General features: G+C 54.8%; 46 protein-coding genes and 4 tRNA genes (2 of these 50 cut by a window edge). 26 read left to right on the top strand and 24 right to left on the bottom strand.

Annotation, left to right across the window (positions count from 1 at the left end):
- Positions 1-145 carry the 5' end (the start) of a bifunctional aconitate hydratase 2/2-methylisocitrate dehydratase gene (acnB, locus tag ACI7MX_RS13620; RefSeq protein ID WP_405589196.1) on the bottom strand. Its footprint begins 2456 nt before the window's first position, so only the first 145 of its 2601 coding nucleotides appear in the window; the start codon lies at positions 143-145; its stop codon lies beyond the left edge, outside the window.
- A 405-nt stretch (positions 146-550) separates the two neighbouring features.
- On the opposite strand from acnB, the gene ACI7MX_RS13625 reads away from it, so the two are divergent.
- Positions 551-1021, top strand: a complete 471-nt coding sequence (locus ACI7MX_RS13625; protein ID WP_405589040.1) for a DUF1289 domain-containing protein — start codon at positions 551-553, stop codon at positions 1019-1021.
- Between the two features lie 75 nt (positions 1022-1096).
- On the opposite strand, the gene ACI7MX_RS13630 is transcribed toward ACI7MX_RS13625, so the two are convergent.
- A complete protein-coding gene (locus tag ACI7MX_RS13630) occupies positions 1097-1963 on the bottom strand; it encodes a universal stress protein (RefSeq protein ID WP_314486392.1) in 867 nt (288 codons plus the stop codon).
- A 226-nt stretch (positions 1964-2189) separates the two neighbouring features.
- On the opposite strand from ACI7MX_RS13630, the gene ACI7MX_RS13635 reads away from it, so the two are divergent.
- From ACI7MX_RS13635 to ACI7MX_RS13655, 5 genes are all read left to right on the top strand, one after another.
- Positions 2190-2798 carry a tRNA isopentenyl-2-thiomethyl-A-37 hydroxylase MiaE gene (locus ACI7MX_RS13635; RefSeq protein ID WP_314486394.1) on the top strand — a complete coding sequence of 203 codons (609 nt, stop codon included), beginning with the start codon at positions 2190-2192 and terminating at the stop codon, positions 2796-2798.
- A gap of 259 nt (positions 2799-3057) precedes the next feature.
- Positions 3058-3531 carry a MarR family transcriptional regulator gene (locus ACI7MX_RS13640; protein WP_314486396.1) on the top strand — a complete coding sequence of 158 codons (474 nt, stop codon included), beginning with the start codon at positions 3058-3060 and terminating at the stop codon, positions 3529-3531.
- The gene (locus ACI7MX_RS13645) at positions 3528-4997 is read left to right on the top strand and encodes an efflux transporter outer membrane subunit (protein ID WP_405589035.1); all 1470 of its coding nucleotides are present in this window, start codon (positions 3528-3530) and stop codon (positions 4995-4997) included. Before ACI7MX_RS13640 ends, ACI7MX_RS13645 begins: the two co-directional genes overlap by 4 nt.
- Before the next feature lie 14 nt (positions 4998-5011).
- A complete protein-coding gene (locus tag ACI7MX_RS13650) occupies positions 5012-6205 on the top strand; it encodes an efflux RND transporter periplasmic adaptor subunit (protein WP_314486400.1) in 1194 nt (397 codons plus the stop codon).
- Between the two features lie 63 nt (positions 6206-6268).
- Positions 6269-7798: a DHA2 family efflux MFS transporter permease subunit gene (locus tag ACI7MX_RS13655; protein WP_314486403.1), complete on the top strand. Its 1530-nt coding sequence runs from the start codon at positions 6269-6271 to the stop codon at positions 7796-7798.
- 567 nt (positions 7799-8365) lie between these two features.
- Here the strand turns inward: ACI7MX_RS13655 and lpxH are convergent.
- Both lpxH and ACI7MX_RS13665 read right to left on the bottom strand, forming a co-directional pair.
- The gene (gene lpxH, locus ACI7MX_RS13660; protein WP_405589031.1) at positions 8366-9112 is read right to left on the bottom strand and encodes a UDP-2,3-diacylglucosamine diphosphatase; all 747 of its coding nucleotides are present in this window, start codon (positions 9110-9112) and stop codon (positions 8366-8368) included.
- Positions 9109-9612 (bottom strand): peptidylprolyl isomerase, encoded by a 504-nt coding sequence (locus ACI7MX_RS13665; RefSeq protein WP_405589028.1) that lies wholly within the window; start codon positions 9610-9612, stop codon positions 9109-9111. The genes lpxH and ACI7MX_RS13665 overlap by 4 nt, the downstream gene beginning before the upstream one ends.
- A gap of 270 nt (positions 9613-9882) precedes the next feature.
- On the opposite strand from ACI7MX_RS13665, the gene ACI7MX_RS13670 reads away from it, so the two are divergent.
- Together ACI7MX_RS13670 and cysS are read left to right on the top strand one after the other, a co-directional pair.
- Positions 9883-11580, top strand: coding sequence for a glutamine--tRNA ligase/YqeY domain fusion protein (locus tag ACI7MX_RS13670; protein WP_405589025.1), 1698 nt, complete (start codon positions 9883-9885; stop codon positions 11578-11580).
- 22 nt (positions 11581-11602) lie between these two features.
- Positions 11603-12985, top strand: a complete 1383-nt coding sequence (gene cysS, locus ACI7MX_RS13675; RefSeq protein WP_314486411.1) for a cysteine--tRNA ligase — start codon at positions 11603-11605, stop codon at positions 12983-12985.
- A gap of 114 nt (positions 12986-13099) precedes the next feature.
- On the opposite strand, the gene folD is transcribed toward cysS, so the two are convergent.
- Complete coding sequence (folD, locus tag ACI7MX_RS13680) at positions 13100-13954, bottom strand: bifunctional methylenetetrahydrofolate dehydrogenase/methenyltetrahydrofolate cyclohydrolase FolD (RefSeq protein ID WP_122786098.1); 855 nt, start codon at positions 13952-13954, stop codon at positions 13100-13102.
- 280 nt (positions 13955-14234) lie between these two features.
- On the opposite strand from folD, the gene ACI7MX_RS13685 reads away from it, so the two are divergent.
- The 10 genes from ACI7MX_RS13685 (at position 14235) to ACI7MX_RS13730 (ending at position 23761) form a co-directional block, all read left to right on the top strand.
- Positions 14235-14311: transfer RNA gene (locus ACI7MX_RS13685), tRNA-Arg, on the top strand.
- A 41-nt stretch (positions 14312-14352) separates the two neighbouring features.
- Positions 14353-14428, top strand: a tRNA-His gene (locus ACI7MX_RS13690).
- A 56-nt stretch (positions 14429-14484) separates the two neighbouring features.
- Positions 14485-14569: transfer RNA gene (locus ACI7MX_RS13695), tRNA-Leu, on the top strand.
- Between the two features lie 89 nt (positions 14570-14658).
- Positions 14659-14734: transfer RNA gene (locus ACI7MX_RS13700), tRNA-His, on the top strand.
- Positions 14735-15247: 513 nt separating this feature from the next.
- A complete protein-coding gene (gene tig / locus ACI7MX_RS13705) occupies positions 15248-16558 on the top strand; it encodes a trigger factor (protein WP_122786097.1) in 1311 nt (436 codons plus the stop codon).
- 91 nt (positions 16559-16649) lie between these two features.
- A complete protein-coding gene (gene clpP / locus ACI7MX_RS13710; protein ID WP_122786096.1) occupies positions 16650-17291 on the top strand; it encodes an ATP-dependent Clp endopeptidase proteolytic subunit ClpP in 642 nt (213 codons plus the stop codon).
- 106 nt (positions 17292-17397) lie between these two features.
- Positions 17398-18681: an ATP-dependent Clp protease ATP-binding subunit ClpX gene (clpX, locus tag ACI7MX_RS13715; RefSeq protein WP_153381016.1), complete on the top strand. Its 1284-nt coding sequence runs from the start codon at positions 17398-17400 to the stop codon at positions 18679-18681.
- A gap of 163 nt (positions 18682-18844) precedes the next feature.
- Positions 18845-21241: an endopeptidase La gene (lon, locus tag ACI7MX_RS13720; RefSeq protein WP_405589019.1), complete on the top strand. Its 2397-nt coding sequence runs from the start codon at positions 18845-18847 to the stop codon at positions 21239-21241.
- A 146-nt stretch (positions 21242-21387) separates the two neighbouring features.
- Positions 21388-21660 carry an HU family DNA-binding protein gene (locus ACI7MX_RS13725; RefSeq protein WP_074759350.1) on the top strand — a complete coding sequence of 91 codons (273 nt, stop codon included), beginning with the start codon at positions 21388-21390 and terminating at the stop codon, positions 21658-21660.
- Positions 21661-21889: 229 nt separating this feature from the next.
- On the top strand, positions 21890-23761 hold the full coding sequence (locus ACI7MX_RS13730) for a SurA N-terminal domain-containing protein (protein ID WP_405589015.1): 1872 nt from the start codon (positions 21890-21892) through the stop codon (positions 23759-23761).
- Positions 23762-23938: 177 nt separating this feature from the next.
- On the opposite strand, the gene fabI is transcribed toward ACI7MX_RS13730, so the two are convergent.
- The 8 genes from fabI to gloB all read right to left on the bottom strand — a co-directional run bounded on the left by fabI (position 23939) and on the right by gloB (position 34562).
- Positions 23939-24733 (bottom strand): enoyl-ACP reductase FabI, encoded by a 795-nt coding sequence (fabI, locus tag ACI7MX_RS13735; RefSeq protein WP_003441378.1) that lies wholly within the window; start codon positions 24731-24733, stop codon positions 23939-23941.
- A gap of 19 nt (positions 24734-24752) precedes the next feature.
- The gene (locus tag ACI7MX_RS13740; RefSeq protein WP_405589011.1) at positions 24753-26363 is read right to left on the bottom strand and encodes an ABC transporter ATP-binding protein; all 1611 of its coding nucleotides are present in this window, start codon (positions 26361-26363) and stop codon (positions 24753-24755) included.
- A 1-nt stretch (position 26364) separates the two neighbouring features.
- Positions 26365-27384: an ABC transporter permease gene (locus tag ACI7MX_RS13745; protein WP_405589008.1), complete on the bottom strand. Its 1020-nt coding sequence runs from the start codon at positions 27382-27384 to the stop codon at positions 26365-26367.
- A 1-nt stretch (position 27385) separates the two neighbouring features.
- A complete protein-coding gene (locus tag ACI7MX_RS13750; protein WP_122786090.1) occupies positions 27386-28459 on the bottom strand; it encodes a microcin C ABC transporter permease YejB in 1074 nt (357 codons plus the stop codon).
- Complete coding sequence (locus ACI7MX_RS13755) at positions 28460-30301, bottom strand: extracellular solute-binding protein (RefSeq protein ID WP_405589005.1); 1842 nt, start codon at positions 30299-30301, stop codon at positions 28460-28462. It lies immediately after the preceding gene.
- On the bottom strand, positions 30298-32127 hold the full coding sequence (locus ACI7MX_RS13760) for an extracellular solute-binding protein (RefSeq protein WP_405589002.1): 1830 nt from the start codon (positions 32125-32127) through the stop codon (positions 30298-30300). Before ACI7MX_RS13760 ends, ACI7MX_RS13755 begins: the two co-directional genes overlap by 4 nt.
- A 156-nt stretch (positions 32128-32283) precedes the next feature.
- Entirely contained in the window at positions 32284-33684 is a 1401-nt protein-coding gene (locus ACI7MX_RS13765; protein ID WP_314489209.1) for a transglycosylase SLT domain-containing protein, read from the bottom strand.
- Between the two features lie 98 nt (positions 33685-33782).
- Complete coding sequence (gloB, locus tag ACI7MX_RS13770; RefSeq protein WP_405588998.1) at positions 33783-34562, bottom strand: hydroxyacylglutathione hydrolase; 780 nt, start codon at positions 34560-34562, stop codon at positions 33783-33785.
- Positions 34563-34635: 73 nt separating this feature from the next.
- On the opposite strand from gloB, the gene ACI7MX_RS13775 reads away from it, so the two are divergent.
- The 4 genes from ACI7MX_RS13775 to ACI7MX_RS13790 all read left to right on the top strand — a co-directional run bounded on the left by ACI7MX_RS13775 (position 34636) and on the right by ACI7MX_RS13790 (position 37296).
- Positions 34636-35394, top strand: a complete 759-nt coding sequence (locus ACI7MX_RS13775; protein ID WP_405588995.1) for a methyltransferase domain-containing protein — start codon at positions 34636-34638, stop codon at positions 35392-35394.
- An 86-nt stretch (positions 35395-35480) separates the two neighbouring features.
- Entirely contained in the window at positions 35481-35933 is a 453-nt protein-coding gene (gene rnhA, locus ACI7MX_RS13780) for a ribonuclease HI (RefSeq protein WP_153380995.1), read from the top strand.
- On the top strand, positions 35926-36684 hold the full coding sequence (dnaQ, locus tag ACI7MX_RS13785; protein ID WP_405588991.1) for a DNA polymerase III subunit epsilon: 759 nt from the start codon (positions 35926-35928) through the stop codon (positions 36682-36684). The genes rnhA and dnaQ overlap by 8 nt, the downstream gene beginning before the upstream one ends.
- Positions 36685-36732: 48 nt before the next feature.
- Positions 36733-37296 carry a GNAT family N-acetyltransferase gene (locus ACI7MX_RS13790; RefSeq protein ID WP_314489196.1) on the top strand — a complete coding sequence of 188 codons (564 nt, stop codon included), beginning with the start codon at positions 36733-36735 and terminating at the stop codon, positions 37294-37296.
- A 76-nt stretch (positions 37297-37372) separates the two neighbouring features.
- On the opposite strand, the gene ACI7MX_RS13795 is transcribed toward ACI7MX_RS13790, so the two are convergent.
- On the bottom strand, positions 37373-38284 hold the full coding sequence (locus tag ACI7MX_RS13795; RefSeq protein WP_405588987.1) for a LysR substrate-binding domain-containing protein: 912 nt from the start codon (positions 38282-38284) through the stop codon (positions 37373-37375).
- A gap of 94 nt (positions 38285-38378) precedes the next feature.
- Positions 38379-38600 (bottom strand): hypothetical protein, encoded by a 222-nt coding sequence (locus ACI7MX_RS13800; RefSeq protein WP_314489190.1) that lies wholly within the window; start codon positions 38598-38600, stop codon positions 38379-38381.
- A gap of 195 nt (positions 38601-38795) precedes the next feature.
- Between ACI7MX_RS13800 and ACI7MX_RS13805 the strand changes: the two genes are divergently transcribed.
- The gene (locus tag ACI7MX_RS13805; RefSeq protein WP_405588984.1) at positions 38796-39356 is read left to right on the top strand and encodes an NADPH-dependent FMN reductase; all 561 of its coding nucleotides are present in this window, start codon (positions 38796-38798) and stop codon (positions 39354-39356) included.
- Positions 39357-39454: 98 nt separating this feature from the next.
- On the opposite strand, the gene phnX is transcribed toward ACI7MX_RS13805, so the two are convergent.
- Together phnX and ACI7MX_RS13815 are read right to left on the bottom strand one after the other, a co-directional pair.
- Positions 39455-40282 carry a phosphonoacetaldehyde hydrolase gene (gene phnX / locus ACI7MX_RS13810; protein WP_405588981.1) on the bottom strand — a complete coding sequence of 276 codons (828 nt, stop codon included), beginning with the start codon at positions 40280-40282 and terminating at the stop codon, positions 39455-39457.
- 68 nt (positions 40283-40350) lie between these two features.
- Entirely contained in the window at positions 40351-41460 is a 1110-nt protein-coding gene (locus ACI7MX_RS13815; RefSeq protein WP_405588978.1) for a 2-aminoethylphosphonate--pyruvate transaminase, read from the bottom strand.
- Positions 41461-41574: 114 nt separating this feature from the next.
- On the opposite strand from ACI7MX_RS13815, the gene ACI7MX_RS13820 reads away from it, so the two are divergent.
- A complete protein-coding gene (locus ACI7MX_RS13820; RefSeq protein WP_405588975.1) occupies positions 41575-42432 on the top strand; it encodes a LysR substrate-binding domain-containing protein in 858 nt (285 codons plus the stop codon).
- A gap of 23 nt (positions 42433-42455) precedes the next feature.
- On the opposite strand, the gene ACI7MX_RS13825 is transcribed toward ACI7MX_RS13820, so the two are convergent.
- A complete protein-coding gene (locus tag ACI7MX_RS13825) occupies positions 42456-48575 on the bottom strand; it encodes a M3 family metallopeptidase (RefSeq protein ID WP_405588972.1) in 6120 nt (2039 codons plus the stop codon).
- A 196-nt stretch (positions 48576-48771) separates the two neighbouring features.
- Between ACI7MX_RS13825 and ACI7MX_RS13830 the strand changes: the two genes are divergently transcribed.
- A complete protein-coding gene (locus tag ACI7MX_RS13830; RefSeq protein ID WP_405588969.1) occupies positions 48772-49476 on the top strand; it encodes a YebC/PmpR family DNA-binding transcriptional regulator in 705 nt (234 codons plus the stop codon).
- A gap of 71 nt (positions 49477-49547) precedes the next feature.
- Here ACI7MX_RS13830 and ACI7MX_RS13835 read toward each other — a convergent pair whose 3' ends face one another.
- The 3 genes from ACI7MX_RS13835 to ACI7MX_RS13845 all read right to left on the bottom strand — a co-directional run bounded on the left by ACI7MX_RS13835 (position 49548) and on the right by ACI7MX_RS13845 (position 52992).
- The gene (locus tag ACI7MX_RS13835; RefSeq protein WP_405588966.1) at positions 49548-50858 is read right to left on the bottom strand and encodes a leucine-rich repeat-containing protein kinase family protein; all 1311 of its coding nucleotides are present in this window, start codon (positions 50856-50858) and stop codon (positions 49548-49550) included.
- A gap of 81 nt (positions 50859-50939) precedes the next feature.
- Positions 50940-52094: a M14-type cytosolic carboxypeptidase gene (locus tag ACI7MX_RS13840; protein WP_405589193.1), complete on the bottom strand. Its 1155-nt coding sequence runs from the start codon at positions 52092-52094 to the stop codon at positions 50940-50942.
- A gap of 565 nt (positions 52095-52659) precedes the next feature.
- Positions 52660-52992, bottom strand: a complete 333-nt coding sequence (locus ACI7MX_RS13845) for a DUF6124 family protein (protein WP_314489168.1) — start codon at positions 52990-52992, stop codon at positions 52660-52662.
- A 130-nt stretch (positions 52993-53122) separates the two neighbouring features.
- On the opposite strand from ACI7MX_RS13845, the gene ACI7MX_RS13850 reads away from it, so the two are divergent.
- The gene (locus ACI7MX_RS13850) at positions 53123-53782 is read left to right on the top strand and encodes a S24 family peptidase (RefSeq protein ID WP_314489165.1); all 660 of its coding nucleotides are present in this window, start codon (positions 53123-53125) and stop codon (positions 53780-53782) included.
- 63 nt (positions 53783-53845) lie between these two features.
- On the opposite strand, the gene ACI7MX_RS13855 is transcribed toward ACI7MX_RS13850, so the two are convergent.
- The 3 genes in view from ACI7MX_RS13855 to ACI7MX_RS13865 are tightly spaced (at most 59 nt apart) and all read right to left on the bottom strand, a layout consistent with a single transcriptional unit that may run on beyond the window.
- On the bottom strand, positions 53846-55723 hold the full coding sequence (locus ACI7MX_RS13855; RefSeq protein ID WP_405589190.1) for an acetyl/propionyl/methylcrotonyl-CoA carboxylase subunit alpha: 1878 nt from the start codon (positions 55721-55723) through the stop codon (positions 53846-53848).
- 59 nt (positions 55724-55782) lie between these two features.
- On the bottom strand, positions 55783-56601 hold the full coding sequence (locus tag ACI7MX_RS13860; protein ID WP_314489160.1) for a gamma-carboxygeranoyl-CoA hydratase: 819 nt from the start codon (positions 56599-56601) through the stop codon (positions 55783-55785).
- Positions 56602-56650: 49 nt separating this feature from the next.
- Positions 56651-57671, bottom strand: partial view of a carboxyl transferase domain-containing protein gene (locus ACI7MX_RS13865; protein ID WP_405588961.1) — the 3' portion only. The gene runs 587 nt beyond the window's last position; 1021 of the gene's 1608 nt are visible here — the last part of the coding sequence; its start codon lies beyond the right edge, outside the window; the stop codon is at positions 56651-56653.

A 57671-nucleotide genomic window follows, 5' to 3' on the forward strand; every position in this document is an offset into this window, starting at 1 on the left:
TCAGATCAACGAGGAACGCTTCTTCGCCAGCTGGCGGGTTTTTCAGCAGCTCGACCAGGCCTGCGGTTTGTTCGGCGTTAAGCGGCTGGGGAACGATACCCAGGGCTGCACGCTCTTCGATATGTTTGCGGTAGGCTTCAAGCACAGTTATTACCCTCATCATTGGTCCCAAATGGGTGTCCGGGACGCTCATCCAGGAATGCCAAGTTCTCATGCGCTGCGGGGCTTTTTGAGCCGCTTAGCCAGAGTTTCAAGGATTCCCAACAGAAGCTGTTTTCAAAGTTTTACGCCTTCGGAACGGGGAGGTGATGCAGGTTGGTGCGGGCAATTGCATGACAACGGCCCATCACCAACACCGTTCTTTGGGATCAACTGTGCTCGTGACGCTTTGAAAACAGCTTCCAACGGACATTGGCGCCTTAAAAGGCAGGCTGATTCTACGGTAAAAACTTGTTAAAGGTAAGTTAGGCCCTGAAGGTTGAGGGGTGATATGCGTTAGACAAAGGGCTAACATGGGCGCCTGTTTCGTTCTCCAGTGCTCTATTTCGCCATGTCCAATCAAACCATCAAGACTCCCTGCATCGGCCTGTGCTCAACGGTTTATGGCGACCTCGTGTGCCGCGGTTGCAAGCGTTTCCACCATGAAGTGATCCATTGGAATGGTTACAACGATGAGCAAAAGCGCGCTGTGTGGCTGAGGCTTGAGCAATTGCTGGTGCAAGTCATGGCGGGTAAGGTCGAAGTTTTCGACCCGGACGCGCTGCGTGCACAGTTAATGACGCGCAAGATCCGTTTTGTGCCGCAGCAGTCGGAATATTGTTGGGCCTATCAATTGATTGCCCGCGGCGCACGGGTGATCAATCAGCTGGAAATGTACGGCATGGTGTTGTTGCCTGAATTTCGCGGCTGGCCCTTGCCTGACCTGAGGGACGCCATTGATCGGGAATTTTTCCTCCTGTCCGAAGCTCATTACGAACGCTATATCGCACCGGGTTTCCTGCGCGATGTGATGGGCGAATAGAGCCTTTTTCGGCCTCGCGGGTGACGCCGCAGTTGCTCGTGGCAACTGCGACGTGATCGGCCTGTCGCTGCGCTATCAGATTTTTGCGTTCAGCTCGGCTTCCAGCTGCTGGATCCTGTCCTGCGGTTTAATCACCAGAACGTCGGTTTCAAGCGCATCGATCACCGCTTCGGCCGTATTGCCGATCAGGGCGCCGGACAAGCCCGTGCGGGCGACGGTTCCCAATACGGTCACGACAGCGTTCAGTTTGTGGGCCAGCAACGGAATAATCACATCAGGCGGACCTTGCTCTATATGCAGGCGACTGTCACTGATGTCACTGGTGCGCTGAAATTCTTTGCAGGCCGCGCGATAACTCGCTTCATAGTCGGTAACGATGGGGTAGACCGCATCGACCGTGGCCAGCATAGGCGACGGAAACGCACTGACCACATGCAATTCGCCTTTGATGAGGCTGGCGATATTGAAGCCACTGTCGACAATACTTTCGTGCAACTGCCGATGTTCAGGTTCGGTATTGCCCACGTCCACCGCGGCCAGCACCACGCCGCCTTCCCAGGGTCTGCCGTGTTTGGCAATCAGTACCGGGCAGGGGCACGTACGTAGCAGTTTCCAGTCTTCTGGCGTCAATAGCAGGGCTTTGATCACGTTTTCGGGAAGGTGTTGCTTGATGACCAGCCCGCAGTTATGCGCTTGCTGGGTTTGAATGATGGTCTCGTGTTCGCTGCCGTGCCAGGCGCATTCAGTGCTGACCTTGTAACCGCTCTCCACCAGCCCTTCTTTAAGCAGGCTTAACAGCGCCAGATGATCGTGATCTTTGTCGCATACCAGCAAGTGAATATGGGCTTTGGTCTTGTCGGCGATCTGTTTGGCGCGTTTGAGGGCCGGGCTGTCGTTGTGTTTGGGGTCTATCACCACTAACAGCGTGCGTGTGTTTTGCATGACCGGTGACTCCATCAGGAATGAAGGTGCAGGCGCTCACTATAGTTGTTCGGTGCAGAACGCCATGTTGATGCAGGTCAAATCTGGCGGTTGGTGCCGCGCAGCATGCCCCGTATAATCGGCCGCTTTTGCCACGCCTCTCTCCCGTCTTAGTGAGCCTCATGTCTGCGATTTCTCGAAACATTGCCTGTCTGCTATGCAACCCCCAATGGACTGGAGTGTGCGCATGAACCTTCCTGAAATTCATGAGTTTTTGGGCTGCCGCACGCCTGATGGCTGGATTCATGCTGCGTTGGCTGATCAGGAAACCTTGCTGATCGACCATAAAAACTGCGAATTCAAGGCTGCCAGCACAGCGCTAAGCCTGATTGCCAAATACCATTCGCATACCGATCTGATCAATATGATGTCGCGCCTGGCTCGTGAAGAGCTGGTGCACCATGAGCAGGTCATGCGGTTAATGAAGAAGCGCAAAATCGAACTTCGCCAATTGTCGGCGGGCCGTTATGCCTCGGGTTTGCGTAAGGTTGTGCGTAACCATGAGCCGGTCAAGCTGGTCGATACCTTGGTAGTGGGGGCGTTTATCGAGGCGCGCAGTTGCGAGCGTTTCGAAGCACTGGTCCCACATTTAGACGAAGAACTTGGCAAGTTTTATTTCGGCTTGCTCAAAAGTGAAGCACGGCATTTCCAGGGCTATCTGAAACTGGCCTATCAATACGGTGACGCCAAAGACATCGCTCACGTGATCGAGCGGGTCAGGGCTGCCGAGCAAGAACTGATTGAGTCCCCCGATGTGGAATTCCGTTTTCACAGTGGCGTGCCCACTGCCGCTTAAGCGTCCGTAGCCGCTGCCGAAGCTGCGTCCGGTTGCGAAGTAATCGTAAAACAGGTCAATGCGGTCTTCCTGAAGGATCGCACACCCCGATTTCACGAAGGCTATGCCTTCGAATGCGGCCTTCGGCTGCTACGTATTGAGCCCCATTCCCCCCGAATCCGCGACCCAATAGATAGCCACCTAATGTTCATCTTGACATTAACTGCCTAAGCAGTAATATCTTGAAACATTACTGCCTTGGCAGCTTTCTGGTGGCCAAATGAAGCATTTCCATCCCGATAATTTTCAAAACTGCACGCTGGGCCTGTTATTGGGCCGTGCCGCAATGCTCAAAGATCGCATCATTGACCGCCATATGGAGCCTTACGGCATCACAGCGGCGCAATTCAAAGTGCTGATCATCATGGCTCAGTTTGCTGTGGATACCCCGGCCGAGCTGTGCCGTCACCTGTCTTTGGACAGCGGTGCAATGACCCGCATGCTCGATCGGCTTGAACAGAAGAACCTGCTGGTTCGCCAGCGTTCCGAGGCCGACCGGCGCCAAGTACGTCTGGTTCTGACTGAAGACGGGCAAGCGCTGGCAAACCTGCTGCCGCAAATAGGGGCTGATGCCATGAACCAGTTGGCGGGTGATATCAGCCCCGAAGAGTTGAAGAGCCTGGAACAGATTCTCAAAAAAATACTGCTGGCGGCGGGTGATCCCATCACCATCATGCGCTTGGGTGAAAAATGAGCAACAAAACGCTAAGTACAGGCCTGAGCCTGGTGTTTGTGTCCATGGTGTTGGCAGGTTGCGCCAGCTATAGCGGTCTGAGCCCCGACGCTCAGCGCCTTGACGAGAAAAACCTCAAGGCGGCGCAATCGCTCGAAGGCGTAAACATCACGCCAGCCGCGTGGCCCGAAAAGAATTGGTGGAAACGCTTGGGTGATACCCGGCTCAACGGTTTGATTGAAGAGGCTTTGCGCGACAGCCCGGACATGCAAATGGCCGCCGCCCGCGCCCATCAGGCCGCTGCGGCGGCGGGTGCAGCGGATGCTGCGCGTATGCCGACGCTGGATGCCGGGGCCGATGTCTCGCGTTCGCGTCTGGCGCGCGCGCAAGATCCTGCGGGGCAGGGCGGACGTTACAGCACTGAGCGGGACCTGAATCTGACGTTCAATTACACCTTCGATCTCTGGGGCGGCCAGCGTGACACCTGGGAAGCGGCTTTGGGTCAGGCCCGAGCAGCTGAAGTCGACAGTCAGGCGGCGCGGCTGACGCTGGCGGCCGATGTGGCGCGCGGCTACAGCAATCTGGCGCACGCCTATAGCGTTCGCGATCTGGCCAATGATGACTTGAAGCGCACTCGGCAGATGCTTGAGCTGAGCCAGCGTCGGCTGCAAGCCGGTATCGACAGTCACTACCAGTACCAGCAAACCGAAAGCCTTGAAGCCAGCTCCCTAGAACAGTTGATCAACGCTGAAAAGCAATTGAAAAGCGCACGCATCGCACTGGCCGTTTTGCTGGGCAAGGGGCCGGATCGCGGCGCTGATATCGCTCGGCCCAACGTTTTGCTGCCCGCAGCAGTCGCCGTACCCAGCACATTGCCCGCCGAGTTGTTAGGGCGTCGTCCCGACCTCATCGCCGCACGCTGGAGAGTCGAAGCGGCGAGCAAGAATATTGCCGCAGCTAAAACCCGCTTCTACCCCAACCTCAACCTGACCGCCGCTGCAGGCACTCAGTCATTGTTAGGGGATGCGCTGTTTGGTTCAGCCAGCCGCTTCTTCAATATCGCGCCAGCAGTGTCGCTGCCGATCTTTGATGGCGGTCGCTTGCGCGCCGGGCTGGATGCCGAGGATGCCAACTACGATCTGGCCGTCGCGCAGTACAACAAGACCCTGGTGGCTGCATTGAGTGATGTCAGTGACAGCCTTGAGCAGCTCAGTGCTCTGGGTCGGCAAATCAGCACTCAGCAGCGGGCTGCGGATATTGCTCAAGAGTCCTACAACAGCGGATTACAGCGCTATGAATCGGGTGTCGGTAACTACCTGGATGTGCTCAGCATTGAGCAGCAACTGCTTCAGGCCCAGCGTCAGCTGGCTGACCTGAATGCCGAGCAGATCGACCTTTCGATTCAACTGATGCAAGCCCTGGGCGGCGGCTATGAGCCCGACAACACGGCTGCGGCCGTTCCCACTCAAGCCTCGCCGGCAGAATAATTTAGGTACTTGTCATGGCTACTGAACACACACCGAATCAAGCGCAAAACGATCAGGACGCTGGTAATCAGCGTAAACGCAAACTCTGGCTGGGCGCTCTGGCGCTGTTGGTCATTCTCGTTGGTCTGGGCGTCTGGGGCTGGCACGAAATGTACGGCCGCTGGAGCGAAAGCACCGACGACGCTTATGTAAATGGCAACGTGGTGGAAATCACGCCACTGGTGACGGGCACCGTGGTGAGCATTGGCGCGGATGATGGCGACCTGGTTCACGAAGGGCAGGTGCTGCTCAATTTTGACCCTAGCGATTCGCTGGTAGGTTTGCAGAGCGCCGAGGCCAATCTGGCGCGCACCGTGCGTCAAGTACGCGGGCTGTTCAGCAATGTAAACGGCACCAAGGCGCAAGTGGCCGCACAGAAAATCGAAGTGCAGAAAGCGCAAGACAACTACAACCGTCGTAAAAGTTTGGCAGTGGGTGGGGCAATTTCCCAGGAAGAACTGTCCCATGCACGGGATGATCTGGCCTCGGCGCAGAGCGCCTTGCGCAATAACGAGCAACAACTCGATACCACCAGCGCCTTGGTGGATAACACCGCTGTGGCCAGCCACCCGGATGTGATGGCTGCGGCTGCGAAAGTGCGCCAGGCGTATCTGGAGCATGCGCGCACCACCTTGATTGCCCCGGTCACTGGCTATGTGGCCAAGCGTACCGTGCAATTGGGCCAGCGTGTGCAGCCGGGCACGGCGCTGATGGCCGTTATTCCGCTGAATCAGCTGTGGATCGACGCCAACTTCAAGGAAACCCAGCTGCATCAGATGCGCATCGGCCAGCCGGTGGACATAGAGTCGGATATTTACGGCAGCGACGTGAAATACAGCGGCACCGTCGACAGCATCGGAGCGGGCACCGGCAGCGCGTTTGCCTTATTGCCTGCGCAGAACGCCACGGGCAACTGGATCAAGATCGTCCAGCGTGTGCCGGTGCGCATTCATATCAATGCCGACCAAGTGGCCGAGCATCCGCTGCGAGTTGGCCTGTCGACCACGGTCGAGGTGAACCTGCATGACCAGAGTGGGCCGGTATTGGCGCAGCAGCCGCCGCAAAAAGCCATGTTCACAACCAATGTCTACGAGCAGCAATTGGCTGAAGCCGAAGCGCTTATCACCCGTTTGATTGACAGCAACAGCGCCGCTACCGCTCAGCGCTGATTCGCCAATCCATAAGCCTCGCTCAACAGGCGAGGCTGCACACCCGGTTTTAAAGGATTAGCGATGAGTACAAACGCGTCTTTCACTCCGCCCAGCCTGGTCCTCGCCACCATTGGTCTGTCGCTGGCCACTTTTATGCAGGTGCTCGACACCACCATTGCCAACGTCGCCTTGCCGACTATCTCCGGCAATCTGGGGGTCAGTTCAGAGCAGGGCACGTGGGTTATTACGTCTTTTGCGGTGAGTAATGCCATTGCCTTGCCATTGACGGGCTGGTTGAGCCGGCGCTTTGGTGAGGTGAAGTTGTTTCTGTGGGCCACGATTCTGTTTGTACTGGCCTCGTTTCTGTGTGGCATTTCGACGTCCATGCCTGAGTTGGTGGGCTTTCGAGTGCTGCAAGGGTTGGTGGCCGGCCCGCTTTACCCGATGACGCAAACGCTGTTGATTGCTGTCTATCCGCCGGCAAAACGGGGGATGGCATTGGCGCTGCTGGCGATGGTCACGGTGGTTGCGCCGATTGCCGGGCCCATATTGGGTGGCTGGATCACTGACAGTTACAGCTGGCCGTGGATCTTCTTTATTAATATCCCGATTGGCATCTTTGCGGTCATGGTGGTTCGCCAGCAATTAAAAGCTCGTCCTGTGGTGATCACCCGTCAACCGATGGATTATGTGGGGCTGATTACCCTGATCATTGGCGTAGGCGCGCTGCAAATCGTGCTCGATAAAGGCAATGATCTTGACTGGTTTGAATCCAACTTCATTCTGCTGGGTACGGCATTGTCGGTGGTGGCCCTGGCGGCCTTTGTCATTTGGGAAATGACCGACAAACACCCCATCGTCAATTTGCGCCTGTTTGCTTACCGCAACTTTCGCATTGGCACCATTGTGCTGGTTCTGGGGTACGCCGGTTTCTTTGGTATTAACCTGATCTTGCCGCAATGGTTGCAGACACAGATGGGCTACACCGCCACTTGGGCTGGACTGGCGGTGGCGCCAATTGGCATCTTGCCAGTGCTGATGTCACCATTTGTCGGCAAGTACGCGCACAAATTCGATTTGCGTCTGCTGGCGGGGCTGGCATTTTTGGCCATCGGGCTGAGCTGCTTTATGCGTGCGAACTTCACCAACGAGGTGGACTTCCAGCATATTGCGATGGTGCAACTCTTTATGGGGATTGGCGTGGCGCTGTTCTTTATGCCGACGCTGAGTATTTTGATGTCGGACTTGCCGCCTCAGCAAATTGCCGACGGCGCGGGGCTGGCCACGTTCTTGCGTACGTTGGGCGGCAGTTTTGCGGCGTCATTGACCACCTGGATCTGGATTCGCCGGGCGGATCAGCATCATGCCTACTTAAGCGAAAGCATCAGTGCTTATGACCCGGTCACTCGGCATATGCTGGAGAGTCTGGGGGGCGCCAGTACACCGGCCTATGCGCAGATGGACAAGATTCTGACCAGTCAGGCGTATATGTTTTCCACCGTGGATTACTTCACCATGATGGGCTGGCTGTTTATGGGTTTGATTTTGCTGGTATGGCTGGCCAAACCCCCGTTTGCTGCGAAGGCCGGGCCGGCAGCAAGCGGGCATTGACGGAGCACCCTCACCCTAACCCTCTCCCAAAGGGAGAGGGGATAGATGAGTGGTGTTCTTGAGTCTGCATGCGGTCAGTTCCCTCTCCCTCGGGAGAGGGCTAGGGTGAGGGGTTTTGAAAGATCACTAATTGCGCCAGCTTCAACGAAAGTGGGCTGGTCGCCGAGCTTTTGATTTGCTTTTGATCTAAGACGCCCCGTTAAACCACGCTGGCCGCAGGCGGGTATTGCGCAGTGGGTAACCCGGCAGGACGCCGGGTTAGCCGCCACACGGCCATGGATGGCCGATCGCGGCGGGCCCACGGAGCAATGCCTGCCTGCGGGCATGCAGAGCCACAGCGAGGCACCGAGTGGAGGGGCAGGGACCTTTTGGTTCCTTTTGGGTCCTTCCAAAAGGGACGTGCCGTAAGGGCGCAACCTTAAGTAGCCGTTACCGCAGCAACGGATAGGTACCCAGCCCAGCAGCCTTTCAATCCCGGGCAACCCCGCTCCCACAAAGGATTAATGCATCGCTTCAGAGTTGTGTAGATACCTATGCCCTCTGGGAGAAGGCTAGGGTGGGGGGCTTTCAGGCCGACGGCAACGCCAGGGGCGGCGCAAAATCAAACGGCGCCAGTTGCATGCCGTGCTCATCCACTTGCAAGGCCCAGCCTTGTTTGTCCCAGTCACCTAGCACAATACGTTTGGCGGCCTGCTCGCCGATTTGCAACTTGTGAATCGCCGGGCGGTGGGTGTGGCCATGAATCAAGGTGTGCACACCAAAATGCGCCATGATCCGTGGCACTTCTTCGGGCGTCACATCCACAATGTCATTGGCTTTCATGCGGACCTGTGCGCGGCTTTCGCTGCGCAGCTTGAGGGCCAGTTTATGGCGTGTGCTCAGGGGTAGATGGCGCAGCACCCACATCGTCACAGGGTTGCGCAGGTAGCGTCGCAGACGCATATAACCTTCGTCGCGGGTGCATAAGCTGTCGCCGTGCATCAGCAACACCGGCTCGCCATAGAAATCCACCACGCTGGGGTCTTTGATCAGCGTGCAACCAGCCGCTTTACAAAACGCCTGGCCAAGCAAGAAGTCGCGATTGCCGTGCATCAGATAAATCTGAGTACCGCTGTCGCTTAATGATCGCAGCGCTTCACAGATTGAGCGCTGAAAGGGTGTCATCGCATCGTCGCCAATCCAGGCTTCGAAAAAATCGCCCAGAATGTACAGCGCCTGAGCCGAGCGCGCGCGCCCGGTCAGGAAATCCAGAAACGCCCGGGTAATGTCCGGGCGCTCCTCTTCCAGATGCAAATCTGAAATCAGCAGTTTCACTCAATGATCTCGGCTTTCTCGACGATCACGTCTTCAACAGGCACGTCCTGATGGCCAGCTTTGGACGTGGTTTTAACGCCTTTGATCTTGTCTACAACGTCCTGACCTTCAACAACCTTGCCAAACACGGCGTAGCCCCAGCCTTGGGTGTTTTTGCCACTGTGGTTCAGGAAGCTGTTGTCAGCCACGTTGATGAAGAACTGCGCGGAAGCCGAATGCGGCTCCATGGTGCGGGCCATGGCAACGGTGTACTTGTCGTTCGACAGGCCGTTGTCAGCCTCGTTCTGGATGCTTGGGCGCTTGTCTTTTTTCTCTTTCATGCCAGGCTCGAAACCGCCGCCCTGAACCATGAAGTTGCCGATGACACGGTGGAAAATGGTGTTTTCGTAGTGGCCGGATTTCACGTATTCGATGAAGTTGGCAACGGTGATCGGTGCTTTTTCAGCGTTAAGTTCGATCACGATCTCGCCGTGATTAGTGGTCAATTTTACTTGGGTCATGATCAATATCGCTCTATCAGGGAATTCGTAAGGTCTGGGGGATGCGCGCATCGGGTCCCGGACTGGCTGGGTAGATACAGCCGCGGGCAGAGTTTAGCGTGCTCGCAGTGCATTTCGATGGTGTTTTTGCCATATGGGGGTTAAAAGCCGGCATTTCAATCGCTTTGATTGAACACCTGCTCTGTCAGGGACTTGACAGCATCGGCTATGATAGGCGCTTTGATTTAGTCGGCCGACCCAGGCCGCGCACCTGTTACGTTCAAGGATCCTATGAGCAAGCCCACTGTCGACCCCACTCTGAATTCAAAGGCTGGCCCTGCTGTCCCGGCTAACTTCCTGCGTCCAATCGTTCAGGCGGACCTAGACTCGGGCAAATGCACACAGATCGTGACCCGCTTTCCGCCGGAGCCAAACGGCTATCTGCACATCGGTCATGCCAAATCCATTTGTGTGAACTTTGGGCTGGCTCAAGAGTTCGGCGGCGTGACGCATTTGCGCTTTGACGACACCAACCCGGCAAAAGAAGACCAGGAATACATCGACGCCATCGAAAGCGACGTCAAGTGGCTGGGCTTCGAGTGGGCCGGAGAAGTGCGTTACGCGTCGCAATACTTCGATCAACTGCACGAGTGGGCGATTTACCTGATTAAAGAAGGTAAAGCCTATGTCTGCGACCTGACCCCGGAGCAAGCCAAGGAATACCGTGGCAGCCTGACCGAGCCAGGCAAGAACAGCCCGTTCCGTGACCGCAGTGTCGAAGAGAACCTGGATCTGTTCGCGCGCATGACGGCCGGTGAGTTTGAAGACGGTAAGCGTGTTCTGCGTGCCAAGATCGACATGGCGTCGCCTAACATGAACCTGCGCGATCCGATCATGTACCGCATTCGTCATGCCCATCACCACCAGACCGGTGATAAATGGTGCATCTACCCGAACTATGACTTCACCCACGGTCAGTCGGATGCTATCGAAGGCATTACGCATTCGATCTGCACCCTTGAATTCGAAAGTCACCGTCCTCTGTATGAATGGTTCCTCGACAGCCTGCCAGTGCCGTCGCGCCCGCGTCAGTACGAGTTCAGCCGTCTGAACCTCAACTACACCATCACCAGCAAGCGCAAGCTCAAGCAACTGGTCGATGAAAAGCACGTCAACGGCTGGGATGACCCGCGCATGTCGACGTTGTCGGGTTTCCGCCGCCGCGGTTACACGCCTAAATCGATTCGCAACTTCTGCGACATGGTCGGCACCAACCGTTCAGACGGCGTAGTGGACTTTGGCATGCTGGAATTCAGCATCCGTGACGACCTGGACCACAGCGCTCCGCGTGCGATGTGCGTGCTGCGTCCGTTGAAGGTGATCATCACCAACTACCCGCAGGACAAGGTCGAGCACCTTGAGCTGCCTTGCCACCCTAAAGCTGACATGGGTGTACGGGTACTGCCTTTCGCGCGTGAAATTTACATCGACCGTGATGACTTCATGGAAGAGCCGCCAAAAGGCTACAAGCGTCTTGAGCCAGCGGGTGAAGTGCGTCTGCGTGGCAGCTACGTGATCCGGGCTGATGAAGCCATCAAAGATGCCGATGGCAACATCATCGAGCTGCATTGCTCCTACGATCCTGAAACCCTGGGTAAAAATCCGGAAGGTCGCAAGGTCAAAGGGGTGGTGCATTGGGTGCCAGCTGCGGCCAGCGTCGAGTGCGAAGTGCGTTTGTATGACCGTCTGTTCCGCTCGCCTAATCCTGAAAAGGCTGAAGACGGCGCGGGTTTCCTCGAAAACATCAACCCTGACTCGTTGCAGGTGCTGACCGGTTGTCGTGCTGAGCCTTCGCTGGGCAATGCACAGCCGGAAGACCGCTTCCAGTTTGAGCGCGAAGGCTACTTCTGCGCCGACATCAAGGACTCGAAGCCCGGTCACCCGGTATTCAACCGTACCGTGACCCTGCGCGACTCCTGGGGCCAGTGATCAAGTTTTAAAGGAAGCCGCCGTGCTAACGATTTTCAACACGCTCACCAAGAGCAAAGAAGTTTTCAAGCCGCTGGATGGCAACAAGGTGCGTATGTACGTGTGCGGCATGACCGTGTACGACTACTGCCACTTGGGCCACGGTCGCAGCATGGTTGCCTTTGATCTGGTGACCCGTTGGTTGCGCTTCAGTGGTTACGATTTGACTTACGTGCGCAATATCACGGACATCGACGACAAGATCATCAATCGCGCTCGTGAAAACGGTGAGGCGTTCGAGGCGCTGACCGAGCGCATGATCGCCGCGATGCATGAGGATGAAGCCCGACTCAATATCCGCAAGCCGGATATGGAGCCGCGTGCCACCGATCACATCCCCGGCATGCATGCCATGATCCAGACCCTGATCGACAAAGGCTATGCCTACGCGCCGGGTAATGGTGACGTGTACTACCGCGTCGCCAAATTTATGGGCTACGGCAAGCTGTCGCGCAAAAAGATCGAAGATCTGCGCATCGGCGCACGCATTGAAGTCGATGAGGCCAAGGAAGACCCGCTGGATTTCGTGCTGTGGAAGGGCGTCAAGCCGGGCGAGCCGAGCTGGGAGTCTCCGTGGGGCCCGGGTCGTCCGGGCTGGCACATTGAATGCTCGGTAATGTCCACCTGCTGCCTGGGTGAGACGTTCGATATTCATGGGGGTGGCAGTGACCTTGAGTTTCCGCACCATGAGAACGAAATTGCCCAAAGCGAGGCGGCGACGGGTAAAACCTACGCCAATGCTTGGATGCACTGCGGGATGATTCGCATCAATGGCGAGAAGATGTCCAAGTCCTTGAACAACTTCTTCACTATTCGCGATGTGCTGGAGAAATATCATCCGGAAGTGGTGCGTTATCTTCTGGTGTCCAGCCACTACCGCAGCGCGATCAACTACTCCGAAGACAACCTCAAGGATGCGAAAGCGGCTCTTGAGCGGTTCTATCACGCCCTCAAAGGTTTGCCGAAAGCGGCCCCAGCGGGCGGCGAAGCGTTCGTTGAGCGTTTCACTCAAGTCATGAACGACGACTTCGGTACCCCAGAAGCGTGTGCCGTGCTGTTCGAAATGGTGCGTGAAATCAATCGTCTGCGTGACAGCGATGTGCAAGCAGCTGCCGGTTTGGCTGCGCGTCTCAAGGAACTCGCTGATGTGCTGGGTATTTTGCAGCTTGAAGCCGATGATTTCTTGCAGGCGGGCGCTGAAGGCAAAGTGGATGCTGCTGAAGTCGAAGCATTGATCGCTGCGCGTTTGGCAGCCCGTGCTGGCAAGGATTGGGCCGAGTCGGACCGTATTCGTGATCAGCTCACCGCAATGGGTGTGGTGCTTGAAGATGGTAAAGGTGGCACAACCTGGCGCTTGGCTGACTAGGTTGTCTGTTGCGTGAACAAAGGCCCGCCTCGTGCGGGCTTTTGTTTGTCCGGTAGTGTTTGCAGGCATAAAAACGGCGCCCGTGGGCGCCGTTTTGTGTGCGGGCTTTACGCTTTAATCGTGCAGTGTTTCGGCCGCGTACAGGGTGTTTTCTAGCAGGCACGCGCGAGTCATAGGGCCTACGCCGCCTGGAACTGGCGTGATCCAGCCGGCGCGGGGCAGGGCGGTCTCGTAGACCACATCGCCTACCAGCTTGCCATCTGCCTGACGATTGATGCCGACATCAATCACGATGGCACCTTCTTTGATCCATTCGCCTTTAACCAGGCCCGGCTTACCAGCTGCCACAACCACCAGGTCGGCACGGCCAACGTGGCCAGCCAGATCCTTGGTAAAGCGGTGGGTCACGGTCACGGTGCAGCCTGCCAGCAGTAGCTCCATGGCCATGGGGCGGCCTACGATATTGGAGGCGCCAACAATGACCGCGTCCATCCCGTACAAATCCTGACCGGTACTTTCCAGCAACGCCATGATGCCTTTTGGCGTGCAGGGGCGTAGCAGCGGGATGCGTTGCGCCAGGCGGCCGACGTTATAGGGGTGGAACCCGTCAACGTCTTTGTCCGGGCGAATGCGCTCCAGCAATTTGGAGGCGTCAAGATGCTCGGGCAAAGGCAATTGCAGCAGGATGCCGTCGATGTTCGCGTCTTCATTAAGACGGTCGATCAAGTCGGTCAGCGCTTGCTGTGTCGTGTCTGAAGGCAGGTCATAGGCTTGAGAGAGAAAGCCTACCTCTTCGCAGTCTTTACGCTTGTGCGAAACATAAACCTGGGAAGCAGGATCGCTGCCGACCAGAATCACTGCCAGGCCGGGCGTTCGCAGGCCTTGCTCGTGACGCTCGGCAACACGTTTGGCAATCTGCTGGCGCAGGCTGGCGGCGATCGCTTTGCCGTCGATTAGTTGTGCAGTCATTACGCGTGATTAACCATCGTAAAGGGTGGAAAAAGGACGAGCATTCTCGCATGCCGTGGCCTGAGGGCAAAGGCGCTTGGTCTGCTTATTCCCCTAACTCCTTTATATTTCTGAACTTTTTTTAAAAAAGAGTTGACGACCTACGGGGTCGTCTATAAGATTCGTCGCACTTGTCGGGCACAGCCTAGCACTGGTTATGAAAGTAGAGCGAAGTTGTTGTCCAGCTTGGTGATACTGAAAGCACTTAGTTTGTAGTCGTCACAGAGTACAGATTATTAAGGCGCCCGTAGCTCAGCTGGATAGAGCATCCGCCTTCTAAGCGGATGGTCGCAGGTTCGAGTCCTGCCGGGTGCGCCATTAGGCAGCTTTGGCACAAGTAAAGTGGTACAGGCAATATGGTGGGCGTAGCTCAGTTGGTAGAGCACGGGATTGTGACTCCCGTTGTCGAGGGTTCGATCCCCTTCGTCCACCCCATATTTAGAAAGCCGCCAGATGAATAATCTGGCGTCTTTGCTTCAAGTGTTTGAAATGCGGATGTGGTGGAATTGGTAGACACACTGGATTTAGGTTCCAGCGCCGAAAGGTGTGAGAGTTCGAGTCTCTCCGTCCGCACCAAATATGGGTTTGTAGCGTTTTTTGCGTTACAGGTCTGCGGAATAGAGCCGCTGTAGCGGCTTTGTTCTTTTAAAGATTCATGCAATATGGTGGGCGTAGCTCAGTTGGTAGAGCACGGGATTGTGACTCCCGTTGTCGAGGGTTCGATCCCCTTCGTCCACCCCATATTTAAAAAACGCCAGATTAATAATCTGGCGTTTTTGCATCAAAAATTTGAAATGTAGATGCAGTGGGATGAGTTGCCGCACTGGATTTGGGTTTCAGCGTCTTTAAGAGTGAGCGCTCAAGCCTCCTCTGTCTGTTCTCCCTCCAGTTACCGTCCTCCTGTTTAAACAATCGCGCCACCCGAAAAGGGTGCGTTTTCGTCGTTCAGGTGTTTATCAGCCGCGCAGCATCACTGTGTTGCAAGATAATGCGCACCCTGGATCTTTCCCCTTTCTCGAAATGGCGACATTTTTTCCGGCTTCTATATAAGAGGGAAAGGCTCTGAAGGGGTCGTATAAAGATTTTTGTGTATTAAGGTGTTTAAGCAAATCATTGCTTGCGCTTAATAATGTGCCGGCTGTTTCTGAGTATGAATGCGGTAGGGTGACTTCTTGAGTTCGACCCACTAGAATGCATGCCCTTGATTATGGGGTCGGAAACGGCCGGCTAATGTCTGTGCAACGAGGAATATCCATGCAAGTTTCTGTTGAAAATACTTCTGCTCTTGAGCGCCGCATGAGCATCACCGTGCCAGCTGAGCGTATCGAGACCCAGGTCAACAAGCGTCTGCAGCAGACTGCCCAAAAGGCCAAGATCGCGGGCTTCCGCCCGGGCAAAGTTCCTATGAGCGTGATTCGTCAGCGTTATGAAGCTGATGCGCGCCAGGAAGCCGTGGGTGATGTCATCCAGGCATCCTTCTACGAAGCCGTTGTTGAGCAAAAGCTGAACCCGGCTGGCCAGCCTTCGGTAGAGCCGAAAGTGCTGGAGAAGGGCAAGGACCTGGAATACGTTGCTACTTTCGAAGTATTCCCTGAATTCGAAGTCACCGGTCTGGACACTATCGCTGTCGAGCGCCTGAGCGCCGAAGTGGCTGATGCCGACCTGGACAAAATGCTGGACGTACTGCGCAAGCAGAACACTCGCTTTGAAGTCACTGATCGCGCTGCTCAGAACGAAGATCAACTGAACATTGATTTCGTTGGCAAGGTAGATGGCGAAGTTTTCGCTGGCGGTTCCGCCACCGGTACTCAGCTGGTTCTGGGTTCGGGTCGCATGATTCCTGGCTTCGAAGAGGGTCTGGTAGGTGCTAAAGCGGGCGAAGAGCGCGTTCTGACCCTGACTTTCCCTGAGGACTACCAGAACCTTGATCTGGCCGGCAAAACTGCCGAGTTCACTGTTAAGGTGAACACTGTTTCCGAGCCTAAGCTGCCTGAGCTGAACGAAGAGTTCTTCGCACAGTTCGGTATCAAGGAAACAGGTCTGGAAGGTTTCCGCACTGAAGTTCGTAAGAACATGGAGCGTGAGCTGCGTCAGGCAATCAAATCCAAGGTCAAGAATCAGGTAATGGAAGGCCTGTTGGCTGCCAACCCGATTGAAGTGCCAAAAGCACTGCTGTCGAGCGAAGTTGATCGCCTGCGCGTTCAGGCTGTTCAACAGTTTGGTGGCAACATCAAGCCTGATCAACTGCCGGCTGAGCTGTTCGAAGAACAAGCCAAGCGCCGTGTAGTGCTGGGCCTGATCGTGGCTGAAGTGGTCAAGCAATTCGACCTCAAGCCTGACGAAGATCGCGTTCGCGAAATGATTCAGGAAATGGCTTCCGCTTACCAGGAGCCTGAGCAGGTTGTAGCTTGGTACTACAAAAATGATCAGCAATTGAACGAGGTTCGTTCGGTTGTGCTGGAAGAGCAAGTTGTGGATACTGTTCTGCAGAAGGCTAAGGTGACCGATAAAGCGGTCTCTTACGAAGAAGCAGTCAAGCCGGTAGAAGCACCACAAGCCGACTGATTTCTGACTCGTTAGAAAACACAACCATAAGCCAGCCTCGAGCTGGCTTATGCGTATTTCAGACAAGACTATTTGGGAGTGACTGCCGGACATGTCCCGCAATTCTTATATTCAGCAGAACTCTGACATCCACGCCGCTGGCGGCCTGGTCCCGATGGTTGTTGAGCAGTCTGCCCGTGGCGAGCGCTCCTACGACATTTATTCGCGCCTCCTGAAGGAGCGGATCATCTTCCTGGTAGGCCCTGTCGAAGATTACATGGCCAACCTGGTGGCGGCGCAGCTGTTGTTCCTTGAAGCCGAAAACCCGGACAAGGACATCCATCTCTACATCAACTCACCGGGCGGTTCGGTGACTGCGGGCATGTCGATCTACGACACCATGCAGTTCATCAAGCCGGACGTGTCGACCATCTGTATTGGTCAGGCCTGCAGCATGGGTGCTTTCCTGCTGGCTGGCGGCGCGCCGGGTAAGCGTCACTGCCTGCCTAACTCGCGCATGATGATTCACCAGCCGTTGGGCGGTTTCCAGGGCCAGGCGTCGGATATCGACATTCATGCCAAGGAAATCCTCAACATCCGTCATCGCTTGAACTCGCTGTTGGCTCACCATACCGGTCAGCCTCTGGAGACTATTGAGCGTGACACCGAGCGTGACAATTTCATGAGCGCTGAGCGTGCAACCGAATACGGTTTGATCGACTCTGTGTTCAGCAAGCGTCAAATGCCCGCTTAAGTAGCTCAAATGTAGGTGGTTGGAATAACCGGCCACCTGCGGACTTGAAAAAGCCCGCAGTTGCCTTCATCTTGTGTTGCAAGCCTATCGGATTTGGATCGATCGAATGACTGACACCCGCAACGGCGAGGACAACGGCAAATTGCTCTATTGCTCCTTCTGTGGCAAAAGCCAGCATGAAGTGCGCAAATTGATTGCCGGCCCCTCGGTCTTTATCTGCGACGAATGCGTCGACCTGTGCAATGACATCATCCGTGAGGAGGTGCAGGAAGCTCAGGCCGAAAGCAGCGCGCATAAATTACCTTCGCCAAAAGAAATCAGCGGCATCCTTGATCAATACGTCATTGGTCAGGAACGTGCCAAAAAGGTTTTGGCTGTAGCGGTGTACAACCACTACAAGCGCCTCAACCAACGCGACAAGAAGAACGACGACGTCGAACTCGGCAAAAGTAACATTTTGCTGATTGGCCCTACCGGCTCGGGTAAAACCCTGTTGGCAGAGACCTTGGCGCGTCTGCTGAATGTACCGTTCACCATTGCCGATGCAACCACGCTGACTGAAGCGGGTTACGTTGGCGAAGACGTGGAAAACATCATTCAGAAGCTGCTTCAGAAATGCGATTACGACGTAGAGAAAGCTCAGATGGGCATTGTCTACATCGATGAAATCGACAAGATTTCGCGCAAGTCTGATAACCCTTCCATCACCCGTGATGTTTCTGGTGAAGGTGTGCAGCAAGCATTGCTGAAACTGATCGAAGGCACAGTGGCTTCCGTACCGCCTCAGGGTGGTCGTAAGCACCCGCAGCAGGAATTCTTGCAGGTTGATACCCGCAATATTCTGTTTATCTGCGGTGGTGCATTCTCCGGCCTTGAGAAAGTTGTTCAGGCTCGCTCCACGCGTGGTGGCATTGGTTTCAGTGCTGAAGTGCGCAGCAAGGAAGAAGGCAAGAAGGTTGGCGAGTCTCTGCGTGAAGTCGAACCTGACGATTTGGTCAAGTTTGGTCTGATCCCTGAATTTGTCGGTCGTCTTCCTGTGTTGGCGACGTTGGATGAGTTGGATGAAGAAGCGTTGATGCAGATTCTGACTGAACCCAAGAACGCGCTGACCAAGCAGTACGGCAAGCTGTTCGAGATGGAAGGCGTTGATCTCGAATTCCGTGCTGATGCTTTGAAAGCTGTGGCCAAGCGTGCGCTTGAGCGTAAGACTGGTGCGCGGGGCCTGCGTTCGATTCTTGAAGGCGTACTGCTCGACACCATGTATGAAATCCCCTCGCAGTCCGAGGTGAGTAAAGTTGTGATCGACGAAAGCGTTATTGAAGGTAAGTCCAAACCGTTGCTGATTTACGAAAACAACGAAGCGACTGCCAAGGCTGCACCTGACGCGTAATTGTATTACTGCTTATTGCACGTAACGTGTTGACGAAGGGGCCTACGGGCCCCTTTGTTTTTCGTGTCGCTAAACGCTTGTTTTTTTTCGGAACTGCCCCCATCTTGGCTTCAAGCTTATATCCATCTGATTACGGCCTTATGGCCGCCGTAGAGGCGAAATCATGAAGACAACCATCGAATTGCCTCTCCTGCCATTGCGTGATGTTGTGGTTTATCCGCACATGGTGATCCCACTGTTCGTGGGACGCGAGAAATCGATCGAGGCCCTTGAGGCTGCGATGACGGGCGACAAGCAAATTTTGCTGTTGGCTCAAAAAAATCCTGCTGACGACGATCCGGGTGAAGACGCACTCTATCGTGTCGGTACCATTGCTACCGTTTTGCAATTGCTCAAGCTTCCTGACGGCACGGTTAAGGTGCTGGTTGAAGGTGAGCAGCGTGGAGCTGTGGAGCAATTTGGTCAGGCTGACGGCTATCTGAGCGCGCAAGTCTCTTTGATAGATGAAGTGGCTGCCCCTGAGCGTGAATCCGAAGTCTTTGTCCGCAGTTTGATCTCTCAGTTTGAGCAGTACGTGCAACTGGGCAAGAAAGTCCCGGCTGAAGTGCTGTCATCGCTCAACAGCATCGATGAGCCGAGCCGTCTGGTCGATACGATGGCTGCCCATATGGCGCTGAAGATCGAACAGAAACAGGAAATCCTTGAAATCATCGATCTGCAAGCCCGGGTCGAGCATGTCCTGGCGTTGCTGGACGCTGAAATCGACTTACTGCAAGTTGAAAAACGCATCCGTGGTCGTGTCAAAAAGCAAATGGAGCGCAGCCAGCGCGAGTACTACCTGAATGAGCAGATGAAGGCCATTCAGAAAGAGCTGGGTGACGGTGACGAAGGTCACAATGAAATCGAAGAGCTGAAAAAGCGCATCGATGCTGCAGGCTTGCCTAAAGACGCTATGGCCAAGGCTCAGGCTGAGCTGAACAAGCTCAAGCAGATGTCGCCAATGTCCGCTGAAGCCACTGTGGTGCGTTCCTACATCGATTGGTTGGTGCAGGTGCCGTGGAAGGCGCAGAGCAAGGTTCGCCTTGATCTCAAGCGTGCCGAAGACATTCTTGATGCCGACCATTATGGTTTGGAGGAAGTTAAGGAGCGGATTCTCGAATACCTCGCGGTGCAAAAGCGCGTGAAGAAAATTCGTGGCCCTGTTCTGTGCCTTGTGGGTCCTCCTGGTGTCGGTAAAACTTCGCTTGCCGAGTCTATTGCCCACGCAACAAACAGAAAGTTTGTACGCATGGCTTTGGGTGGCGTGCGTGATGAAGCCGAAATACGTGGCCATCGTCGTACCTACATAGGGTCGATGCCGGGTAGATTGATTCAAAAAATGACAAAAGTAGGCGTGCGCAATCCGCTGTTCTTGCTCGATGAAATCGACAAGATGGGCAGCGACATGCGCGGCGATCCAGCTTCTGCATTGCTTGAAGTGCTTGATCCGGAACAGAACCACAACTTCAACGATCATTACCTTGAGGTCGATTACGACCTGTCTGACGTGATGTTCCTGTGTACCTCGAACTCGATGAATATTCCGCCGGCGTTGCTGGACCGGATGGAAGTCATTCGACTGCCGGGTTACACCGAAGATGAAAAAATCAACATCGCTGTCAAATACCTCGCGCCCAAGCAAATTGAAGCCAACGGCCTCAAAAAAGGCGAGCTGGCGTTCGATAACGAAGCCATACGCGACATCATCCGTTACTACACACGTGAAGCGGGTGTGCGAGGTCTTGAGCGCCAGATTGCGAAGATTTGCCGTAAGGCAGTCAAAGAGCATGCGATGGAAAAACGCTTCGCCGTCACGGTGACGCCTGAGCTTCTGGAGCACTTCCTAGGTGTAAGAAAATTCAGCTACGGCTTGGCCGAGCAGGAAGACCAGATTGGTCAAGTGACCGGCTTGGCGTGGACACAGGTGGGCGGCGAATTGCTGACTATCGAAGCCGCAGTTGTGCCGGGTAAAGGTCAGTTGATCAAGACCGGATCGCTCGGCGATGTCATGCTGGAATCCATTACTGCTGCACTGACTGTGGTTCGCAGCCGTGCAAAAAGCTTGGGTATCCCTTTGGATTTCCACGAGAAACGCGATATTCACATCCACATGCCAGAAGGCGCGACACCTAAGGATGGCCCGAGTGCGGGCGTCGGTATGTGTACGGCTTTAGTCTCTGCATTGACGCTAATTCCGGTACGTGCCGATGTCGCGATGACGGGTGAAATTACGCTGCGGGGCCAGGTTCTGGCTATCGGAGGCTTGAAGGAAAAATTGCTGGCTGCTCACCGTGGTGGGATTAAAACAGTGATTATTCCTGAAGAGAACGTCCGTGATCTGAAGGAAATTCCTGACAACATAAAACAGGATCTTCAGATCAAACCGGTTAAATGGATTGACGAGGTCCTGCAAATTGCGCTGCAATACGCGCCGGAGCCCTTGCCGGATGTGGCTCCCGAGATTGTTGCCAAGGACGATAAGCGAGAGTCTGACTCTAAGGAAAGAATTAGCACGCATTAATATGGCTTTGCCTGAAGGGCTTGTTGACGCTTTTTAGAGCCCTTGTTATAAAGCGGCTCATGCAGTCTCAACAAGTGCTTCAGCAGTCGTCTTGCTTTTACCAAAAACTTTAGACACATACTCAAATAGATATAAGGGGACTTAGAGTGAACAAGTCGGAACTGATTGATGCTATCGCTGCATCTGCTGATATCCCGAAAGCTGCAGCCGGCCGTGCGCTGGACGCAGTAATCGAATCCGTCACTGGCGCTCTTAAGGCTGGCGACTCTGTGGTACTGGTTGGTTTTGGTACTTTTTCTGTGACCGATCGTCCTGCTCGCACAGGCCGTAACCCACAGACTGGCGAAGCGCTGAAAATCGCAGCTGCCAAAAAACCAGGCTTCAAAGCCGGTAAAGCACTGAAAGAAGCCGTTAACTAAGTTTCTGTAACACTTTTTACCCAACCGGGTCAGGCGCACGCCAGGCTTGGCAGCGGAGCGGTAGTGCAGCTGATGGCAACATCAGCAGGTCACACCGGGGGTCGCGGGTTCGAGCCCGGTCCGCTCCGCCAGTTAAGAAAAGGCGCATCCTCGGATGCGCCTTTCTTCTATCCGGACTCTACCCACGCTCCACGGTTGCTCATTGTGCAAGACCGTTTCTGGGGGAAGCATGCTGCAAAATATCAGGGACAATTCACAAGGTTGGATTGCCAAAACGATCATCGGAGTCATCGTCGCGTTAATGGCGTTGACCGGTTTCGATGCCATTTTTCAAGCCACCTCAACCAGCAAGGATGCGGCCAAGGTTAACGGCGAAGAGATCACGCAGGTAGAGCTGAGTCAGGCTGTAGACATGCAACGTCGTCAGTTGATGCAACAGCTTGGCAAGGATTTCGATGCTTCATTGCTCGATGAAAAAATGCTGCGTGAAGCTGCCCTTAAAGGGTTGATCGATCGCAAGCTGCTGTTGCAGGGCGCTAATAACGCGAAGTTCTCCTTTTCTGAAGCGGCTCTGGATCAAGTTATCCTGCAGACGCCTGAGTTTCAGGAAAACGGCCAGTTCAGCCCTGAGCGTTTCGATCAGGTGATTCGTCAGTTGGGTTACGGTCGTCTGCAATTCCGCGAAATGCTGGGTCAGGAAATGTTGATTGGTCAACTGCGTGCCGGTTTGGCCGGCAGTGGTTTTGTGACCGATGAGCAAGTGAACGCTTTCGCCCGTCTCGATAAACAAACCCGTGATTTCGCTTCGCTGAACATCAAGGCCGACCCGGCTGCGGTGAAACTGAGCGACGACGAAATCAAGGCGTACTACGACGAGCATGCCAAGGAGTTCATGACGCCCGATCAGGTCGTGATTGACTACATCGAGTTGAAGAAGTCTTCCTTCTTTGATCAGGTAACGGTCAAGGATGATGAGCTGCAAGCACTTTATCAGAAGGAAATTGCCAACCTGGCTGAGCAACGCCGCGCCGCGCACATCCTGATCGAAGTCAATGACAAGGTGAGCGACGAACAAGCTAAAGCCAAGATCGCTGAGATTCAGCAGCGTCTGGCCAAGGGTGAAAGCTTCGAGGCTCTCGCCAAAGAGTTCTCGCAAGACCCGGGCTCAGCTGCCAATGGCGGTGATTTGGGCTTCGCGGGGACAGGCGTATACGATCCTGAGTTTGAAGCTGCTGTTTATGCGTTGAAACAGGACCAGGTGTCGGAGCCGGTTCGCACCAGCTTTGGCTATCACCTGATCAAGTTGCTGGGCGTTGAAGCGCCTGAGGTTCCAAGCTTTGCCAGCCTGAAAGACAAGCTGACGCGTGACTTGAAAACCCAGCAGGTTGAGCGCCTCTTTGTGGATGCGACCAAGCAGTTGGAAGACTCTGCGTTTGAAGCGTCTGACCTGGTTCAGCCAGCACAAGAACTCAAGTTGACCGTGCACACCTCCGAACCGTTTGGTCGTCAGGGTGGTAAGGGCATTGCAGCCAATCGTGACGTCATTCAGGCTGCTTTCAGCACTGAGGTGATGGATGAGGGCGCCAACAGCACAGCGATCGAACTCGATCCTGAGACTGTCGTAGTGTTGCGTGTCAAAGAGCATCGCAAGCCTGAGCAATTGCCTCTTGAAGCCGTGTCTGAAAGCATACGTGCACAATTGGTCAAAGAGCGCGCCAGCTCGGCAGCGAAAACACGTGCTGATGAAATCATCAAAGAGCTACGCGAAGGCAAGCTGCCTTTGAATCAGCCTGTTGATGGTCAATCGTGGAAGGTTCAGGAAGCCGTTGCGCGGGCACAGGAGGGGATTGACCCGGCTGTACTGCAAGCTGTCTTCCGGATGCCTAAGCCTGTCGCCGCTGACAAGCCTACGTTTGCCAGTGTGACGTTGGCCGATGGCACTGTTGTTGTGCTACGCCTGAATGGCGTCAACGATGCTGCGAAGCCGACTGAAGAAGAGAAAGCAGATTACCGTCGCTACCTCTCCTCGCGTGCAGGTCAGCAAGACTTTGCTGCGTACCGCAAGCAGTTGGAAAACGAGGCTAAGGTCGAGCGCTACTAAGCGTTAGATCGCCAGCTTCACTGAAAATGGCCGCTCTTTGAGCGGCCATTTTTTTTGCACGCTTTTGCCCTTATTCCTGTAGCCGGGACGAGGAGTAACGTGGAAGCGTTTGATAAATGCAAAACGCCCGGTGCATAGACTGCACCGGGCGTTTTGAGAAGCGGCTTTAACGAAGGTTTATTCTTCGAGGCTGCCCATTGCGGTGGTGTTGAAGCCGCCGTCTACGTACATGATTTCGCCGCTGATACCCGATGCCAGATCGGAGCACAGGAAGGCGCCGGCATTGCCGACTTCGTCGATGGTGACGTTACGACGCAAAGGCGTCTGTGCTTCGTTGGCCGCCAGCATCTTGCGGAAGTTCTTGATGCCCGAAGCTGCCAGGGTGCGGATCGGGCCAGCCGATACGCAGTTAACGCGAGTGCCCTCAGGGCCCAGGCTGCCTGCCAGGTAACGTACGCCCGCTTCCAGGCTGGCTTTGGCCATGCCCATCACGTTGTAGTTCGGCATGGTGCGCTCTGCGCCCAGGTAGGACAGGGTCAGCAGGCTGCCATTGCGGCCCTTCATCATTGGGCGGCCAGCTTTGGCCAAGGCCACGAAGCTGTAAGCGCTGATGTCGTGAGCAATGCGGAAACCTTCACGGGTGGTGGCGTCGGTGAAGTCGCCGTCCAGTTGGTCGCCCGGGGCGAAACCTACGGAGTGAACGATGCAGTCCAGGCCATCCCATTTTTTGCTCAGGTCTTCGAAGACCTTGGCGATTTCTTCATCGCTGGCAACGTCGCAAGGGAAGCACAGTTCAGGGTTTGAGCCCCAGCCTGCTGCGAACTCTTCAACGCGGCCTTTAAGCTTTTCGTTCTGATAAGTGAAAGCAAGTTCAGCGCCTTCACGGTGCATGGCGGCAGCAATGCCTGAAGCGATGGACAGTTTGCTAGCGACACCGACGATCAGGACGCGCTTACCGGCGAGAAAACCCATGTGTTGTTCCTCTATCAGATTAATCGACAGCCACTGGTGCCAAATAGGCGGCTTCCAGCAGCTGTTGTGTATATGGATGTTGCGGTGAGGCAAAGATACTTTGCGCATCACCCTGTTCGACCACTTGGCCATGCTTGACCACCATCAACTGGTGGCTCAGCGCTTTGACGACAGCCAGGTCATGGCTGATAAACAAATACGTCAGGTTGTACTTGAGTTGCAGTGAGCGTAAAAGCTCAACAACCTGGCGTTGTACGGTCCGATCCAACGCTGAGGTTGGTTCGTCCAGCAGAATCAACGCCGGTTTTAAAACCAGTGCACGGGCAATGGCGATTCGCTGCCGTTGCCCACCTGAAAACTCGTGAGGGTAGCGGTGCCGGGTTTCCGGATCCAGACCTACTTCTCGCAAGGCTTCAATAATTGCGATTTCCTGCTCCTCGGCAGTGCCCATTCGGTGAATGCGCAAGCCTTCACCGACAATCTCGCTGACGCTCATGCGTGGGCTGAGGCTGCCAAACGGATCCTGGAACACCACCTGCATTTCCCGTCGTAAGGGGCGGACTTCTTGCTGAGACATGGAGTCTAGCCGTTTGTCTTCAAAGCGGATCAGGCCCTTGCTGGCAATCAAACGCAAAATTGCCAGACCGAGTGTCGATTTGCCTGATCCGCTTTCCCCTACGATACCCAGGGTCTGACCCTGACGCAGACTGAAGTTTATGCCGTCGACGGCCTTCACGTAATCAACGGTTTTACGCATCAGCCCTTTTTTTATCGGGAACCAGACTCTCAGGTCCTCGACCTCCAGCAATGTTGGACCCGCCACAGTGTTGGCCGGGTCTCCGCTGGGCTCCGCATTCAGCAGCTCCTGTGTGTATGGATGCTGCGGTGAACGGAACAGCTGTTCACACGATGCTTGTTCGACGATTGAACCTCGCTGCATGACACATACGCGGTGCGCAATTCGTCGAACCAGGTTCAAATCGTGAGTGATCAGTAACAGGGACATGCCCAAGCGGGCTTGTAAATCCTTTAGCAAATCGAGGATTTTCAACTGCACCGTAACGTCCAGTGCAGTGGTCGGTTCGTCGGCGATCAACAGTTCCGGCTCGTTGGCCAAGGCCATCGCAATCATGACGCGTTGTCTCTGCCCGCCTGACAGCTCGTGTGGAAGGGCTTTCAGGCGTTTGTGAGGCTGAGTTATGCCTACCAGTTCAAGCAGCTCCAGCGTGCGTGCAGTGGCTTGCTTGCCGGTTATTCCTTTATGAATCCCGAGTACTTCGTTGATTTGTTTCTCAACTGAGTGCAGCGGGTTGAGCGAGGTCATGGGCTCTTGAAAAATCATGGCGATGCGATTGCCGCGTACATGCCGAAGCTTTTTCTCATCGAGGTTCAACAGATCTTGTCCCCCATACAGAATGCTGCCCGTTGGATGGCGGGCAAGCGGGTAGGGCAGCAAGCGCAAAATCGAATGTGCGGTGACCGATTTACCTGAGCCGCTTTCGCCGACCAGTGCCAGGGTTTCACCTCGTTTGATGTCAAAACTGACGCCTTTGACCACACGATGCGGGTGTTCACCGCTGACAAACTCGACGGACAGATCACGCACTTCAATCAGATTTTCCTGCGTCATCTCATTTCCTCGGGTCGAACGCATCGCGAGCGGACTCGCCGATAAACACCAACAGGCTGAGCATGATGGCCAGCACGGCAAAGGCACTGATGCCCAGCCACGGCGCTTGCAGATTGGATTTGCCCTGTGCAACCAGTTCGCCCAATGACGGCGCTCCCGGCGGCAGACCGAAGCCTAAAAAGTCCAATGCCGTCAGGGTGCCGATGGCGCCGGTCAAAATAAATGGCATGAAGGTCATGGTCGACACCATCGCGTTGGGCAGGATATGGCGATACATGATGGCCATGTCTTTCATGCCCAGCGCTCGAGCGGCGCGCACGTATTCCAGATTGCGCCCACGCAGGAACTCGGCGCGTACCACATCGACCAGGCTCATCCATGAGAACAGCAACATGATCCCCAGTAGCCACCAGAAGTTGGGTTGCACAAAGCTGGCGAGGATGATCAGCAGATACAGTACGGGTAAGCCGGACCATATTTCCAGAAAGCGTTGACCGGCAAGGTCAACCCAGCCGCCATAGAAGCCCTGAAGCGCTCCGGCGATCACGCCAATAATTGAACTGAGTACGGTTAACGTCAGGGCGAACAGAATCGATATTCGAAAGCCGTAAATAACCCGTGCGAGCACGTCCCGGCCCTGATCGTCAGTGCCCAGCCAGTTTTCGGCAGAAGGCGGGGCCGGGGCCGGGACTTTCAGGTCGTAGTTAATGCTCTGGTAGCTGTACGGGATTGGCGGCCACACCACCCAAGCGTCTTTTTTGGCGAGCAGTTCACGAATGTACGGGCTTTTGTAGTTGGCTTCGAGTGGGAACTCACCGCCAAAGTCTGTCTCCGGGTAACGTTTCACGGCCGGGAAAAACCATTCACCGTCATAGTGGATAACCAATGGTTTGTCGTTGGCGATCAGTTCCGCACCGAGGCTCAGCCCGAACAGCACAAGAAAGATCCATAACGACCACCAGCCGCGTCTGTTGGCTTTAAAACGTTCGAAACGTCGTCGATTGAGCGGGGACAATTTCATCTCAATGCTTCCTGCTTTCGAAGTCGATACGCGGGTCTACCAAGGTGTAAGAAAGGTCGCCGATCAATTTCACGATCAGGCCGACCAGCGTAAAAATAAACAAGGTGCCAAATACCACCGGGTAATCGCGATTGATTGCGGCCTCAAAACTCATGAGGCCTAGACCGTCAAGCGAGAAAATCACCTCAACCAGCAAAGAGCCGGTAAAGAAAATCCCGATAAAGGCGGAAGGGAAACCTGCAATCACCAGCAGCATGGCGTTGCGAAACACATGCCCGTACAGGACGCGGTGATTGGTCAGCCCTTTGGCCTTGGCGGTGACCACATATTGTTTGTTGATCTCATCCAGAAAGCTGTTTTTGGTCAACAAAGTCATGGTTGCAAAGTTGCCGATCACCAGCGCGGTAACAGGCAATACCAAGTGCCAGAAATAGTCGAGAATCTTTCCGGTCAGGCTCAATTCGTCAAAGTTGTTGGAGGTCAGACCGCGCAGTGGAAACCAGTCCAGGTAACTGCCGCCGGCAAACACCACAATCAGCAGGATGGCGAACAGGAATGCCGGGATCGCATACCCGACAATGATCGCCGAACTGGTCCAGACGTCAAAGCGGCTGCCGTGTCGTGTGGCTTTTGCTATGCCCAGCGGAATCGACACCAGGTACATGATCAGCGTGCTCCACAACCCCAGCGAGATCGAGACAGGCATCTTTTCCTTGATCAGGTCGATCACCTTGGCATCCCGGAAAAAGCTTTCGCCGAAGTCCAGCTGTGCGTAATTCTTGATCATGATCCACAAGCGTTCCGGGGCCGATTTGTCGAAGCCGTACATCTTTTCGATTTCTTTGATCAGCTCCGGATCCAGCCCTTGTGCGCCCCGGTAATTGGCCCCCGCCACCGAGACTTCAGAACCGCCGCCCGCGATACGGCTGGTGGCGCCATCAAAGCCTTCGAGTTTGGCAATCATCTGTTCAACCGGGCCGCCAGGTGCGGCCTGAATGATGATGAAGTTAATCAGTAGAATCCCGAACAAGGTCGGAATGATCAGCAGCAGTCGCCTGATGATATAAGCCAGCATTTAAGGCTCCTGGCTCGCGCTTTCAGGTTGAAGGGGTTTCGCAGGTTGTGAATCAGGTTTCGCCCACCAGGTTTCAGTGCCGATGTCGTACTTGGGTGTGATCTCGGGATGACCGATATGGCTGGAATAAGCTACGCGCCAGGTCTTGATGTGCCAGTTGGGAATGACATAGAAGCCCCATTGCAGGACGCGATCCAGTGCGCGGGCATGGTTGATCAAGCTTTGTCGGGATTCGGCATTGATCAGGCCTTCAGTCAATTGATCAATGGCCGGATCTTTGAGGCCGATGAAGTTTCGACTGCCGGGCTTGTCGACACTCTGCGATTCCCAGTATTCACGTTGTTCGCTGCCGGGTGAACTGGATTGCGGGAAGCTGCCGACAATCATGTCGTAATCGCGCGAGCGCAGACGGTTGAGGTACTGAGAGGTATCAACCCGGCGAATTTGCAGGTCGATACCCAGGTCGCTGAGGTTGCGTTTGTAGGGCAGCAGGATTCGCTCAAACTCGGTTTGCGCCAAGAGGAACTCGATTTTCACCGGTTTGCCCTGCGCATCGACCATTTTGTCGTCGACGATGCGCCAGCCGGCCTCTTGCAAGAGTTGATAAGCACGACGTTGCTGGTCACGGATCATGCCGCTGGCGTCGGTGACATTGGGTTTGAATACGTCAGTGAACACTTGATCAGGAATCTGCCCGCGCAAAGGTTTCAAAATCGCCAGCTCTGCTTCGCTGGGCGGTGCCTTGGCCGCCATTTCTGAATTCTCAAAATAACTGCCGGTGCGTGCGTAAGCGCCGCTGAACAGTTGTTTATTGGCCCACTCAAAGTCGAACAACAGGCTAAGCGCTTCACGCACCCGCACATCCTGGAACATCGGTTTGCGCAGGTTGAACACAAAACCCTGCATGCCGGTCGGGTTGTAATTGCGGATTTCTTCTTTTTTCAAGCGACCTTGAGTAAAGGCCGGCGCGTTGTAGGCGCTGGCCCAATTTTTGGCGCTGATTTCTTGCCAATAATCAAACTGCCCGGCCTTGAGTGCCTCAAAGGCCACGCTATTGTCGCGAAAGTAATCGACGGTGATCGTGTCGAAGTTGTACAAGCCCTTGTTGATGGGCAGGTCTTTGCCCCAGTAATCCTTGTTGCGCTCATAACGAATAAAGCGTCCGGGCTTGATCTCGGTGATGGTGTAAGGGCCGCTACCCACCGGAACTTCAAGGTTGCCTTTGGTAAAGTCGCGTGTTTCCCACCAGTGCTTGGGCAGCACGGGAAGCTGGCCAAGAATTAACGGTAATTCGCGATTTTTGGTGTGCTTGAAGGTGAACTTCACTTGGAGCGGATTTTCTGCGATGGCTTGATCAACGTCGCTGTAATAACCCTTGAACAGGGGCGAGCCATTTTTCATGAGGGTGTCAAAGCTGAAGACAACGTCTTCGGCGCGGATTGGATGGCCATCGTTAAACTTGGCTTCTGGACGCAGGTAAAAGCGCACCCAACTATTGTCAGGGGCTTTTTCAATTTTTTCGGCGATCAGACCATAAGCGGTGAAAGGCTCATCCAGGGTTTGCCGGGCCAGCGTGTCGAACGTTAGCGAAATATCGTCTGCCGGAACGCCTTTGTTGATAAACGGATTAAGGCTGTCGAAGCTGCCGAGCGATGATTTTCGAAAGGTTCCCCCTTTGGGCGCATCCGGGTTGACGTAATCGACATGCTTAAAGTTGGCCGGGTATTTGGGCGGCTCATCGTAGAGTGTCAACGCATGCTGTGGGGCCGCCAGTGCCGCACAGGCAAGGCTGGCCAATAGCAGGCCACTCAACGGTTTGAGCAACGTACGCAAAGGCATCATTGGGTTTTCTCCGTAGTCTTTAGCCACCACGCACTGAGGCCCAATGTATAGGGCGGCGTAGTCACGAAGGCGAGCCGGTTGCGGTACGCCAGGCGGTGATAATTCAGATACCAGTTAGGGATGCTGTAGTGCTGCCAGAGCAGAACGCGATCCAGCGCCCGGCCCGCGGCCAATTGTTCTTCGCGGGTTTGTGCGGCCAAGAGGCGTTCAAGCAGTTGATCGACGACCGGACTCGCAACGCCTGCATAATTTTTACTGCCCTTGACGTTGGCCTGGCTTGAGTGGAAGTACTGCCACTGTTCAAGGCCGGGGCTCAAGGTTTGGTCGAGGGTCATCAAGATCATGTCGAAGTCGAACTGATCGAGTCGCTGTTTGTACTGGGCGCGATCCACCGTACGCAGTCGTGCATCAATACCAATACTGGCCAGGTTTTCAACGTAAGGCTGCAATATGCGCTCAAGGTTGGGGTTTACCAGCAGTATTTCGAAACGCAACGGGGTGCCGTCGCTGTTGAGCAAGCGTTGTTCTGACAGCTTCCAGCCGCTTTCATTCAGCAGTTTCAAGGCATGGCGCAGGGTTTCACGGGGGATGCCCTGACCTTCGGTACGCGGCAAGGCAAATGCCTGTGTAAACAGCTCGGGTGGCAGCTGGCTACGCCACGGGGACAGCATTAACCACTCGTGACCTTGAGCAAGGCCGCTGGCCGAGAATTCGCTGTTTGGGTAATAGCTGATGGCGCGCTTATAGGCGCCGTTGAACAGCGCGCGGTTAGTCCATTCAAAATCGAACATCAAGCCCAGTGCTTCGCGTACTTTTGTGTCCGCAAAGGTGCTGCGTCGGCTATTCATAAACAGCCCCTGGGTTTGCGTCGGAATCTGGTGGGTGATTTCGGCTTTTATGACATCTCCTCGGCGCACGGCCGGGAATTTATAGCCATTGGCCCAGTTCTTGGCCTGATGCTCGATATAGATATCGAATTCACCCGCCTTGAATGCTTCGAACGCCACATCGCTGTCGCGATAGAACTCAACCTGCACACGGCTGAAGTTATATTTGCCGCGATTGACCGGCAGATTGGCTCCCCACCAGTTTTTGACGTGTTCAAAAACCAGCTGTCGTCCCGGCGTAACCTTGGTAATACGGTAAGGGCCACTGCCTAGCGGTGGCTCAAACGTTGTGGCTTTGAAGTCACGCGTTGCCCAGTAGTGCTGAGGCAGAACCGGCAATTCGCCCAAGCGTAAAATCAACAGCGGATTGCCGGAGCGTTTGAAGACAAAGCGAATGCGCTTGGGCCCCAGAATGTCCACGCGCTGAACTTCTTGAAGGTTGGTCCGGTATTGCGGATGGCCTTCTTTGAGAAGGAGGTTGTATGAAAAGGCTACGTCGTAGGCGGTAATCGGAGCACCGTCGTGAAACTTCGCTTCAGGCCGTAAGTTAAATACGACCCAGCTGCGGTCCTCGTTGTATTCCACCGATTGTGCGATCAGGCCGTAGCTGGAGGTCGGCTCGTCCCCTGAAGGGGCGTACTGTCCGGTGCCGGCCATCAGGGTCTCGTTCAGTTCGTTGACGCCGTATTGCAGGAAATTGGCAGTCGAAACCGGGCTCGTGCCTTTAAAGGTATAGGGGTTGAGGGTGTCAAAGGTGCCAAACGCCATGATCTTAAGCGTCCCGCTTTTTGGGGCGTCGGGATTCACCCAGTCGAAATGGGTGAAGGTGGCCGGGTACTTGAGTGTGCCGAACTGCGCATAGCCGTGGCTTTCGCTGAGGGCAGCGCCTGCGGGAAAGCTCAAGGCCAGGCTGATAAATAGCGGGAGGAGGGGACGCATCAAGGCAGAGATCCGATCCAGGCATTGGGCTTAGGGTTTCCGTACAGTAACAGCTTGTATCTGTAGGAAAAAGGCTGCTCTGGAAAGCACTACGGGTAAGTAACGTCCTGATTGTTATTAGGACTCTACTTACCCGTAGGGGGCCCAACTGTCGGCTTAGCGCGGTTTGGATACCGTCAGCATTTGTCCGGGCTTAAGGGCTTTGGCACTGTTCGGGTTCCAGCGTTTGAGGTGTTGCATCTGAACGTTAAATCGCTTGGCAACGATGTACAGCGAGTCGCCTTTTTTAACTTTGTACTGCGTCGGTTTTTTGGTGGCTGGCTTGCGTGTGTCTTGCATGACCAGAATCTGGCCGGCCTTGAGGTTGTTGCCGCTGAGTTTGTTCCAGTGCTGCAAGTCTTTGACATTGACCTTGTTGGCTTTCGCAATCAGGGTCAGGTTATCGCCGCTTTTAACCCGGTACTTGCGGTTCAGGCGCGCGGTCGATGTGCTCACAACTTTGTCGAACACCGGTTTGTTGGGACGCAGACTGACCAACTGGTCGGAGCTGAGGTTGGACAAGCTGGCCGTTAGCAACTGGGCTTTGGCTGTGGGCACCAGCAAAAGCTGTGGGCCCTCGGTGGTTGCACGTTGTTTGTAGGCCGGGTTGAGCTGAAACATCTCGTCTTCGTCGATCTCGGCCAGCGCAGCAACACGCGACAAATCCATCGACTGTTTGATTTCGACCATTTCAAAGTAGGGTTCGTTGGCAATCGGGTTCAAGTTGATGCCATAGGCCTCAGGGGCCAGAACCACTTGGGAGAGCGCCAGTAACTTGGGGACGTAGTCTTTGGTTTCCTGCGGCAGAGGCAGGTTCCAGTAGTCAGTCGGCAAACCCAGTTTTTCGTTGCGTTCAATGGCTCGGCTGACCGTGCCTTCACCTGCATTGTAAGCTGCCAGCGCCAACAACCAGTCACCGTTAAACATGTCGTGCAGGCGGTTCAGGTAGTCCAGAGCGGCGATTGTCGAGGCGGTAATATCACGACGGCCATCGTAGGCGCGGGTCTGGCGCAAATTGAAGTAGCGCCCCGTTGAGGGGATGAACTGCCATAACCCGACGGCATTGGCGTGGGAGTAAGCCATTGGGTTGTAGGCGCTTTCGATGGCTGGCAGTAAGGCCAGCTCCAGCGGCATGTTGCGTTCTTCGAGGCGCTCAACGATGTAATGAATATAGAGGCTGCCGCGTTCGCCAGCGTTTTCGAGAAAAGAGGGGTTGCTGGCAAACCAAAGGCGCTGTTGTTCGATGCGGGGGTTAACGTTTTGGCCATCTTGCAATTTGAAACCCTGGCGCATCCGCTCCCACACATCTTGTGGCGCTACGGGGCTGGGTTTGGCGCTGAGCCAGAGGGGCTCTTGAGGGATACGTTTAGTTATTTTAAGACTGGCCCGTTCGGCAGGTTGGGCCGAGTGATCCATGGATTGGCAGCCCGCGAGGGTGGCGGATACAGCTACCGCGATGGCTTTAACCAAGCGCGTCAATGCATCTGAATTAATGGAGTTACCTATGAATGATGACATTGGCTAAAGAAAAGTTCGGGCAAAAATGTCGGGCGATTCTAGAAAGCAGGTGGGGCGCGGTCAACTGTTCAGAATTTATGGGTTAACCGCGGGCATGATCAGAACTTATCTTTCCAGCTTCTCAAGCTGGCAAATACCGCACTGGGCGAGTTGTTGTTGCGCTTGTTCCACTCGTCAGCTTTTTCTTTAACAGATGTTTCGTTGATCCGTAGAAATGGATTAGTGCGTAATTCGAGTGCAATAGATGATGGCAGACTGGTACGGCCCTGATCTCGCCATTGCTGGACTTCCAGGGTACGCGCTGCAATGTCTTTGTTGTCGGGTTCTACTGCTTGGGCAAAGCGCAGATTGCTCAGTGTGTATTCGTGCGCGCAGAACACCGCAGTTTGCGGAGGCAGTGAAGCCAGGCGGCTTAGCGAGTGATACATTTGCTCGGGAGTGCCCTCGAACAGTCGACCACAGCCTGCTGCAAACAAGGTGTCTCCGCAGAACAATAAGGGAGTCGATGCATCGTAGTGGTAATAGGCGATATGACCCAGTGTGTGGCCCGGAACAAGCACTACGTCGAACTTAAGGCCAAGCACTTCAATAGAATCATTGTCATTGAGCGCCACTTGTCGGCCCGCAATGTTCTCAAGTGCCGGCCCCCAGACCTTCGCGTTAGTGTGTTGAAGAAGTGGCAACACCCCGCCCACATGATCGGCGTGGTGGTGGGTGATCAGAATGTCGCTGAGCACCCAATCCGGATGCAGGGCCAGCCAGTCCAGAACAGGTGCGGCGTCACCCGGATCGACCACGGCGCAACGTTGATTCGTTGTGTCTTGTAACAACCAGATGTAGTTGTCGCTGAAGGCGGGTAGGGCGTCGATCTGTAACATGGCGCAATTCCAATGTTCGAAACAAAGGCGCATCTTAGGTCCTGTGATACCCACATGGCGAGTTGGAGGAGCAATGACCGATAAAGTATTGGCTCAGGCCGATCCGGAATGGCTGGCGCTGATCAGCTCGGCGCGAGAATGGTTGTCCGGCCCGCACGGGCAGTTGCTGCTCGAAGACGAGCAGCGGGTGTTGGAGGACGAACTGGGGCGGTTTTTTGGCGGTTATCTGGTGCATTACGGCCCCGGTGCCGACACCCCGCCCAAGGCACCGCAAGTGCAGCGCAATGTGCGTTTGGGCGCGCCGCTGCCCGGCGTCGAAATCTTCTGTGAAGAGCAAGCGTGGCCGTTATGTGAGCATGCTGCCGATGTCGTGGTGTTGCAGCATGGCCTGGATTTCTGCCTGTCGCCCCATGGCTTGTTGCGTGAAGCCGCCAGTAGTGTGCGACCTGGCGGGCACTTGTTGATTGTGGGCATAAACCCGTGGAGCAGTTGGGGTCTGCGGCATGTTTTTGCCAAGGATGCGTTGTCCAAAGCGCGTTGTATTTCGCCTTCTCGGGTCGCGGACTGGCTGAATTTGCTGGGCTTTGCGCTGGAGAAACGGCGCTTCGGGTGCTATCGTCCGCCGCTGGCATCTGCTGCCTGGCAAAGCCGTTTGGCGGGCTGGGAGCGCAAGGCGGGAGGCTGGCAATTGGCCGGTGGCGGCTTCTATGTATTGGTCGCGCGCAAAATAGTGGTGGGCCTGCGTCCGGTCAATCCGATGCGCCGTGAGCCGATGGGCAAGCTGATTCCGCTGCCGATGGCCAAAGTCACTCGGCGTCACACTGAACCCTAATTTTATGTCGGGTCGAATTCACTCGGCCCCGGGTGCTGCTGATCCTTGATTGGCAGGCCGTAGCAGCCTTTTCTGGAAAGTTTGTAATGAGCAATAGTGTTGAAATGTTCACCGATGGTGCCTGTAAGGGCAATCCCGGCCCCGGGGGTTGGGGGGCTTTGCTGGTGTGTCAGGGCGTTGAGAAAGAATTGTGGGGCGGCGAACCTAACACCACCAATAACCGTATGGAGCTGATGGCAGCCATTCGTGGCCTTGAAGAACTCAAGCGTCCGTGCGAAGTATTGCTGGTGACCGACTCGCAGTACGTGATGAAAGGCATCACCGAGTGGATGGTCAACTGGAAAAAGCGTGGCTGGAAAACCGCCGCCAAAGAACCGGTTAAAAATGCCGATTTGTGGAAACTGCTCGATGAGCAAGTCAATCGTCATACTGTGAAGTGGGAGTGGGTGCGCGGTCATATTGGCCATTACGGCAACGAGCGTGCAGACCAGTTGGCCAATCGCGGTGTGGACGAGATGAGGGGCATCAAGCATGCGTAGTGTTGTACTCGATACCGAAACCACCGGTATGCCGGTTACCGATGGCCACCGGGTGATCGAGATCGGGTGTGTCGAGTTGATGGGCCGCCGCCTGACAGGCAGGCACTTCCACGTGTACCTGCAACCTGACCGCGAAAGCGACGAGGGGGCGATTGGCGTTCACGGTATTACCAATGAGTTTCTGGTGGGTAAACCGCGATTCGCTGAAGTGGCCGACGAGTTTTTTGATTTCATCAAAGGCGCGCAACTGATCATTCATAACGCTGCGTTTGACGTGGGCTTTCTGAATAACGAATTTGCCCTGATCGGTCAGACCGACCGCGCTGACCTCACTCAGCACTGCACCATCCTCGACACGTTGATGATGGCGCGAGCGCGACACCCAGGGCAGCGCAACAGCCTGGATGCGTTGTGCAAGCGTTATGGGGTCGACAACTCGGGCCGTGAACTGCACGGCGCTTTGCTCGACTCCGAAATTCTGGCAGACGTTTACCTGACCATGACGGGTGGCCAAACCAGCCTGTCGCTGGCGGGTAACGCCTCTGACGGTAATGGTTCTGGCGAGGGTTCGGGCAATCAGGCCACTGAAATTCGCCGCTTGGCGGCCGATCGTCAGCCGGGTCGGATCATTCGTGCAAGCGAAGCGGAGCTGGCGGAACATGCAGCACGTCTCGCTGTAATTGAAAAATCGGCGGGTGCGCCTTCGTTATGGACTCAACTTCTCGATGCCAAGGGGCAACCGTTGCAATAGCCTTGATCTGAATGCAGGGCCGTGTTTGGCGACAGAAAAGGATTGTTCATGTACCTCGTTATGCACCCTAAGGACCCTGAGGTTTCGGTACGGCTGGCAGATGAAGGGTTTGCCCCCTATGTGTGGGGCAATGATTTCAGCTTTGATGTGAAAGCCTATGCACAGGTTGATCAGGGTAAAAAGGTCGAGCATTGGCCTTTGGAGATGATCACGCCTTACCGCAAGTGCTACGGCATTGACCCTGATGAGTTTGCGGCTTATCTCGGTGGCTCTGACAGCGCGATTTTCATGGCCTATCTGGACAACCAGGCAGTGGGGCATGTGGTGGTCAGCACCAACTGGAATGGCTTTGCCCATGTTGATGAATTAGCTGTTGCGGCCCGTGCCCGCCGCCATGGCGTGGCCAAGTCATTGCTGGATGTGGTCAAGTTCTGGAGTCTTAAGAAAAACCTGCCGGGCATCATGCTTGAGACCCAAAACAACAACATTGGCGCTTGCCGTTTGTATGAACGCTGCGGGTATCAGGTGGGCGGTATTGATTGTTTACGCTACCGAGGCATTGATCCGCAAACTCGCGAAGTGGCGATTTTTTGGTATTTGTTGTTCGACTGAGCGTCTACGCAACCGCTTTGCGCTCGATCACAGGCTTTGTTCATCGACAGCGATTACGGGTTGGTGTTCGCCATCATTAAAGCGTCACCAGTCCCTGATCGGCCAGCAAGCTTTCTGCCTTAAGCCGTGTGATGTCCAGCAATGCGGACAGGGCGGGGCTGATAACCCGGTCTTTGCTTGTCAGTGCATACAGGGTGACCGCTATGGCGGGTGACAGTGGGCAAACATCCAGCCCATTGTCTTTAGCGCCTACAGCAGTAAACGGGTCGACCAGTGCCAGCCCTTCGCCTGCTTCCACCATACTGCGCACCATCTGATAGCTCTGAACCCTAATGTTGATCACCGGCACGGGTTGCAACGCGTGCAGCTTGCTGTCGAGCAAACGGCTCAGGGGGTCGGGGTCAAGCAAGCCGATCAACGATTGTCCGGCCAGATCGTGCAAGGCAATGTACTTTTTCTTGGGGGATAACCAGCCATGGGGAGCCAGCAGCTGCACTTTGCCTTGAGCCAGTGTGTGGTGTTCGATGCCCGTATGCTTGCAGGGCGTGAGGCTAAAACCGACATCGGCTTCATCCATCAGCAGGCGGCGTACGATTTCAGTCAGTGGCTGGCTGCTTAAGGTCGTTGGGGTATCAGGAAAACGGCGTCTTAATGAAGCGATGTTTTGAGGCAGTAAGGGTTGCGTCAATGTTTCGCTACAGACCACGCGCAAGGGTGCTTCCATGGGTTGGCGCAAGGCATCGCCAAGCAGGCGCAAAGGTTCGAAGTCCAGATAAAGCTGGTTAGCCAGGGGTTGTAGTTGAAGCGTTTCACGGGTGGCTTGAAGACGGCCGCGGACATTGGCGAACAGCATGAGGCCGAGCTGTTGCTCGGCCTCATGAAGCGTAGCGCTGACGGTGGCTATCGGCAATTGCAGCAACTCGCCTGCATGGGCGAGGCTGCCCGTTTGCAAAATAGCCTGTATCACTTCGATATGGCGTAAACGCATGCGTGAAGTCCATGTTCAGCCGATGAGGTTTCAGCGTTGTGAAGCCTGACCCAAGTCTCATCCTGTGACTTCAGCGCTATGCCGGACAAGCAGGTTAAGCCGTGATAACTGGAGCCGGGTCGCGGATCAGGGTAACGCCTGATTGAACGAGTTCGTAATGCTCCTCATCGATCTTCTTAACGCGATCGCCAATAGCCAGTTTGTAGGTTATTGCGGGTTGTTCACCTGTTGCTTCGGAATTTTCAAACTCATGCACGGAATAGACACGACCTTCCGCGTCTCTTGCATGAAATTGCCCAACTAGAACTGCCGCCATTTGTAGAGAACCTCTGGAGATAAACACCCAATTTGCGGTTCTGTAGACCGTTGATCAGCAGGGGAAGTTTAGCCATGTGAAAAAAATTGTCTGGCTACTTTACAGGCTTGCGGGCTACTCGGGTGAAATGGGGTGCAAGAAATGCGTCCGATCATCTATAACTAACGTCCTACAACCACAGACTAGGTGTTTTCCATGAGCAAGGTCTACAGCGTGGCCGTGTTGGTCGGCAGTTTGAGAAAGGATTCCATCAATCGCAAAGTCGCCCTTGCGATGGCAGAACTGGCTCCACCCTCTCTGAAACTGCACATCGTCGAAATTGGCGAGCTGGCGTTGTACAACGAAGACATTGACGTCACGCCACCCCCTGCGGCTTACACCGCTTTTCGTGATCAGTTACGCAGCGCCGATGCCGTTCTTTTTGTGACGCCTGAATACAACCGTTCTGTGCCAGGTGCGTTAAAAAACGCTATCGATGTGGGATCGCGCCCTTATGGGCAAAGTGCGTTCAGTGGTAAGCCGGGTGCTGTGATCAGTGTTTCGCCGGGTGCAATTGGCGGCTTTGGGGCTAACCATCACTTACGCCAATCGCTGGTGTTTCTTGATGTGCCGTGCATGCAGCAACCAGAGGCTTATCTGGGCGGTGCGGGGGCAGCCTTTGAAGAATCAGGAAAATTGTCAGAGAAAACTCGACCGTTTCTACAGAAATTCATCGACGCATTCGCCCAGTGGGTTGAACGCCAGCATAAGGGGTGAGGGGGCAGCTACAAGCTACGAGCTACGAGCTACGAGCTGCGAGCTGCGGGCTTTAAACTTGCAGCTTGAAGCTTGCAACGTGTAGCTGCCCCTATAAATCAACTGCTCTGTGGCATTTCGCCATTGCTGAGCCGTTGGTTGATGTCGGCAATCACCCGTGGCAGATCGGTGATGGTGTCGATCAAATAGTGCGGTCGAGCACTTTGGAACAGCGCATGGATGCGCTGGCGCTCCGCGATAAGGGTCTGGGCATCCAGTGCCTGATATTGTGCGTACGTCAGGCCCAGTGCGTTGCCGGAAAACACCAGCGCAACAGTCCACATACCTGCACGACGTCCTTCGAGGATGCCTGGCGTCGTGTCATCGACCTTGACGCAGGCACCCACGTCATCAATGCCCAGAGCGATCACATTAGCCAATGCTTGAGCGGGCCAGGGGCGACCATTCGGGACTTCGTCCGTGGCCACGACGTGATCGGCTATATAACCGTTAGTAGCCGCCAACTCGACGACTTTGGCCATCACTTGTGCCGGATAACCTGAGCACGAACCTATTTTGAGGCCTTGTTCACGCAAGGCTGCGATGGTTTCCAATGCCCCGGGAATCAGTGACGAATGCTCGGCTATTTTTTCGATCTGCAGCGGCATAAAGCGCTCGTAGATCGCGGTGACGTCTTCGTCGGTCGGCGCATGGCCGAATATCTTTTTATAGCGCTCGCTGATCTGCGGCTGGTCACATAGGGTACGAATGTGGTCCCACTTGCCCATGCCCATCGGTCCTCGTGCTTCTTCAATTGAAACGTGCACGTCGAATTCGGCAAAGGCTTCGACAAAAATCTGTGTCGGCGCAAACGAGCCAAAATCGACCACAGTACCCGCCCAGTCGAGGATGGCAGCTTGAAGCTTGCAGGGGTTCGTGTAGTTCATGTCGGTAAGTCCTGTGTGAGCGGGCGGTGCCGTTCGGAAAAAAGATGACTTGCACATAGGCAATGCGATTAGAAGTGCTGCACTTCCATTTCTTGTAAAACCTCGCCAATAGCGTTCACGGCCGCCTGCATATCGTCCTGACTGACGTGGCCGATGCAGCCCACACGGAAAGTCTCGACCTCGGTTAATTTGCCCGGATAGAGGATGAAACCTTTGGCTTTGACGCGTTCGTAGAATGATTTGAATTGATAGCGCGAATCTTGTGGGGCGTGAAAGGTGACGATAATCGGCGCCTGAATCGCTTCGGGCAGGAAGCTGCGTATGCCGAGTCTGGCCATGCCGTCGAGCAGCGTCTGGCAGTTATTGGCATAGCGTTTGAAACGCCCGGGCAAACCCCCTTCTTCGTGGTATTGCACCAGCGCTTCGTGCAAGGCGGCCACCACGTGGGTGGGTGGGGTAAAGCGCCATTGCCCGGTTTTCGCCATATAGGCTTGTTGGTCGTGCAAGTCCATCGCCAATGAGTGCGAATGACCGGCAGCATTGGCGAGTGAAGTTTTGCGAGCAAAGACAAAGCCCATCCCGGGGACACCTTCCAGGCATTTACCGGAGGCAGCAATCAGTGCGTCGAAGGGGATTTTTTGTGCGTCGATGGGCAAGGCGCCAAAGGAGCTCATGGCGTCGATGATCAGGCCTTTACCCTGGTGAGCGACGACAGCAGAAATGTCTGCAAGCGGGTTAAGCATCCCCGTGCTGGTTTCACAGTGGATCACTGCCACATGAGTGATGCTTGGGTTTGCCCGTAACAGGCGTTCAACGTCGCTGGCCGTGGTGGGTTGGTCTTCTACCGTTTCAAAGGTGCTGAAGCGACGGCCCAGTACCTCACAGATATTTGCCAGGCGTTTCCCGTATGCGCCATTAATCAGTACCAATACATGACCATCGCGTGGCACCAATGTGCCGATGGCCGCTTCGACCGCGAAGGTGCCGCTGCCTTGTAAGGGCACGCAGTGATGGCTGTCTGCGGCGTTAATGATGGCGGATAACTGCTGACACACATGGGCCGTCAATTGGTTGAAGCCGTCATCCCATGATCCCCAGTCGACCATCATGGCGCGGCGTGTCCGGGCCGAGGTTGTCAGCGGGCCAGGGGTCAGCAGGATCGGCGCTACAGTGCTCATTCGTGGTTCCTCAAACGCGGGGATAGCTACTGAATACACGGCATAAATTGCAGTTTGAGTTGATATCAATCAAATTGTTTGTTGTTATGCCAGCCATCAGCGAGGCTTATAGATATGAATTTGTTTCAATTGCGCGCTTTTGACGCTGTTGCGCGCGAAGGCAGTTTTACCCGCGCAGCTGCCCGTCTGTTTATCAGTCAGCCCGCTGTCACCGGGCATGTCAAAGCGCTTGAAGAGCATTACCAGATCACCTTGCTCAGGCGAACGGCTCGGCGGGTGGAGTTGACCGAAGAAGGCACAAAACTGGCCGCTATTACTCGCGCCATGTTTGGTCTGGTGGATGAAGCGCAGGTGATGCTTGAGGCCAATCGCCAGTTACTCACAGGGCGGCTTGAAGTCGCTGCCGATGGGCCGCACCTTGTGATGCCCTTGTTGGCCAGACTGCGGGAGCAATACCCTGGGGTCACCGTCAATTTACGTTTGGGCAATGCACAGGAGACATTGGCTGCGCTGCTTTGCGAGCATGTTGATGTGGCTGTTCTGACCGAAGTCGAGCCGCGTCAAGGATTAACGCTTCAGCTACTGGAGGCGTCTCGCGTGTGCGTGCTCGTCCCTGTGGGTCATACCTGGCTGTCGCTGGAGGAGGGCATTGATATTGGGCAATTGCACCAGGAAATTATGGTGTTACGTGAACCTACTTCCATCACCCGCCGCACATTCGATAGTGCTTGCGCCCAGGCAGGCGTCAAGCCCAGGGTCCTGCTTGAACTGGACAGCCGCGAAGCGGTTACTGAAGCCGTGGCTGCCCAGTTGGGTATTGGAATTGTATCGTCGGCTGAAACCAGCCCTGACCCTCGTGTCAGGGCCGTGCAGATAAAAGGTGAGGGTTTGATCAATCGGCACATGCTCGGTTGCATGGAGCGCCGTGCAGAGTTGCGATTGATCAAAACATTTATGGCGCTGGGGCAATGATGTAAATCACGGCCTTGAAGTTATTATTCACCCCATATGGCGGCGGGTTGATCCCTGTGGTAATCATAAAAACCTTGTAGTTCCCAAGTGTTACCCCTTCTTTCGAACGCTGCCCGCCAGGCGCCTCTGCCTGTGCCAGGATCTAGCTGAGCCATGTCGTACCAGTAATAACCGCGAATTTTCTTGGTCGTTACCCTGCCTGCACGGATATCTTCCATCACTTCATTAACTTTGGTTCTCGCCGCCTCCGGGAAATTTTCATAAGCCATCTGTGTATCGGCCAGCGCACTGGTTTCAACCCTAAATGTGTTTTCAATGGCTGATGTTGCGGAGGTTGCAGAAGTGTCAACCGTCTCAGGCGTTTGAGTCGAGCCGGTCACTTTATGGGTTGTTGTTTTAGTCAAAGCTTGCGTTTCAAAGGGCTCGGTGTATTTCGTAAGCGTATTGAAAAAATGGTTGACGTCCTCTTTGCTGGTGACTTGAAGTTTCGGCTGTTTGATTCCTTTGTTGACGATGAAGTACGGCAGCTGTTTGCTTCGGATTTCCGTTAACAGGCCCAGTTTGTTCCGGGCGCTCATTTCCTCTCGGAAAATCTGGCGTTGTAACTGTCGATGCTCAGCCTGGTGTTGAGGCACTGCAAGATAATCATTGATTGCCTGAAGGCTGGCCTGTGTAGCCGTTTCAGGCAGTTGAAGCTGGGTGACGAGTGCCTGTGTACTTTTGGCTTCAGTAGCGTTCTTTAATTCTTCTTGATCGCGTATTAATTTACCGAGCTCTGTTTTGCTTTTTCCGCTTTGGCCGGTGAGTACAATGACCTTCGCGCCAGAAATTTTGTCGTTCAAAATGCCCATTTCGAAATTAAAATTACCGCTCTTATCAATAAACGTATTTTTAAGCGGGAGGGCCAAGTCAAATAGTTTGATTCGACTTTCATCTGCAATGTCTACATCCGGTAGTTCGGCTTTGATTTTTTTAGTCAGGTAGTCAACGGCATGCCACACATCATATTTGTAAATTAAATTTCTATGGCTTGGCTCATGTGCAGTGAAGCGTGTTCGGCCCTGATTAAGGTCGCTGATTAATTGGCGAAAACGCTCAATGCTGCGGGTATCGAATTGCGCCATGCTTTCTTCAAGCAAGCGGGTGACCAGCTCGTCGGGCATTGAATCAATCAGGTCCCTTGCCGCTTGCACAGTACCGGCACTTCGTCGCATCGGTTTGGCCAATATGCCTTCCAACAGTGCACTGCGTGTCTTCTGCTCGGGGGTTTGCGGTGTTCGTCCCAATACGCCGCCCATACCTCCTCGGGTATGGTGCTCCAGAGGTTTGAGTCGCCATGCCCCATTTTCTCGAAAAAGTTCGCGCGCAACGCCGAGACCTCCATGTTTTGTGGGGTGATAAATAATCCGTTTGCCGCCAACGGGTACGCGGCTTAAAAACCAGTCTGCTCCTGCCTTCACATACTGATGAAGCCCGTTTCGTTCTTGATAAATACCGTTTTCGAGAGGGATAGGGTCTTTGGGAAGCCACTGTTTCGTATCCACCCGGTAAGGCTTTAACTGCGGATCGGTCATGTTGACCAAGCGAGAAAGTGGGGGGCGTGTTTTTCTACGCCGACCTCTGACCTTGGCCATGATCAGATCCTGACCCGCTTCAGCCAGTACTTCCCCCAGGCCACTGATAAAATCCTTGGCCCATTGGCTGAAACTGCCCCCTTCATCCTGGATTGCTGAAATCGCAGCGCCCCCAGCCATCACGGGCAAGATAGAACGTGCCAAAATTCCACCCAGCCGGCCTGTGGGGTACAACGAAAATACACCTGTGATTAAGGTGACCCCCCGGATGCGACCTTCTTGAGCCGCGGAGCTGTTACGTTCGGCGTTGGTCACGGTCAGTACATCTGCGGTTTGCAGTGCGTGAGCTAACTGGGTCTCGTGCAGCGTTTTAAACAGATCACCCTCAACCACGGCGCTGACCATTTTTATCGCCAAGTCAGCTTCGAACCGCCTTTTTGCGGCATAGAAAATAGATTGAGTAACGGTTTTTAATTTCTCGCCAAATGAGAGTGAGTCCGGCGACCGTGTCAGGCTGATCAATGGCTCGGCCTGTTCAGTCAAAGGCAAATGCGAAATCATCCAGCGGGCCATTTCAGGTGTTGCAGTCAGTGCGTGTGCCACGCTGGCGCGCAGTCCTCGGGTGTTTTGGGCTTCAACCGTTCTGAACATCTTGCCGTCCGGGGCGTGCGGTGTGTACAGGGTCAGTGAAGGTCGGCTGGGCACACTGGCTACGCCAAACCCGATCAGGTCCTTGATGACGCTGGCGCCATATTTAAATTGGTGGACAACCACCTCGTGCCCATTGACTTTGTTTCGTCCAAGCGGGGAGGGACTGTCCAGTGCTGCCAGCACCAGATTCAATTCGGTATTGTCCCGGTTGTAGATCAGGTCACCCGAGATATGCGCTGACCACAGTTGAGCCCGCATCTGTTTCTCTTTGAGGGACATCCATTCGGCCTGACGTTCTCGGGCCAGTGACGGCAGAGTGTAGGCCAGGCGAGCCCCGACATTGGCGCGCTCGATGATGTCGACAATCTGCTCAAAACTCAGTGGCCCTTCTATGCTTGGGTGCAAGGCATTGCGTTCGTCCGGTGTCAGGTTTGACATCGCCCATTCAGTCATGGATCGCAGGTCTTGAAAGAATGTTGGAACCGAGTGCAAAGCCACACCTGAATCAAAGGGAGAGCTGCCTTTGGGCGCATGGGGGTCAATTATGTTTTTTTCGATGCCCACTAATATTTGGTCCGGGTCTGCCGGGTCATATTTTTCAGCGATCAGGCGCGTCAATAATGTTCGGGTCCATTGGCGAAGGGCATCAGGGGTCCCTAGCATCACGGGGTCTGGTGGCAGTGTCGAATGGGCCTGCACACTGCTGTGCAGGTCCTGAACCGCTTTCCACCAGGCCAAACGGTCTGCACCTGTGACGTAGGTATTGGCATTTAACCAGTCATTTTGTTTTTTCTGACTCAGGCGCAATTCGCGTTCGTCCATGGCGCCTGCCAAATCGAGCCGGGTGCCGATGTCTGCAGCGGCATCCAGTCGAACCACCCACGTGTGGATGTCTTCTTCTGTTTGCGGACCCTGCAATAACACGTGGTTGATGGCTGCTTTTTGCTCTTTACGCAAGTCGTTGACCAGGCAGGTGAGGAAGTTATCTGTCAGGGGCGCGATGTGCACCTGATCTTGATCATCACCGTCTTGCGTAAGGTCGATTTTCAGCTCATTCAGATGTGTGTATACCTCCAATGCTTCACCCAGCCTGTACAGCAGCGCCTGGCCCGACTCGTCATCATGCTGTGTAAACACGACCGCACAGGGTATGGGAACGCTAAACCCCCAACCCTCTGGTGTATGGCTCAAGCGATAAACCCCTGGTCGTATACTGGCCGTCATTTCTTTGCGCAGATGTGCGTCGGGGGCTGACAGCGCATAGTCCGTGACCGCTTTGTGCATATCCGGGCTCAACGCCGTATCTAACAGGTGAAGATCTACCTGAGCCCTTAGTTGGCTACTGAATTGAAGCGCTAGCCACTCGCTGACACTGCGCTCCTGACTGTACTCAGCAGGTGAATCCCAGAAATCGTTAAATGCCCTCTCGACGTGTCGTTGATATGACACAGCAAGCGTTGTGACTAACAACCGCTCGAGTTTTATTTTTGCGCCATTGCTGTTAAGCACCGCTGGAACCTGCGTTATGTCACCTTGAGTATGAACAAGCTCGATGTCGTCCAAATTGAGGAAAAGGGTGCGTGTATCCAAATGGCCGGCAATTGCGTGCCAAAACAGTGTGATCAGGGGGACGGATTGCGTCACCGTACGTTTGTTCGCTTGGTCTTCGGGGTCATTCTTGAAAGTGCGCAGTGATAGTTCACTTGCGTTCAAGTCCTGACCCATTGAGGGGAATGTGGTCTTGAGCCAGTCATTCAGGTGCTGCGTAGCAATGTCCGAGGGCCGGGCAAATTCATTGTTCAAACGCAGCATCAATTGTTGTGAAGCGCTTACTTTTTCCGTATGTACGGTGGTTTCGTCCACCGCGCCATCAGCCTGCAAGGCGCCTTTACCATTACCGTTAGGGAGCTTAATCAAAGGGTTTGAGTAGATATCTCCAAGGAATACTTCCAGTAACGTTAACAGCGATCGAGAGGTGCCCTGTGTGAAAAATGCAACTCGAAAGGCCCGCCCTGTAGCCGGGTCGAAAACTCCACGGGCCACAAATAGCTCGAAAGCTGCACTGGCCAAAACACCCGACCATTTATAAGAGTAAGTCCTGGCCCCCGGGGTTGCGGCAATCAATTGTGCGGTGTTGCTCGCATGTGTATGACTCGGCCAGTGCAAGTGCCCGACCTCGGCACTTAACTCATCAAAAACCTGTTGAATGGTTCGACCGTCGCCAAAGCTGCGATGCAGCTCAAAATCGAACAGCATGTTCAGCATTAAATGTGCGGTAGCCCAGCTGGTTTGGGTGCGGATCAGCGTCATCTGCCGATCAATCATCGCTTCAGGTATCGATGCGCCTGTCTGATAGTGACTGGACATCCAGAGCACGAACTCTTTGCAAAAGCACCATTGCTCCATGACTTGGCTAGCAAACTCCTGGGAGTCATGCCCCAACCCTTTTAGTCCGGATAGATCTCCGTAAACACCGCCAGTCAGCACGTGTTGCAAGCCGTGACCAAATTCGTGAAGCACCATTCGCAACTGAGTGTATTCAAGCAGACAAGGTGTATGCGTCGTACCGGGTGTGAATGTGAAACGCATGACGGCAATCGGCAATCGAATTTGCCCTTCTGCGGTCAGACGGCGATTTCGCAAACCCAGTGTGGTAACGGATGCGTCACTCACTGCTCGTTGGTAGGGGTCTATGAACAAATAGCCGATAGCCTCGCCATGCTCACGGACTTCGATAAGGCGTACATCCTCTTGCCAGGGTTCAAAATCCGAACGTTCAAGCAGCTCGATGCCGAACATGATTTGTGCAAATTGATATAACCGGTTCAGAACAGTGTCGAGGGCAAAGTATTCGCTTAGCGCTTCTGGGGATACGGCGTGTTGCTGACGGATCTTTTCTGCCAGGAATTCATAGTCCCAAGGTTGTACATCGGTAATGCCGTGCAGGGGCGCTAACTGATGAAGCTGCATGGACTCATTGTCAAAAATACGCCTCTGTTCCTTTAGGATATTGCGCATAAACGTCAGCACTTGATCAGGAGTCTCGGCCATCTGTTCCTCGAGGGCCAAGTGAGCGAAGTTGTCATACCCCAGCAAGTTGGCTAGTTCATGGCGATCAGTCAGGAGTAAAGCCATCTCATCAGCTTCCACAAAGGGTGGGTCAGGAAGTGTTGCGGTCAAGGTTGTTGAATGATGGGCCATCCATAACGCTTGTCTTAACGGTCGATGTTCGGCATGCAGCATGCACGAGCGAAATAGTTCATCACTCAGGTTGATCCACCAGCCTTCAATGTTCTTCTGCTGGGCGTATGCCGCCATACGCATTTTGATTGGTTGTGGGAGGCCGCCCAGCAGCAATTCGTCTTTGATGTGCAGGCCCCTGGTCTGACGGGTTTGCTCAGCGTGAAATTTGATCGCCGTTTCGCGCGCCTGAATGTCTGCTTTTAACTCGACCACCCGGCGCAATTGAATGGCTGGAAGGTGGATGCCTGTAGATCGAAATTCACGCGCTTTTTGTTGCAATACCCTTTGGCGCGCGCTATCGAACAGGGCCGCTGCCGGGCTGTTGGCGAGGTTCTCATACAAAACCGATAATTCCCGATTCTGTGCCAGTTCTGTTTTGTAGGTTGTCAGTTGTTGTGTGCTGTGTTTTGCAGCCATTAGCCACGTATCGTGGGTAGTCACCGAGCTGATTAAATCGATCAAATGCAACGTTTCATCAAGCCGCGCTTTCACATCATCCATCGCCAGCACCAGATCGTCCCATGTGGCTAAAGGCGTCTGGCTTGAAATAATTTCAGCGACTTTCGTGCGGCTGTCGGCAAGGATTTTTTCGATGGCAGGCGCCAGATGCTCTGCGCGAACAGTGGCAAATGGCGGTAAGTCATAAGAAGACAATAGTGGGTTGTAGGCTTGCATGATCTCTTCCTGAGACGGGTGCGGAGCGAACAACTTAGTGAGGTCAGTGACAGGCTAGGGCGTATAAAGTTATCGCCCGACATCAAATTGCGGCCGGCTGATCGGAATTTTTGGTCGATTGACGGCACCTTGCTGTATAAACTTGCGCCCATTGGGCGGTGAACACGCCACGACACAGCAGATTGAGAGAGTAAGCATGGGCGCACAGTGGAAGGTTAAACACAAAGCAGACGCCGCCAACAGCCGCGGCAAGATCTTTGGCAAACTGGCCAAGGAACTGACGGTTGCTGCGCGCAATGGCGCAGACCCGGACATGAACTCGCACTTGCGTCTGGTGTATGAGCAAGCCAAAAAGGCTTCGATGCCTGCTGACACCATCAAGCGTGCGATCAATAAAGGCGCGGGTATCGGTACTGAAGCCGTGCAATACCATCGCGTGACCTATGAAGGTTTTGCCCCGCATCAAGTGCCTCTGATCATTGAGTGCCTGACCGATAACATCAACCGCACCGTCGCTGAGATTCGCGTTGCCTTCCGTAAAGGCCAGTTGGGTGCTTCGGGCTCGGTGGCTTGGGATTTCAACCATGTGGGCATGATTGAAGCGAAGCCAGAAACCCCGGACGCCGATCCTGAGATGGCAGCGATTGAAGCGGGCGCTCAGGATTTTGAGGAGGGCGAGGAAGAAGGTACAACGTTGTTCATCACCGAGCCTACAGACCTCGATGCTGTGCAAAAGGCGTTGCCAGAACAGGGTTTCATCGTGTTGTCGGCCAAACTGGGTTACTTGCCAAAAAATCCGGTGAGTGGTTTGAGTGATGAGCAGATGGCCGAAGTTCAAGAGTTTCTGGCCAAACTTGAAGAGCAAGATGACGTGCAGGAAATGTTTGTGTCGCTGGCATAAACCTAAAGAAGTCATGAGCAGTATTTGACTCTGTAGCCCCTGCGGCAGGGGCTACAGAGTTAGCACCGCCTTTAAGGCAACCGCTGTAAAACCTCTGTAAATCCTGGGCGTTCCAGTACCTCAGGCTGCATGCAGCGTTTGTGCAGATCTTCCAGTATGCCTCGCCCTTGATCGCTCAAGCCTGAGTCGATTCTTTGCAGCAGTTCACCCAGTAAAACCCCGAATGCACGGACTTCAATGCGTTGCAGGGCGCGGCTCTGCTGGCTGTCGTCGGTGGCATGGAAGCACGCGGCACCAAAGTCCCCCAATACGCAGTCACCCTCAGCGTTGAACAAAATGTTGTGCGCATACAAGTCACCATGACAAATGCCTCGGGCATGCAGATGGTTGGCTGCTGAGGCAATGCCGCGGGCTATGCGTAATGCGCAGTTGTAAGTGAAGCGTGTGCTCTCGGCGTATTCGTCGCGACTGCAGCTGTCGAAGCTGGGCAGGTCTGCCAGGTTGCTGAAAGACGGGGCGATGAGTTCCATCACCAGACCCGCCTGATTATCGGGATGGCCTGCGACGCGACCCAGCACTTTGATCAGATTCGGATGCTCGCCAGCGGCAATGCAGGCATTCATTTCATTAAGCGGAGAGCCGTCGCTGGTGATGCTGCTTTTGTACAGCTTTACCGCAACAGACTGTGGGGCTTGGCCGGGGCGGTTCCAGCGAGCTTGATGGATGATGCCGGACGCGCCTTCGCCCAGTTTATGTTCGAGCTCAAGCTGCGACCATGGGATGTCAGGGGTGTTGTCGGCTGGGCGCAGCGTGCTGGCGTCGTCGTTCAGCGGGTTCCCTGCATAAGCCAGCCAGCTCAAGGCGGGTAGCATCAGGACGATTTCAGGCAACTCGGTGAACTGGTTGGCGGCTAGCCGAATCAACTCCAGACGCTGGCAGTCAATCAAATTCTGCGGCAGATCGCGCAAGCGATTACCTGCCAGCATCAACTTTTGCAGCAGTGGGCGCTGACCCAACTCTTCGGGTAATTGGCTGATGCAATTGTCTGTCAGGATCAACCAGCGCAAAAGCGGTGGCAGCGCTTCGCCGGGCACGCTCGCTATCTGGTTGGCTTTGAAGCCAATCATGCTCAGTTGTGCGCATTGCCCCAGGCATGCGGGGAGTTCAGTGAAGTGATTGTCCGAGCAAAACAGGATGCGCAAACGGGTCAGGCGGTGAAGGTCGTCGGGCAGGCGGGTGAGGGCGTTGCCACTCAAGTTGAGAATTTCCAGCGAGTCTGCCAACTGGAAAATTTCCTGTGGAAACTCAGTCAGCCCGCACGATAGGTCTAGACGGGTGAGGCCTGCCAATTGGCCAGCCCGCAGTTTTGCGAGGGTATCCATAAACAGGCTTTTAATACTCTTGAAAATGGGCAGTCAGTGGGGCCGTCTAAATGCTAAATTTCAGGGCCCCGCTTATTGGGCTTAGCGCAGTTCGCGGACCATGCTCGACAGTGTGCTCAGTACGTCTTTGCCCAGTTGGCTCGAGCGTTTGCCTGACCACCCTGATTGGAGGTTGGGGGCATCGTTATTGTCTTTGAACGGCATTTCGAGGGTCAACGACAGGCAGTCAAATCGCTGGCCGACGCTGTTGCAGGCCAACGACATATTGGCTTGGCCGGGTTCATCGCGGGTGTAACCGTGAAGGGTTTGGAAGTCCGGGGTCTGTTGGCTCAGGTGCGAACGAAAGCGCTCTTCGAGGTTCGCCAAGCGTTCGGTGTAGCCAGGATTACCTTCGCAGCCCGCCGTGAATACATAGGGGATTTCTTCGTCGCCGTGGATATCCAAAAACACGTCAACACCGAATCTGTTCATTTGCTCAAGGGCGAAAAACACTTCCGGGCTGACAGCCGGGTCAGTGTTTTGCCACGCGCGGTTCAGATCCTGGCCATTGGCATTGGTCCGCAAGTGTCCGTGGAATGCGCCGTCCGGGTTCATATTAGGGATCAAGTAGAGGTCGGCGTAATCCAGCAGCTTACGCAGTTGCGGATCACTGCCTTGCTCCAGACGGTCGATAATCCCCTCCATAAACCATTCGGCCATGTGCTCGCCGGGATGCTGCTGGGCAATGATCCAGATTTTGCGCTTGTGACTGGCGCCCGTGCCCTTGCGCAGCAACTGGATAGCACGGCCTTCCACACTTTTGCCGGTGCTTAACACGCTGCAGCCGGCCTGAGGCCGGGTGGCGCGCGCGATCAATTGGTCATGGCGCTCGCGGCTGTAGGGTTCGAAGTAGGCAAACCACACCTGCGGGTGCTCGGCTTCAATATGGAAATTAAGCGATGTGCCGTCGAATGTTGTAGGCACGCGGAACCAATGCTCATGATCGTAAGAAGCCACGGCTTGATAGCCATCCCAGGCTCTGTTGTAGGAGGACTGGCTGGCATTGCTTAACTGGAAATGATGAGTCTGACCGGGTGTCAGGCCGTCCACTTTAAAGTGGAACCACTGGAAATGCGGGCTACGGGTATCTGGCTTGATCGCTAGAGTTATGCCCAGCGGATTGCTGGCATCCAGTACCTGAATATTGCCGCTGTCAAAGTCACTGCTGATTTGAACGGAAGAGGGCGCCACGGTCATCATCAAAATTCCGGAATCTGATCATTATTGGCGCTACTTTACATCGCAATGGCGACTAGCCAATACGGAATTTTGGAGTTAGCTAGGTAGGAAAATGCACAGCCAGAAGGGGGCGTCATCCCTGACGCGGCGCAAGAATAGTTAACTTGCGATTGATTCTCAAGTGCTAAATCGCCATTACCACCATAGTCGGGATCTTCAGGCTTTCGTTAGTCGATGTTCTTTTGCTATTATCGCCCGCATTGTAGTGGTCACCCAGAATGACTGCACACCTGACTTCATTAGCCTGAAGCACGCTGAGCCAGATAACTGGCCACAAAAAAAAGACCCGGCCATGAGCCGGGTCAAATAACCGTGATTAGCCTGATGAGGAGGTAATTCAAAAAACCGACCTAAGGTCTTTTGAATTATCGGCTGATCTCGCGACCAGTTGAGTGCAATAATAATCATTCCTATTTGAAGGTCAACTGTTTTTCTCGCGCCCTCTCTATTTTTTACTCCCCCTCCCCGAATTTCTATGCCCAGCAATCAGCACCTGCCTGTGTGCATGACGCCAAATAAATCGTTATCGCGCGTCCAGAGCCCTGTCCAGCAACATCTTGGCATTTTCAACAAAGTGAGCCACCCCAAGAAAAAGGTCGCGCTGAGCACCTTGTTGACTCTCGGCACCGCCTAGCGCCACAGCGATGGCACATCGCAGGTAATCGCACGCATTGACCAAGGCTTCTTCATGGCTTAAATCGCTACGGACCACGAAGATTTTTTTCTCCAGACACTGCTGGGAAATAGCTGGTTTCAAATAATAATCGAGTGCCCGCTGGCTGGCGGCACTGTCTTTCAAGGCTTCAAGCTCGATATCGGTGTCGTTATCCGGTGCGATTTTTGTTATCGGAGTCATGATTTACCTGCGTTTATGAGATTAATCGAATTAACCAAACCCAGAATAATACGCAAAGTATTTTCATGTCTAAAATAAATAATACGCAATGTGTATTGTTGCCTGAATTTCAACCCGTATTGTTCGGCAGATGGATAAATGGATCGCTTTAGTCAGACTCAAATTGCGTGAGCTTAGACTCACGCAGGAAAAACTCGCAGAGCGCGTCGGGGCTTCCCAGGGCGGCGTCGGGCATTGGCTCAATAAACGTCGTGAGCCTGACCTCGAAACGATGAACAAAGTGCTGAAAGCCCTGGGGCTGGAGCACCTTGAAGTCGCTATCGTGGTTCGCGAGCGCAGCGAAAACGTCGATGACTCAGCGGCCAATGAGCACATCTATGACATAACTTCGGCATTTCGTTACCCCGTCAGAGAGTGGGCATTGGCAGAGCAGGTCAGCGAGCCATCGGCTAATCAGGCTTATCCGGCGGGGATGGTGTTTGAGGTCACGGATCATTACGCCAAAGGGGCGGCATTCTGGCTGCAAGTGACGGGGGATGCCATGACGGCACCGGTGGGTATCAGCGTTGCTCAAGGCATGATGATATTGGTTGATCCGGACATCAGTGCCGAGCCCGGAAAAATGGTGATTGCACGTGTTCCCGGGATAGAGGAAGCGACCTTTCGCCAATTGATTGAAGAAAGTGGTCAGCGTTATTTAAAACCGCTGAATCCAACCTATCCCAAAACGGTTTTTGATCAGGATTGCCGGATTATTGGTGTGGTTGTGCAGGCCACCTACAAATTTTGACCCGGTTTTTTGCCAAGACTGAGAAAAGCGGAGCCGGATTACCGGCTCCGTCTTTTTCAGCCGTCACTCCAGCGCGACCAGCACGCTGCCTTCGTTGACCATTTCACCTTCCTGGCAAAACAAAGATTTCACCACCCCGTCGCGAGGTGATCGCAGGCTGTGTTCCATTTTCATGGCTTCGAGCACCACCAGTGCGGCGCCCGCTGCAACGGCCTGCCCGGGCGCAACTAAAACACGAACAACGCTGCCATTCATGGGGGCGCTTAGCCCTCCCTGTGAGTCGTGACTGCCGCTAGCGGTAATAACCGGATCGAAGGGTGTCACCGTGTGCAACTCACCTTCCCAGTAAAAGTACAGGGTATCCTCACGACGTATGGCCAAATGCCTGCGTTGCACGCCGTCTTCTTCAATGATCAGTTGCTCATGGTGCATAGCAGTCGAGGGTGCGGTCAGTGTGACGATCTGACGTTCGCCATTTGACTCCAGAGCCAGCAGTGTCTGTGAAGGCAAGCCGCAGCGCAGGCCGCAAGCTATCGCCCATGGAGAGGCGGGGTCGTCAGCGCGTATGTCTGGCGTGAGGCTTTGCCTGAACGCTTCGCCCGCCGCAGTCCAAAAAGCAGTCGGTAATGCTTGCGGCGCAGGCAACAATTGTTGCTGATAACGCGGGATAAAATCAGTGTCCAGTTCGGCGGCTGCGAAAGCTGGGTGCGCAATGATGCGGCGTAAAAAACTCAGGTTGGTTTTCAGGCCGCCAATGGCAAATTCATTGAGCATTGCCAATAGCCGTAGGCGAGCTTGCTCACGGTCTTCGCCCCAAGCGATCAGTTTGCCCAGCATGGGGTCATAAAAGGGTGATACCTCGTCACCCTCGCTAACCCCGCTGTCGACACGTCGTCCTGTGCCCGCGGCCGACTCGCGGTAAACCCGCAAACGTCCGGTCTGCGGCAGAAAGTCATTGCCCGGATCTTCGGCATACAGCCTTACTTCTATGGCATGGCCGCGCAAGGGGACTTCAGCCTGAGTGATGGGAAGCGGTTCCCCACGCGCGACGCGAATTTGCCACGCGACCAGATCCAGTCCGGTGATGGCTTCGGTCACCGGGTGCTCGACTTGCAGGCGCGTGTTCATTTCCATAAAGAAGAAATCCCCGCGTGCGTCGAGCAAAAATTCCACCGTGCCTGCGCCGACATAGCCGATGGCTTGTGCCGCGCGCACGGCGGACTCGCCCATGGCTTGACGCTGCGCGGCGCTTAGACCGGGAGCGGGGGCTTCCTCTACGACCTTTTGATGGCGGCGCTGAATCGAGCAATCACGCTCGTTGAGGTAGAGGCAATTACCGTGTTGGTCGGCAAACACCTGAATTTCGACATGACGAGGTTTGAGCACATATTTTTCCACCAGCATGCGCGCATCGCCAAACGAGGACAGTGCTTCACGTTGAGCAGACGCCAACGCCTCGGCCAGTTGGGTGACATTCTCGACCACTTTCATGCCTTTGCCGCCGCCGCCTGCCGTGGCCTTGAGCAACACCGGGTAACCAATGCGCTCAGCCGCAAGGCGGAAGGTCTCAAGGTCTTGGTCTTCGCCGTGATAACCCGGCACCAGAGGCACGCCTGCGAGTTCCATCAAGGCTTTGGCGGCGGATTTACTGCCCATGGCTTCGATAGCCGAGGCGGGCGGGCCAAGAAAGATCAATCCGGCTGCCTCAATGGCACGTGCAAATCCTGCATTTTCGGATAAAAAGCCGTAACCGGGGTGAATGGCCTGCGCCCCGCTGGCCTTGGCCGCAGCGATGATCTTGTCAATTTTCAGGTAGCTGTCAGCGGCTTTGCTACCGCCCAGGTTTACGCACAAGTCGGCTTCACGGCAGTGCCTGGCATCGCGATCCGTGGCGCTGTGAACGGCCACAGTAGTGAGGCCCAGCTCCTTTGCAGTACGCATCACACGGCAGGCAATTTCGCCGCGGTTAGCGACCAATATCGAGCTCAGGAGAGGTGTGCTCAAGGTCGTACCTCCTGGGGTGAGGCTGCATGTTGCCAAGTGGGTGCGCGTTTTTGCAGAAAGGCGCGCAAGCCTTCCTGGCCCTCTGGGCTGACCCTGATTCTGGCAATGGCATTCTCGCAGTAGCGACGTATGGCTGTGGTCGGCGCGCCATGACTGACTTCGCGCAACACGTCCTTGCAGGAGCGCATGGCCTGCGGGCTATTGAGCAACAGGTTGTCGATCCATTGAGCGATGTGTTGTTCAAGCTCGCTCGCGGGGTAGCACTCAGAGAGCAAACCCAGCTCGCGAGCACGTTCACCGCTGAAACGTTCAGCTGTCAGGGCATAACGGCGTGCAGCACGTTCGCCAATGGCTTGCACCACAAAAGGGCTGATGACGGCGGGTGCCAAGCCAATCCGGACTTCGGACAAACAGAACTGCGCATCCTCGGCGCCTATGGCCATGTCGCAGGCGCTGATCAGACCCAGCGCTCCGCCGTAGGCCGCGCCTTGAACCACTGCCAGTGTCGGGATTTTGAGTTTGGCCAGGTTGTACATCAGTTCAGCCAAGTGCCTGGCATCATCGAGATTGGTGTGATAATCCAGTTCGGCCGATTGCTGCATCCAGGCCAGGTCGGCACCGGCGCTAAAATGCTTGCCGCGTCCGCGCAACACCAGAAAACGCAGGCGGGGATCGCTTTGTACGGCGTCCAGCGCGAGGATCAGTTCGCGGATCATTTCAGCATTGAAGGCATTGTTTTTAGGCGCGCGACTCAACCACAAGGTGGCAAAACCCCGGGGGTCGGTGTGCAGTTCGAGGGTGGTGAATTCGATCATGTCCGTCAGTCCTTAATGGCTGGGGTGTGAAGCAAAGGCGCAGTGCAACTCACATGCGAAACACACCGAAGCGGGTGGGTTCTATCGGTGCGTTCAATGCGGCCGACAAACCCAGTGCCAAAACGTCGCGGGTTTGCGCGGGGTCGATGACGCCGTCATCCCACAATCGGGCGCTGGAGTAGTAGGGGTGCCCTTGACGTTCGTACTGATCAAGGATGGGCTGCTTGATCTGCGCCTCATCTTCGTCAGTAAACAGCAGGCCATTGCGTTCGGCCTGTTCACGTTTGACCTGCACAAGCACCCCGGCGGCTTGCTCTGCGCCCATCACGCCAATCCGTGCGTTTGGCCACATCCATAAAAAACGCGGATCATAGGCGCGTCCGCACATGCCGTAGTTACCAGCGCCAAAACTGCCGCCAATGATTACCGTGAACTTCGGCACCTTGGCGCACGCTACGGCGGCCACCAGTTTGGCCCCGTGTTTGGCGATCCCGCCGGCTTCGTACTTTTGCCCGACCATGAACCCCGTGATGTTTTGCAGGAATATCAAGGGAATGCCGCGCTGGCACGCCAGCTCAATAAAATGCGCGCCTTTTTGTGCGGCCTCCGCAAACAGAATGCCGTTGTTCGCCAGTATCGCCACTGGATAGCCGTGCAAGTGCGCAAAACCACACACGAGCGTGGTGCCGAACAGGGCTTTGAATTCATCAAACACCGAGCCATCCACCAGTCGTGCAATGACTTCACGAACATCGAAGGGCTGTTTGGCCTGCGCCGGAATGATGCCGTACAGTTCATCCAGGTTGTACAAAGGCGCCAAGGTTTTGCGTTGCTGCAGGTGGCCCAGTTTTCGCCAGTTCAGATTGGCAATGCAGCGCCGGGCCAGCGCCAGTGCGTGTTCATCGCTGTCGGCGTAATGGTCGGCTACCCCTGACACCTTGCAGTGCACATCGGCCCCCCCGAGGTCTTCAGCGCTGACCACTTCACCGGTGGCCGCTTTCACCAGCGGCGGCCCGGCGAGGAAGATAGTGGCTTGCTGGCGCACCATGATCGCTTCGTCCGCCATCGCA

The organism is Pseudomonas sp. 2024-210 (assembly GCF_045062345.1).
Taxonomy (GTDB): Bacteria; Pseudomonadota; Gammaproteobacteria; order Pseudomonadales; family Pseudomonadaceae; genus Aquipseudomonas.

Coding starts and splice junctions, on each gene's coding strand:
- ACI7MX_RS13625 (WP_405589040.1), top strand. CDS start 551: ATGTCCAATCAAACCATCAAGACTCCCTGCATCGGCCTGTGCTCAACG.
- ACI7MX_RS13630 (WP_314486392.1), bottom strand. CDS start 1,963: ATGCAAAACACACGCACGCTGTTAGTGGTGATAGACCCCAAACACAAC.
- ACI7MX_RS13635 (WP_314486394.1), top strand. CDS start 2,190: ATGAACCTTCCTGAAATTCATGAGTTTTTGGGCTGCCGCACGCCTGAT.
- ACI7MX_RS13640 (WP_314486396.1), top strand. CDS start 3,058: ATGAAGCATTTCCATCCCGATAATTTTCAAAACTGCACGCTGGGCCTG.
- ACI7MX_RS13645 (WP_405589035.1), top strand. CDS start 3,528: ATGAGCAACAAAACGCTAAGTACAGGCCTGAGCCTGGTGTTTGTGTCC.
- ACI7MX_RS13650 (WP_314486400.1), top strand. CDS start 5,012: ATGGCTACTGAACACACACCGAATCAAGCGCAAAACGATCAGGACGCT.
- ACI7MX_RS13655 (WP_314486403.1), top strand. CDS start 6,269: ATGAGTACAAACGCGTCTTTCACTCCGCCCAGCCTGGTCCTCGCCACC.
- ACI7MX_RS13665 (WP_405589028.1), bottom strand. CDS start 9,612: ATGACCCAAGTAAAATTGACCACTAATCACGGCGAGATCGTGATCGAA.
- ACI7MX_RS13670 (WP_405589025.1), top strand. CDS start 9,883: ATGAGCAAGCCCACTGTCGACCCCACTCTGAATTCAAAGGCTGGCCCT.
- folD (WP_122786098.1), bottom strand. CDS start 13,954: ATGACTGCACAACTAATCGACGGCAAAGCGATCGCCGCCAGCCTGCGC.
- tig (WP_122786097.1), top strand. CDS start 15,248: ATGCAAGTTTCTGTTGAAAATACTTCTGCTCTTGAGCGCCGCATGAGC.
- clpP (WP_122786096.1), top strand. CDS start 16,650: ATGTCCCGCAATTCTTATATTCAGCAGAACTCTGACATCCACGCCGCT.
- clpX (WP_153381016.1), top strand. CDS start 17,398: ATGACTGACACCCGCAACGGCGAGGACAACGGCAAATTGCTCTATTGC.
- lon (WP_405589019.1), top strand. CDS start 18,845: ATGAAGACAACCATCGAATTGCCTCTCCTGCCATTGCGTGATGTTGTG.
- ACI7MX_RS13730 (WP_405589015.1), top strand. CDS start 21,890: ATGCTGCAAAATATCAGGGACAATTCACAAGGTTGGATTGCCAAAACG.
- fabI (WP_003441378.1), bottom strand. CDS start 24,733: ATGGGTTTTCTCGCCGGTAAGCGCGTCCTGATCGTCGGTGTCGCTAGC.
- ACI7MX_RS13740 (WP_405589011.1), bottom strand. CDS start 26,363: ATGACGCAGGAAAATCTGATTGAAGTGCGTGATCTGTCCGTCGAGTTT.
- ACI7MX_RS13745 (WP_405589008.1), bottom strand. CDS start 27,384: ATGAAATTGTCCCCGCTCAATCGACGACGTTTCGAACGTTTTAAAGCC.
- ACI7MX_RS13750 (WP_122786090.1), bottom strand. CDS start 28,459: ATGCTGGCTTATATCATCAGGCGACTGCTGCTGATCATTCCGACCTTG.
- ACI7MX_RS13755 (WP_405589005.1), bottom strand. CDS start 30,301: ATGATGCCTTTGCGTACGTTGCTCAAACCGTTGAGTGGCCTGCTATTG.
- ACI7MX_RS13760 (WP_405589002.1), bottom strand. CDS start 32,127: ATGCGTCCCCTCCTCCCGCTATTTATCAGCCTGGCCTTGAGCTTTCCC.
- ACI7MX_RS13765 (WP_314489209.1), bottom strand. CDS start 33,684: ATGTCATCATTCATAGGTAACTCCATTAATTCAGATGCATTGACGCGC.
- gloB (WP_405588998.1), bottom strand. CDS start 34,562: ATGTTACAGATCGACGCCCTACCCGCCTTCAGCGACAACTACATCTGG.
- ACI7MX_RS13775 (WP_405588995.1), top strand. CDS start 34,636: ATGACCGATAAAGTATTGGCTCAGGCCGATCCGGAATGGCTGGCGCTG.
- rnhA (WP_153380995.1), top strand. CDS start 35,481: ATGAGCAATAGTGTTGAAATGTTCACCGATGGTGCCTGTAAGGGCAAT.
- dnaQ (WP_405588991.1), top strand. CDS start 35,926: ATGCGTAGTGTTGTACTCGATACCGAAACCACCGGTATGCCGGTTACC.
- ACI7MX_RS13790 (WP_314489196.1), top strand. CDS start 36,733: ATGTACCTCGTTATGCACCCTAAGGACCCTGAGGTTTCGGTACGGCTG.
- ACI7MX_RS13795 (WP_405588987.1), bottom strand. CDS start 38,284: ATGCGTTTACGCCATATCGAAGTGATACAGGCTATTTTGCAAACGGGC.
- ACI7MX_RS13800 (WP_314489190.1), bottom strand. CDS start 38,600: ATGGCGGCAGTTCTAGTTGGGCAATTTCATGCAAGAGACGCGGAAGGT.
- ACI7MX_RS13805 (WP_405588984.1), top strand. CDS start 38,796: ATGAGCAAGGTCTACAGCGTGGCCGTGTTGGTCGGCAGTTTGAGAAAG.
- phnX (WP_405588981.1), bottom strand. CDS start 40,282: ATGAACTACACGAACCCCTGCAAGCTTCAAGCTGCCATCCTCGACTGG.
- ACI7MX_RS13815 (WP_405588978.1), bottom strand. CDS start 41,460: ATGAGCACTGTAGCGCCGATCCTGCTGACCCCTGGCCCGCTGACAACC.
- ACI7MX_RS13820 (WP_405588975.1), top strand. CDS start 41,575: ATGAATTTGTTTCAATTGCGCGCTTTTGACGCTGTTGCGCGCGAAGGC.
- ACI7MX_RS13825 (WP_405588972.1), bottom strand. CDS start 48,575: ATGCAAGCCTACAACCCACTATTGTCTTCTTATGACTTACCGCCATTT.
- ACI7MX_RS13830 (WP_405588969.1), top strand. CDS start 48,772: ATGGGCGCACAGTGGAAGGTTAAACACAAAGCAGACGCCGCCAACAGC.
- ACI7MX_RS13835 (WP_405588966.1), bottom strand. CDS start 50,858: ATGGATACCCTCGCAAAACTGCGGGCTGGCCAATTGGCAGGCCTCACC.
- ACI7MX_RS13840 (WP_405589193.1), bottom strand. CDS start 52,094: ATGACCGTGGCGCCCTCTTCCGTTCAAATCAGCAGTGACTTTGACAGC.
- ACI7MX_RS13845 (WP_314489168.1), bottom strand. CDS start 52,992: ATGACTCCGATAACAAAAATCGCACCGGATAACGACACCGATATCGAG.
- ACI7MX_RS13850 (WP_314489165.1), top strand. CDS start 53,123: ATGGATAAATGGATCGCTTTAGTCAGACTCAAATTGCGTGAGCTTAGA.
- ACI7MX_RS13855 (WP_405589190.1), bottom strand. CDS start 55,723: ATGCGTACTGCAAAGGAGCTGGGCCTCACTACTGTGGCCGTTCACAGC.
- ACI7MX_RS13860 (WP_314489160.1), bottom strand. CDS start 56,601: ATGATCGAATTCACCACCCTCGAACTGCACACCGACCCCCGGGGTTTT.